Raw genomic sequence first — 57,671 nt, 5'->3', positions numbered from 1 at the left:
CGAGCAGCAGGTCGAGGAGGTCCCCGTCGAGGACGCCAAGCCCGTGGCCGACCTGGAGAAGCAGGACTCGGTGCCGGCGCAGGCGGGTGCCCGGCCGGAGATCCGCGCCAAGGGCCTCGACGTCCCGCAGCGGCGCAACCTCCACTTCTCCGCGCCGACGGTCGACGGCGAGGGCGGCACGATCGAGGGTGACTTCACCGAGGACGGCGAGCCGGTGCGCTCGGAGGCCGACGGCCTCACGCGCGCGGAGCGCCGCAAGCAGGCGCGTGGCCGGGGCCGCCGCAAGAAGTGACGGACGCGGCAGCGCCGTGACGGCCTGAAGGGCCGGACACCTCGGGGTGTCCGGCCTTTCGCCGTGCCCGGGGCGACTCAGGTGGGGCGGGCTCCGTGGACGGGTCAGTCGCTGTCGGCGCGAGGTGGCCGGGGGCCGCCGAGTTCCACCGCCGTGCAGCGCCAGCGCAGGTCCTGGCCGAGTTCGAGGCGGAAGGCCATGGCGCGCAGCCGGTCGCCGGCGCCGATCCGGGCGAAGGCCTCGATGGCGCCCGGGCGGGGTTCGCAGTATCCGATGTCCCGGACGACGGGGCGGGCGCCACGGGTGCGCAGCGGGCCGCGTTCGGCCAGCCAGGCCAGTTCGTCGTAGGCGCGGCCGCGGGTGTGGCGGAGCATCGAGTGGACGGGTCGGTGGCCGCTCAGGACGGCGACGAGGAGGTCCGCGAACAGGTCGGTGGGGAGCGGGCGGGGCAGTGGCCGGCGCGGGGTCCGGGCGGGGACGCGGGGGATGCTCTGCGGGGTCGTCCGAGGGGGTGCCGGATCGGAGGGGACAGCCGGCGGCGGGGTGGTGCCGTTCGGGCTCATGCGGGGGGTCGTGCGAGGGCCTGGGGAGGCCGGCCGGCGGCTCCCCGGGGAGGTGGGCGGGCGGGTGTCGGCGGGGCGGGTGGAGGGCCGCCTGGCGCGGGCGGAGGCCGGGGGACGGCCGCCTGCTCCGGTGGTGCCGGCGGGGCCGCCGCCGGGCGTGCGGGGCGGGCCGGTGGGGGTGAGGGGCGGTGGGGTGGCGCGGTCGCCGGCGAGGAAGGCGGTTCCGTCCCGGGCCCCGGTGGAGTGGGTCCTCTCGTCGGGGGCGTCGAGGGCGTCGAGGGCGGCGGGGGCGTGCTCGGCGCGACCGGTGAAGGGGCGGCGGCCGGTCCTGGTCATGACCTTGTGCATGGGGGTCCCCGTTTCGTGGGCCGGTGGATACCGGTGAGTAACTTCGGGTGGTGATCTTGTACGGGGGTGGAGCGGGCCGGAGCAAGCAGCCGGACTTCGCGTCGGGGACGCGGGGAGGTTCACTTATCCGGGTGATGTGCGGGGCGTGGAGCCCGTGCGCTGGCGGCCGGGACGGGTGAATCTCCGGCCCAGGGTGGACGGGTCCGGCGTCACGGGGCGGGACTCGAAAGGGGACGCGGCGCACGTATTCTGAAGGCCCTCTCCGGACGACCACGAAAGCGGCCAGCCATGCGTGTCTACGTGCCCATGACCCTCCCCGGCCTCGCCGAGGCGTACCGGACGGGTGAGCTGGGAGCCGGGCCGTTCGTCGCCTACGCGGTGACGCCCGCGCTGCGCGAGTGGTACCTCTCCGACGACATCGAGGAACTGGAGTACGCGGCGCTCAGCCGGGCCGCGCTCGCCTCCCTGCGGCTGCTGGCGGCCGCGCCGGACGCCCCCCGGCGCCGGGTCGTGGTCGCCGCGGACGTGCCCGACCGGGCCGCGAGCGCGGACCCCGACCGGGGGCTCGACCCGGCGGCGCTGGGCGAGGTGCGGGTCGCGGGCTCCGTGGCGCTGGCCAAGGCGGCGTCCGTGCACGTCGACGCGCCCGAAGCGGAGCCCGATGTCCGGGCGGCGGCCGACGCGCTGCCGGCGGCGGACGGCGGGGACGACGACGCGCAGTTCGTCGTGGACGGCGCGGAGGACCACGAGCTGCTCTGGTTCGCCACGCAGGAGATCCCCAACCTGGTCGGCCGCGGGGACTGAGCGGCCTGCGGGGCGCCGGAGCCCGGGTGAACCCGGGCCGGGGGGCGCGTTGAGGCGCCGTTCTCTTGATTGTCGGTGGGGGCGGGTACGTTTTGGGGCATGGGGACGAAGACGGGCGCGCACATTGTCTGGGACTGGAACGGGACGCTGTTCCATGACATCGACGCGATCATCGGGGCGACGAACGCGGCCTTCGCCGAGCTGGGGCTGGAGCCGCTGACGCTGGAGAAGTACCGGGAGCTGTACTGCGTGCCGGTGCCGAAGTTCTACGAGCGGCTGATGGGGCGGCTGCCGACCGAGGCCGAGTGGGAGGTGATGGACGACATCTTCCACCGGTACTACGCGGAGCACCGGGTGACGTGCGGGCTGACGGCGGGGGTCGAGGAGCTGCTGGCCGGCTGGCGGTCGACGGGGCGCAGCCAGTCGATCCTGAGCATGTACGTCCACGAGGAGCTCGTGCCGCTGGTGCGCGGGTTCGGGATCGAGCCGCATTTCATACGCGTGGACGGGCGGACCGGGCCGTCGGGCGGCAGCAAGGCGGAGCACATGGTGCGGCACCTGGGAGCGCTCAGCGGTGTGGCGCCCGAGCGCACGGTGGTGATCGGGGACGCGGCGGACGACGCCGTGGCCGCCCTGCACGTCGGGGCCCGGGCCGTGCTCTACACCGGGGGATCGCACAGCCGGGCGAGCCTGGAGGCCGTCGGCGTTCCCGTCGTGGACACGCTGGAGGAAGCGGTCGACGAGGCGCAGCGGCTGGCGGCGTGACCGGCTCGCGCCGCCCTGCTGCCGAAGCCGGGCGCCGCGCGCACTGTGCAGAACGTCAAACTTCCAGGGCTGCTTTTGTACACATACGGCTCATGACGGGGGCCCTGTAAGGAGCGATAGCCTTGGTGGCGTGATCAGCGCGATAGTTCGCGGGGACGCCGACGTCCTCGCCCTGCGCCCGGAGAGCACGGACGACATCCGTGTCCGGGCGGCACTCGCTGGTCCTCGCGGGCGGGACGGGGCATCGAGGGCTCCAGGGACGCCGAGCACCACCAGGAACCAGGCGTCGCGGAGAGCAGCGTCACACCGGTGGAGCAGCTCAAGAATGGCTCAGACACCCCCGCTCATCTCACCTTGCGGCATAGCGTCGGCACAGACCGGATACCCCGTGTCACGACGTGACGTCGTAGGCGCAGAGGCCGTACTTCCTTCTACGTCACGCAACGGCGCGCGACAGGAGCCAGAGGACAATGCAGACCAAGCTGGACGAAGCCAAGGCCGAGTTGCTCGAGAGGGCCGCCCGGGTAGCTGAGAACAGCCCGGTCGGGGGGCACCTACCGACCGGGTCGACGGGCGAGGAGACCCCAGACGCCCAGGGAGCCCCGGACCGCGAGTCCCTGCTCACGTTCCTCCAGCGTTACTACCTGCACACGGCCCCGGAGGACCTCGCCGACCGCGACCCGGTCGACGTCTTCGGAGCCGCCGTGTCGCACTACCGGCTGGCCGAGAACCGCCCGCAGGGCACGGCCAACGTGCGGGTCCACACGCCCACGGTCGAGGAGAACGGCTGGACCTGCAGCCACTCCGTCGTCGAGGTCGTCACCGACGACATGCCCTTCCTCGTCGACTCCGTCACCAACGAGCTGACGCGGCAGGGACGCGGCATCCACGTCGTCATCCACCCGCAGTTCGTCGTGCGGCGCGATGTCACCGGCAAGCTGATCGAGGTGCTGCCCACGCCCCCGACCGGCGCCGGGGGCCTCCCGCACGACGCGCACGTCGAGTCCTGGATCCACGTCGAGATCGACCGCGAGACCGACCGGGCCGACCTCAAGCAGATCACCGCCGACCTGCTGCGCGTGCTCTCCGACGCCCGCGAGGCCGTCGAGGACTGGGGCAAGATGCGGGACGCGGCGATCCGGCTGGCGGAGGGGCTGCCGGACGAGCCCATCCCCGGCGACCTGCCCGGGCCCCAGGTCGAGGAGGCCCGCGAGCTGCTGCGCTGGCTGGCCGACGACCACTTCACCTTCCTCGGCTACCGCGAGTACCAGCTGCGCGACGACGACTCCCTGGCCGCCGTGCCCGGGACCGGTCTCGGCATCCTGCGCGCCGACCCGCACCACTCCGACCAGGAGAGCCACCCGGTCAGCCCGTCCTTCGAGCGGCTGCCCGCCGACGCCCGGGCCAAGGCCCGCGAGCACAAGCTGCTCGTCCTGACCAAGGCGAACAGCCGGGCGACCGTGCACCGGCCGTCGTACCTGGACTACATCGGCGTCAAGAAGTTCGACGCCGACGGCAACGTCATCGGCGAGCGGCGCTTCCTCGGACTGTTCTCCTCCGCCGCCTACACCGAGTCCGTGCGGCGCGTCCCGGTGATCCGGCGCAAGGTCGAGGAGGTCCTGGAGCAGGCCGGGTTCTCGCCCAACAGCCACGACGGGCGGGACCTGCTGCAGATCCTGGAGACCTACCCGCGCGACGAGCTGTTCCAGACCCCGGTCGGTGAACTGCGCGCCATCGTCACCTCCGTCCTCTACTTGCAGGAGCGGCGGCGCCTGCGCCTCTACCTGCGCCAGGACGAGTACGGGCGCTACTACTCGGCCCTCGTCTACCTCCCGCGCGACCGCTACACCACCGCCGTGCGCCTGCGGATCATCGAGATCCTCAAGGAGGAGCTCGGCGGCATCAGCGTCGACTTCACGGCGTGGAACACCGAGTCGATCCTGTCCCGGCTGCACTTCGTGGTCCGGGTCCCGCAGGGCACCGAGCTGGAGCAGCTGTCCGACGCCGACAAGGAGCGCATCGAGGCCCGCCTGGTCGAGGCCGCCCGCTCCTGGGAGGACGCCTTCGCCGAGGCGCTCAACGCCGAGCTGGGCGAGGAGCGCGCGGCCGAGCTGATGCGCCGCTACGCGCACGCCTTCCCCGAGGGCTACAAGGCCGACCACAACCCGCGCGCCGCGGTCGCCGACCTGGTCCACCTGGAGCAGCTGAACGCCGAGGAGGGCAAGGACTTCGCCCTCAGCCTCTACGAGCCGGTGGGCGCCGCCCCCGAGGAGCGCCGCTTCAAGATCTACCGCACGGGTGACGCGATCTCCCTCTCGGCGGTGCTGCCGGTCCTCAACCGGCTCGGCGTCGAGGTCGTCGACGAGCGGCCCTACGAGCTGCGCTGCTCGGACCGCAGCGTCGCCTGGATCTACGACTTCGGCCTGCGCATCCCCCGCCCCCAGGGCGGCGGCGCGGACTACTTCGGCGACGACGCCCGTGAGCGGTTCCAGGACGCCTTCGCGGCCACCTGGACCGGCAAGGCGGAGAACGACGGCTTCAACGCCCTCGTCCTCAGCGCCGGGCTGTCCTGGCGTCAGGCGATGGTGCTGCGGGCGTACGCGAAGTACCTGCGCCAGGCGGCCTCCACGTTCAGCCAGGACTACATGGAGGACACCCTCCGCAACAACGTCCACACCACCCGGCTGCTCGTCTCCCTGTTCGAGGCGCGGATGTCGCCCGAGCGGCAGCGCGCGGGGCACGAGATCGTGGACGCACTGCTGGAGGAGGTCGACGCGGCCCTCGACCAGGTCGCCAGCCTCGACGAGGACCGGATCCTCAGGTCCTTCCTCACGGTCATCAAGGCGACCCTGCGGACCAACTTCTTCCAGGAGGCCGAGGGCGGGAAGCCGCACGAGTACGTCTCCATGAAGTTCGACCCGCAGGCCATCCCCGACCTGCCGGCACCGCGCCCGGCGTTCGAGATCTGGGTGTACTCGCCCCGGGTCGAGGGTGTGCACCTGCGCTTCGGCAAGGTCGCCCGTGGTGGTCTGCGCTGGTCGGACCGGCGGGAGGACTTCCGCACCGAGATCCTCGGCCTGGTCAAGGCGCAGATGGTGAAGAACACCGTCATCGTGCCGGTCGGCGCCAAGGGCGGCTTCGTCGCCAAGCAGCTGCCCGACCCGAGCGTCGACCGCGACGCGTGGATGGCCGAGGGCATCGCCAGCTACAAGACGTTCATCTCGGCGCTGCTCGACATCACCGACAACATGGTCGCCGGCGAGGTCGTGCCCCCGGCCGACGTCGTCCGGCACGACGAGGACGACACCTACCTCGTCGTCGCCGCCGACAAGGGCACGGCGGCCTTCTCCGACATCGCCAACGAGGTCGCGGAGAAGTACAACTTCTGGCTCGGTGACGCCTTCGCCTCCGGCGGCTCCGCCGGCTACGACCACAAGGGCATGGGCATCACCGCCCGCGGCGCCTGGGAGTCCGTCAAGCGGCACTTCCGCGACATGGGCGTGGACACGCAGACCGAGGACTTCACGGTCGTCGGCATCGGCGACATGTCCGGTGACGTGTTCGGCAACGGCATGCTGCTCTCCGAGCACATCCGCCTGGTCGCCGCCTTCGACCACCGGCACATCTTCATCGACCCGAACCCGGACGCCGCGACCTCCTACGCCGAGCGCCGCCGCCTGTTCGAGCTGCCCCGCTCCAGCTGGGAGGAGTACAACACCGAGCTGCTGTCGGCGGGCGGCGGTGTCTTCCCGCGCACGGCCAAGGCGATCCCGGTCAACGCGCACATCCGCGAGGCCCTCGGCATCGAGGCCAAGGTCACCAAGCTGACCCCGGCCGACCTGATGAAGGCCATCCTCCAGGCGCCGGTGGACCTGCTGTGGAACGGCGGCATCGGCACGTACGTGAAGGCCTCGACCGAGTCGAACGCGGACGTCGGCGACAAGGCCAACGACGCCATCCGCGTCGACGGCAAGGACCTGCGCGTCAAGGTCGTCGGCGAGGGCGGCAACCTGGGCCTGACCCAGCTGGGCCGGATCGAGTTCGCGCTGCACGGCGGCCGGATCAACACCGACGCCATCGACAACAGCGCCGGCGTGGACACCTCCGACCACGAGGTGAACATCAAGATCCTGCTCAACGGCCTGGTCGCGGACGGCGACATGACCGTCAAGCAGCGCAACAAGCTGCTCGCGGACATGACCGACGAGGTCGGCCGCCTGGTGCTGCGCAACAACTACGCGCAGAACACGGCGATCGGCAACGCCCTCGCCCAGTCCAAGGACATGCTCCACGCCCAGCAGCGCTTCATGAAGCACCTGGTCCGGGAGGGACACCTGGACCGGGCGCTGGAGTTCCTGCCCACCGACCGGCAGATCCGCGAGCGGCTCGCGCAGGGCCAGGGCCTGACCGGGCCGGAGACGGCCGTCCTGATGGCGTACACCAAGATCACGGTCGCCGAGGAGCTGCTGCACACCTCGCTGCCGGACGACCCCTACCTCAGCACGCTGCTGCACGCCTACTTCCCGACGAAGCTGCGCGAGCAGTTCCCCGAGCACCTGGTCAGCCACCCGCTGCGCCGCGAGATCACCACGACGGTCCTGGTGAACGACACGGTCAACACGGGTGGTACGACCTACCTGCACCGGCTGCGCGAGGAGACCGGGGCGTCGCTGGAGGAGATCGTGCGGGCGCAGACCGCGGCCCGGGCGATCTTCCGCCAGTACCCGGTGTGGGACGCGGTCGAGTCCCTCGACAACAAGGTGGAGGCCGAGGTCCAGACCCGCATCCGGCTGCACTCGCGCCGTCTGGTGGAGCGCGGCACGCGCTGGCTGCTCAACAACCGGCCGCAGCCGCTCCAGCTCGCCGAGACGGTCGACTTCTTCGCCGAGCGGGTGGAGCAGGTCTGGTCGCAGCTGCCGAAGCTGCTGCGCGGCGCCGACCTGGAGTGGTACCAGAAGATCTACGACGAGCTGACGGGCGCCGGCGTCCCGGACGAGCTGGCCACGCGCGTGGCCGGTTTCTCCTCCGTCTTCCCGACGCTCGACATCGTCTCGGTCGCGGACCGCATGGGCCGCGAGCCGCTGGACGTCGCCGAGGTCTACTACGACCTGGCCGACCGGCTGCGCATCACCCAGCTGATGGACCGCATCATCGAGCTGCCCCGCGCGGACCGCTGGCAGTCCATGGCCCGCGCGGCGATCCGCGAGGACCTGTACGCGGCGCACGCGGCGCTGACCGCGGACGTCCTCGCCGTGGGCAACGGCAGCTCGACGCCCGAGCAGCGCTACAAGGCCTGGGAGGAGAAGAACGCGGCGATCCTGGGCCGGGCCCGCACCACGCTGGAGGAGATCCAGGGCTCGGACGCGTTCGACCTGGCGAACCTGTCGGTGGCGATGCGCACGATGAGGACCCTGCTGCGGACGCACTCGTAACGCGTACGACGGCGAGAACGCCCCGGGCCGATCACGGCCCGGGGCGTTTCCCCCGGCAGGGCGCGGCCGCAGGTGACGCTCAGCGCAGGGCGCTCGCCACCAGCCGGGCCGCCCGCCGCACCTTCGGCCTGGCCAGCCGCCGTACCGCCGGGCGGATCACCCGTGCCGTCACTCCCACCGGTTCCCAGCGGACCTGGAGGCGGCCCGGTCCGTGGCCCTCCGGTTCCACCGTGAGCCGGTGGGACGGGATGCGGGTCGTCAGCGTCGGGAAGGTCAGGGGTGCCAGCAGCAGGCCGGTGTGGGACAGCCCCTGGTGCGTCAGCCGGAGCAGCGGGTGGCGGACGCCCGCGAAGCCCTGCAGGGGCAGGGACGCCGCCCCCAGGTCCAGATGGGCGTGGCCCTCGAACAGGCCCGGCCGCACGGGGGAGAGGCGGAAGGGGACGTGCAGGCGGCGGCCGCCGGGGGCGATGAGCAGTGTGGCGCGCTGGGGGCCGACCGGGAGGCGCCGGGCCGGGTCCCAGGTCCGGATCGCGAGGTCGACGGAGGCCCCGGGGCCCCGGGTGATCTCGGTGATCTCGTGGCGGAACTGGGCGCTGGGGAAGGGGCGGGTCTCCAGCTCCAGGTCGGTGATGTCGAGTTCGCGGCGGGCCCACGCGGAGGAGGGGATCCGGTCGCCCCAGTAGACGCGGCCGTCGCCGTCCGTCGTGACCTGACGGGGGGCGACGCCGTGGCCCAGGCCCCTGGACGCCAGGCGGGCGTCCGCCGTCCGCCGGTCGCGGATCAGCTGGACGACCACGCGCTCGGCCCGCGGCAGACGGGCGAACGCGCCCGGGGTGAGGGTGTCGAGGTAGGGGGTGACCAGGTCGGCGAAGGCCGTCAGCCAGGTGTCGTCCCGGTAGGGCAGGTCACCGGCGTACATGCGGAAGTCGTGCTTGAGGAACTTGTGGTCCTTGTCCTCGCGCAGCGACTCGTGGCCGCTCTCGGCGAGGAACGCGTCGATGAGCCGCTGGACGTGGATCCGGTCGCGGACGTTGGCGAGCTTGTGCCGCTGGTTGGATATCGAGGCCGCGTCGGAGGAGGCGTACGGGGCCACGTACCAGCGGTAGACCGGCTCCGGGATGATCGTGAAGGTCTTGGCCAGGCAGTACGCCTGGGCCGAGAACAGCTGGTCCTCGTAGTGGATGCCCTCGGGGAAGCGCAGACCGTGCCGGTCGAGGAAGGCGCGGGAGTACATCTTGCTCGTCGACAGGTGCTCGAAGAGCAGGCGCGGGTCGGACTCGATGCCGTCGAGGGTGCGGCGCTCGGCGACCAGGTGCGGCATCCACGTCGAGCGGCGGCCGTTGTCCACGCGGATGCGCTGCACCGCCCCCATGGCGAAGTCGAGCTCGCGTTCGCGGTGCGCGGCGAGCAGCAGGGCTACGGCGTCCTCGGGGAGTTCGTCGTCGCTGTCGAGGAACATCAGGAAGGGGGCGCGGGCGATCTCCAGGGCGCGGTTGCGCGGGGCGCTGCAGCCGCCGCTGTTGCGCTCCAGGCGCAGGTGGCGGATGCGGGGGTCCTCGGCGGCCAGACGCTGGGCCACCGCGGGGGTGGCGTCCGTGGAGTGGTCGTCGCTGATGATGATCTCGACGTTGCCGTGGGTCTGGCGGCGGACCGACTCGACCGCGCGGGGGAGGCGTCCGGCGTCGTTGTAGACGATGACCGTCACGGTGACATCGGGGGTGCTCATGACACCGGGGGTGCTCATGCGGTCGCCTCCTGCGGGGTGGGGGCCGGGGTGCGCTCCTCGATCGGCAGCACCGGCGGCAGGTCGTCCTCGTCCTGGCCGAGGAAGACCCGGCGTACGACGCGTTCGGCGGCGCGCCCGTCGTCGTACTCGCAGAACCGGCGGCGGAAGGCGGCGCGGGTCTTGGCCGCGCTCTCGTCGCGCCAGGCCTCGGTGGTGAGGATCTCGGTCAGCTCCCGCTGGGTGCGGGCGACCGGGCCGGGCGCCTCGGCCATCAGGTCGAAGTAGACGCCCCGGGTCGTGCGGTAGGTCTCCCAGTCGTCGGCGTAGATCACGATCGGCCGGTCGAGGTTGGCGTAGTCGAACATGATCGAGGAGTAGTCCGTGACCAGGGCGTCCGCCGCCAGGCACAGCTCCTCGACCGGGTCGTAGGAGGAGACGTCGATGATGCGGCCGGTGCGGCGCAGGTTGGTCAGCGGGGAGGCGGCACCGCCGTAGAAGTAGTGGCCGCGCACGAGGAGGACCGTTTCCTCGCCCAGGCGGTCGGCGAGGGCGGCGAGGTCCAGGCGCGGGGTCCAGCCGGCCTCGTAGTCGCGGTGGGTGGGGGCGTACAGGACCGCTCGGTGGCCGCGGGCGATGCCGAGGCGGTCGCGGACCGCGCGGATCTCGGCGGCGCCGGCGCTGTAGTAGACGTCGTTGCGCGGATAGCCGTGGTCCAGGGAGACATAGCGCGAGGGGTAGGCGCGCTCCCACATGCGGGTGGTGTGGCTGTTGGCGGAGACGCTGAAGTCCCACTTGTCGATGCGCTCCAGCAGCGCCCGGAAGTCCAGGCCCTGCGCGGCGGCGGGGTACGCCATCTGGTCCAGGCCCATGCGCTTCAGGGGCGTGCCGTGGTGGGTCTGGACGTGGATCGCGTCGGGCCGCTTGACCACCGCGTTGGGAAAGTTGACGTTGTTGACCAGGTATCTGGCGGTGGCCAGCACCTCCCAGTAGCGGCGGGTGCCGGGCACGACGTGGTCGGTGCCGGGCGGCAGCAGGGCCGCGTTCTCCGCGCTCACCACCCACACCGGGTGGATCTGCGGGGCGAGCGTGGCGAGCTTCGCGGCGATCGCGGCCGGATTGCAGGCGACCCCGCGGTTCCAGTACGCCGAGAACACCGCCAGGTGCGGGTTGACCGGGCGGCCCAGCGCCCTGCGGTACTGGTGGTCGCGGAGCCTGGCACCCACCTGGCGCCTGCGGGTGCGCACGGCCGACCTGGCGGTGCGGCGGGCTCGGTTGGCGGCCTGGAACGCCCGGTACCTGGTGTACGCGCCCTCCAGCAGCAGGGAGTGGCGGACGCCTTCGAGGCCGGCCGGGGACCGATGGCCCTCGGGGCGGCGGCGCAGCGCGGCCACGGAAGCCCGGCGGAAGAACTCCCGCGCGACCTCCTCGGGCATGCCGCCGCGGGCGAAGGTGCGCAGGCAGTCGCGGACCATGACGTCGTAGAGCACGGTGTGGGCGGCCCGGCGGTCGCGGGTGAGGTCCAGGAGGGACTCGTAGCGCGCGACGAGGCCGTAGCGCTGCTCGGGCGTGACCGGGGGGAGGCTCGCGGCGCGCAGCCGGCGGTCCTCGTACGCGGCGTGCGGCAGGCAGGCGATGCGGTCGGCGAGCAGCAGGGCGGCCAGGGCGGCGTACGGCTCGTCGTCGGTGGCGAACCGGTGTTCGTGCGCCCGCCAGAACTCCGCGCGCAGGACCCGGGTGCCGAGCAGCGGGGTCAGCCGCAGCAGCGGCGAGCAGTCGTCCAGGGCGACGTCCGCCCGGCCCGCCCGGGCGAGCAGGGAGCCGTCGGGGGAGGGCATGCCGGTGCTCCGCCAGGTGCTGCGGACGTGGTCCAGCAGCAGCACGTCCACCTCCGGGGGCAGCTCGGCCACCCGCTCGGCGACCAGGCGCGGGGCGCCGGCGGGCAGGCCGTCCTTGGCGTGCACGAAGTGCAGCCAGCGCCCGGAGGCCCGCGCCGCGCCCGCCGCCCGGGCCGCGGCGTCGCCCGTGCCGTCCGGCAGCGGCAGCACCTGCACGTCCGGGGCGTGCCGCTCGGCCGTCTCCCGGGCCCAGTCGCCGACCGCGGCCACGATCAGCTCCGCGTCGGGGAGCGGGTGGGCGGCGAGGGAGTCAAGGAGTTCCGTCAGATGGCCCTGCACGTTCGGCCCGTGGACGATGACGCTCAGCTCGGCCATCACGGGACCCCTTCTCGAGGCTGCACCTACGCGGTCATGCTGCCATCAATGCGACAAAAGGGCCGATCGAGTGGGCCTCACGAGGGAACCGGCCGCGCCTCACGCGGACGCCTTGGCCTTCGGCTTCGGTGCCTTCTCCCCCGTGAACGCCTCGTACTCCTTCAGCACGTCCTCCGTCGGCCCGTCCATGCGCAGTTCCCCGCGCTCCAGCCACAGCACGCGGTCGCAGGTGTCGCGGATGGACTTGTTGTTGTGGCTGACCAGGAACACCGTGCCCGCGTGCTTGCGCAGCTCGCGGATGCGCGCCTCGGAGCGCTTCTGGAAGGACCGGTCGCCGGTGGCCAGGGCCTCGTCGATGAGCAGCACGTCGTGGTCCTTGGCGGCGGCGATGGAGAACCGCAGCCGCGCGGCCATGCCGGAGGAGTACGTCCGCATCGGCAGCGTGATGAAGTCGCCCTTCTCGTTGATGCCCGAGAAGTCGACGATCTCCTGGTAGCGGTCGCGGATCTGCTCGCGGGACATGCCCATGGCCAGGCCGCCGAGGTGGACGTTGCGCTCGCCGGTCAGGTCGTTCATCAGGGCGGCGTTGACGCCGAGCAGGGAGGGCTGGCCGTCGGTGTAGATGTGCCCGTTCTCCACGGGGAGCAGCCCGGCGACGGCCTTGAGCAGCGTGGACTTGCCCGAGCCGTTGGTGCCGATCAGGCCGATCGCCTCGCCCCGGTAGGCCACGAAGGACACGTTCTTCACGGCGTGCACCCGGCGCACGCCCGCCGCCTTCTCCGTCTGCTCGCGGCGCAGGATGCGGTTGAGGGCGGCGGTGGCGGAGCCGCGTCCCGCGCCGGTGCCGTTGACGCGGTAGACGATGTCGACGCCGTCGGCGACGACGGTGGGGATCTTCTCGCTCGGGTGCTCAGCCACGGCCGTAGGTCTCCTCAGCCTTCCAGAAGTAGATGAACCCGCCGATCCCGGCGAGCAGCGCCCAGCCGGTGGCGATCGCCCACACGTGGGCGGGGAGCCGGTCCGCGTGGAAGCTGTCGATCAGGGCGAAGCGCATCAGGTCGATGTAGATGGCGGCCGGGTTCGTCTCCAGCAGGAGGGTCACCACGCGCGGCAGGCTGTCCTTGTCCGCCAGCTGGTCGATGCTCCACATGACGCCCGAGACGTACATCCAGGTGCGCAGGACGAACGGCATCAGCTGGGCGATGTCGGGGGTCCGGGCGCCCATGCGGGCCATGACCATGGAGACGCCCGCGTTGAACGTGAACTGCAGGAACAGCGCCGGCACCGCCAGCAGCCAGGACACCCCGACCGGCACGCCGAAGCAGAGCAGGATGACGGCGAGGGCGGCCATCGAGAACAGCAGCTGCTGCAACTGCTGGAGGCAGAACGACAGCGGCAGCGCGGCGCGCGGGAAGTGCAGGGCCCGCACCAGGCCGAGGTTGCCGGAGATGGCGCGGGTGCCCGCCATGATCGAGCTCTGCGTGAACGTCCAGACGAACACGCCCGTGACCAGGAACGGGACGTAGTCCGGCACACCGTGCTTGGTGCCGAGCAGCACGCCGAAGATGAAGTAGTAGACCGCCGCGTTCAGCAGCGGTGTCATCACCTGCCAGAGCTGGCCGAGCTTCGCCTGGCTGTACTGGGCGGTGAGCTTGGCGGTGGCGAACGCGGTGATGAAGTGCCGGCGGGCCCACAGCTGCCGCACGTACTCGGGCAGGGAGGGGCGGGCGCCGCTGACCGACAGGCCGTGGCGGGCGGCGAGGGCCGCGAGGTCGGCGTCGGCCGGGGCCGGTGTCCGGGGCGGTGTGTGGAGGACCTGACTCACATCCGCTGCTTTCGCTCGGGGGGAGGGGTGGGAGCTGAGGTGGCGCAGGGCCGGAAGAGGTGGGTTTTACCGGGACCTGGGCGACTCTTTACGTCGGGACGGGACCGTATCGTCGCAACGCGAGCGTAATCCGTTCGAGCGTCGCGACGCAACCGTTTCGTCGTGGCGCCCTATGCTGTCCGGCATGACGACGAAGCCGGAGGAGCCCCAGCCGTCCCCGCGCCGCCGGGCCCCCGCGGGCGCTGCCGTCCTGCGGCAGGACGTGACGGAAGCCATCCGGGCGGCCGTGTTCGAGGAGCTCGCGGCCGTCGGCTACGCGCGGATGTCCATCGAGGGGATCGCGCGCCGCGCGGGGGTCGGGAAGACGGCGGTCTACCGCCGCTGGCGCTCCAAGCTGCACCTGGTGCTGGACATCGTCTCGGCGCTCGCCGTGCAGGGCCTGCCCGCGCCGGACACCGGCTCCCTGGAGGGCGACCTGCGGCTGCTGTACGAGGTGACCTCCCGCGCCCTGCGCCACCCCGTCGCCTCGCAGATCATCCCCGACCTCCAGGCGGAGGCCGCCCGCAACGCCGAGATCGCCGAGGCCCTGCGGAAGGCCCTGCGCGAGGGCCAGGACGGGGTCGCCACCGGCATCGTCACGGCGGCGCAGCGGCGCGGGGAGCTGAGCGAGGGCCTCGACCACGACCTGGCGCTCGACCTGATCTCGGGCCCGCTGTACTGGCGCTCGGTGGTGATCCGCAGCCCGAAGCCGCCCAAGGGCTACCTGGGCTCGCTGGCGACGGCGACGGCGGCGGCGCTGCGCGCGTTGTGAACGGCCCGCCCCCCTCCGGGCGGCCTGCCCGGGCGGGGCGGATCAGCGCCGCGCGGCCTCGGGGTGCAGCCGCAGCCACCCCTGCCACGCCGACGCGATCATGTCCTGGACGTCGTGCCGGGCCTTCCAGCCCAGTTCGGCGGCGGCCCGGTCCGCGGAGGCGACGACCCGGGCCGGGTCGCCCGGACGGCGGGGCGTCACCTCCGGCGGCAGGTCGTAGCCGGTGACCGCCTTGATGCGGTCGATCATCTCGCGCACGGAGACGCCCTCGCCCCGGCCGATGTTCACGGTGAGATCGCGGCCGGGGGAGGAGCGCAGCACCCGGGCCGCGGCGACATGGGCCTCGGCCAGGTCGACGACGTGGATGTAGTCCCGTACGCAGGTGCCGTCCGGGGTCGGGTAGTCGTCGCCGAAGACGCGCGGCGGCGCGTTGTCCGTGAGCTTCTCGAAGACCATCGGCACGAGGTTGAAGACGCCCGTGTCCGCCAGCTCCGGGCTCGCCGCGCCCGCCACGTTGAAGTAGCGCAGGCAGGCGGTCGCCAGCCCGGTCGCCCGTCCCGTGGCGCGCACCAGCCACTCACCGGCCAGCTTGGTCTCGCCGTACGGCGACATCGGCGCGCAGGGCGTCTCCTCGGTGACCAGGTCCACGTCCGGCATGCCGTAGACCGCCGCCGAGGAGGAGAACACGAACGACGGCACCCGCGCGGCCGTCACCGCGTCCAGCAGGATCCGCAGGCCCTCGACGTTCTCCCGGTAGTAGCGCAGCGGCTGCTCGACGGACTCGCCCACCTGCTTCTTCGCCGCGAGGTGCACGACGCCGGTGACCTCGTGGTCCGCGAGGGCGCGCGCGAGCCGCTCACCGTCCAGGACCGAGCCCACCACGAGCGGCACGCCGTCGGGCACGCGCTCGGCGATGCCGGTGGACAGGTCGTCGTACACCACCGCCCGCTCTCCCGCCGCGGTCATCGCCCGTACGACATGTGCGCCGATGTAGCCGGCGCCGCCGGTGATCAACCAGGTCATGTGCGGCCGTCCCCTCGTCAGTTGGCCCGTGGTGGTGTGCGTGGCGCTGGTCCGTCGTGGCCGGTGCGTCGTGGTGTTCTCAGTGAAGCAGGCGGCGCAGCCTCCGGCGTACGACGGCGAGCACACCGCGTACGCCCGGTGCCACCCGCAGCGCCAGCGCGCCGGAGTGCGTGGTGTACGGCTGTACGAGTACCACGCCGCGCCGGGCACTCGGGACGGCGCGGCGGCGCAGCAGACCGGCGCCCGTCAGCGCGTGCGCCGTGACCTCGCGGCTCCCGCCGTCACGGAAGCGGAGACGCAGGCGCAGGTCCCAGGTGCCCGCGCCGAGCGCGGCCAGGGCCGGCAGGCCGACGGCGACCTCGGCCGACCAGGTGGCGGAGGTTCCGGCCGGGCGGGCCTCGGCCCCGTCACCCGGCGTGAGCGGCACGGTCCCGCCCGGGACGACCACACCCCCGTCGTCCCGGTGCCACCACTCCACCTCCACCGCCTCCGGTCCGGCCTGCGCCACGCGCCCGTACAGCTCGTGCAGCCGCAGCCGCAGCCGGGTGCCCCGGACGCGGGGCCGCAGCGCGGCGTCGGCCGCGAGGGGAAGCGCCCGCACCGGAGCGCTCAGCAGGCCTTCGAGGGAGACCTGGGGCAGGTCGCCGGACCAGACGGGCGTGCCGTCGGCGGCCCGGGCGTACGGCGGGCAGAGCCGGGCCGGGCGGGCCGCCAGCTCCCGCAGCCGGGGCAGGTCGCGCGGCTCCGGGGCGGCCAGCACGACCCGCCCGGCCAGCCGGCCCGGAGCGACCGGGCCGCGGGCCCAGTCGTCGGCGTCGTACTCCGCGAGATGCGCCCGCGTGAGCTCCCACCACGCGCGCTGGTAGGAGGCGTCCCGCAACCCGAGTTCGCGCAGGTACATCCGCAGGTCGTGATCGAGGAACTTGGCGCGTACCGCCCGCGCGAGGTCCTTCTGCCCGGCGCCCAGCAGGACCTCGTACGCCTGCCGGCAGGCCTCCGTGCGGGCGCGCCAGTTGTCGACGCCGGCCCGGTCCAGTGAGATGGACAGCCGCTCGGCGGACCGCCGCACGTGCCAGACGTACACCCGGTCCGGCACCAGGGCGATCCGCGGGGCGGCGGCCAGGACGCGCGCGGTGAAGACGACGTCCTCGTAGGGGAAGCGGCCCTCGGGGAAGCGGATGCGGTGCGCGCGCAGGAAGCCGGTCCGGTAGAGCTTGTTGACGCAGAGCGTGTCGTGGACCAGGCGGGGCCTGCCCACGGGCCGCGGCACCACGGCGTGGTGGGCGTAGAGGCCCGCCTGCCAGGGGACCTCGCGGCCCGAGGGCAGTTCCCTGCGCACGCACAGGCCGCCCACCACCTCGGCGTGGGTCCCCTCCGCCGCTTCGAGCAGCGCGTCGACGGCGCCGGGCGGCAGGACGTCGTCGCTGTCCAGGAACATCACCCAGGGCGAGGCGACCGCGTCGAGCCCGGTGTTGCGCGGGGTGCCGCAGCCGCCGCTGTTGGCCCGCCGGCGGATCACCCGCAGCCGGGGCTCCGACGCGGCGAGCCGGTCGAGCAGATCCGCGCTGCCGTCCGTCGAGCAGTCGTCGACGGCGACGACCTCCCGCACGGCAGGACCCTGGTCGAGTGCCGAGCGCACGGCGTCCGTCACATGGGCGGCGTCGTCGTAGCCGATGACCACGACGGCGACGCCGTTCCCGTCGTTCCTCAGGGCATCCATCACTGCGGATCGTAAGCCGGGCGAATGACATGAAAGTGATAACACACCACCAAACCCAGCGAAACGGTCCCAAGCGGCACAGAATCGGGCCGTGACGATCGGACAGGCGAGGGGGAGCGGCCGGTTCGGGACACACGCGCTGCCCGTGGCGGTCCCCATGGCGGTCATGCTCGGGATCGGGCTGTGGGGCCTGGACCGCGGCGGCATGTGGGGCGACGAGAGCGTCACCTTCCAGGTCGCGCAGCGCACGGTTCCGCAGATCTGGCGGCTGGTGCACGACGTGGACGCGGTGCACGGCCTGTACTACCTGGTCATGCACGCCGTCCTCGCCGTCCGCCCGGACGAGGTCGTGCTGCGCCTGCCGTCCGTGGCCGCGGCGACGGCCACCGCCGGCCTGGTCGCGGCCCTGGGCGCCCGGCTGGCCGGTCCGCGGGTCGGCCTGTCGGCCGGTCTCCTCTACGCGATCACGCCGATGACCGGTCACTACGCCCAGGAAGGACGGTCGTACGCGCTCGTCGCGGCGGGCGTGACGGCGGCGACGCTGCTGCTGGTGCGGGCCGTGGACGCGGGCGACGCCCGGGTGTGGTGGCCGTACGGCGCGGTCCTCGCCGTGACGTGCCTGCTGCACGAGTTCGCCGTGCTGGTGCTCTGCGCGCACGCCCTGACCCTGGCCCTGGGGCGGGTCCCCCGCGCGGTGTGGTGGGGCTGGAGCCGCGCGGCGGGCGCCGTGGTGGTGCTCCTGCTGCCGCTGGTGTGGGTCTCGCAGGGGCAGTCGGGGCAGGTCGCCTGGCTGGTGACGCCCGGCTGGGACCGGGTGGCGCGGCTGGCCCGGAACGTCCTGCCCGGCCCGGACGGGGCGGTCTTCTGGGGGGCGCTGCTGCTGATGGCCGTCGGGCTTCGGGCGCGGCGCACGGCGGCGGTCGCGCTGCCGCTGCTGGTGGTGCCGCCGGGCCTGCTGCTGACCGCCTCCCAGGTCCGGCCGCTGTACCACGACCGGTACGTGCTGTACGCCCTGGCGGGCGCGTCCCTGCTGGTCGCGGCCGGGGCCGCGCGGGTGGCCGGGGCGCTCGGGCGGCTGCGGTTCGACGGGCGGCGCGTGCGGATCCGCGGCCGGCAGGTGCGCGCCCTGGTGGGATCCGCCGGCGTCCTCGCGCTGATCGCCGCCTTCCTGCACCAGGTGCCGGTGTACCGCCAGGACCGCTCGGCGGCGCACCGCCCGGACAACCTGGCCGTGGTCTCCGCGCTCGCCGTCCGTCAGATGCGCCCCGGCGACCCGGTGCTGTTCGTGCCGTCGGTCGGCAGGCTCGCCGCGCTGGCCTACCCGAGGGGGTTCGCGCGGGTGCGGGACATCGCGCTGCGGGAGTCGGCGCCCCGGTCCGGGACGCTGTGGGGGCGGGAGGCGACGCCCCGCCAACTGCGGCAGCGGCTCGCCTCGGTGGACCGCGTCTGGCTGGTCGCCGAACGGTACGCGCTGGACCCGGGCTGGTCGCCGGCCGACCCCGTGGAGCGCACCAAGCTGGCCGTACTCGCGCGGGAGTTCACCGTCCGGGAGGAGCACGTCCGGGGCGACGTGGTGCTGCGCCTGCACGTGCGGCGGTGGTCCGCCGAGGTGCCGCCCGGCGTCGCTACGACCGCCCGGCTGCCGGTGAGCCGCCCGGCGACTCGGCGAGCGCGGCCCCGTCCAGCGCCGTGGTGAGTTCGTCGAGGCGGGCGCGCAGTTCGCGGATCCCGGCGGCGTCGAAGCCCGTCGAGGCGGCGATCCGGCGTGGCACCTCCAGGGCCCGCCCCCGCAGCGCGGTGCCCTCCTCGGTGAGCCGCACCTGCACCGACCGCTCGTCGAGCGCGCTGCGCTCCCGGCGCACGAGACCGGCCGCCTCCAGCCGCTTGAGCAGCGGCGACAGCGTGCCGGAGTCCAGCCGCAGATGCTCCCCGAGCTTCTTCACGGGCAGCTCGCCGTGCTCCCACAGCACCAGCATCACCAGGTACTGCGGGTAGGTGAGCCCCAGGTCCTTCAGGATCACGCGGTAGACGCCGTTGAAGGCGCGGGAGGCCGCGTGCAGGGAGAAACAGATCTGCTGGTCCAGGCGGAGCCAGTCGTCGTCCTGCGTGTTCATGCCTCCAGGGTAGCTCGCGCCCTCCATTTAATTGTGCACAATTCAATTGTGTGCTCTAATTCTTGGTGTCGGGCGGCCCGGAAGCGGACCGCCGAACCATGACGTGAGAGGGAAGGTCTTCCATGGACGCGCTCTACACCGCTGTCGCCACCGCCACCCACGGCCGTGACGGGCGGGCCGTCAGCTCCGACGGCGTGCTGGACCTCGCCCTGGGCGTGCCCCAGGCGATGGGCGGCAACGGCCAGGGCACCAACCCCGAGCAGCTCTTCGCCGCCGGCTACGCCGCCTGCTTCGGCAGCGCCCTCGGCCTGGTCGGCCGCCAGGCCAAGGTCGACGTCAGCGACGCCGCCGTGACCGCGGAGGTCTCGATAGGCAAGCAGGGCGAGGGCTTCGGGCTCGCCGTCACCCTCCGGGTGGAGCTCCCCGACAGCGTGGACGAGGCGACCGGCCGCAAGCTGGTCGACCAGGCCCACCAGGTCTGCCCCTACTCCAACGCCACCCGCGGCAACATCGACGTCGACCTCGTCATCGAGTAGGACCCGCCGCGCGTCACGGTCCGACCCGCGCCAGGACCTCCCCCGTCCGTCCGCTCCACGCCACCACCACGGCCTCCTCGGGCACCGGGTGCCAGCGCGTCAGCAGCAGCCAGCGCACGTGGTAGCGGCGGACGACGGCGGCCCGCCCGGCGCGGGTCGAGCCGTCCGCGAGGTAGGCGCGCACGTCGGCCGCGCGGCGCTTGCGCTCCGCCTCGTCCAGCGCCGGGTCCGGCCAGATGGGCGCGGCCAGGTTCGGCCCGTGGCCGGCGAGGGCGTGACTCGCGAAGTACCCGTCGGTGATCACCACCTCGCCCCGCCCGATGTGCCGCGCCGCCCACGCGTACGACGGCCAGCGCGTCGGCTGCGCGAAGCCCACCGGATCGACCGAGCGCGGCACGACCGCCCCGGCGTGCACGGTGAGGAACCCGGCGCACACCCCGGCCGCCGCCGCCCCGCCCAGCACCCTGCGGGCCCGCCCCCAGGGCCGGGCCGCGGCCAGCTCCACCGCCAGCGCGAACTGCGGCGGCACCAGCACGGCCCACAGGGCGCGGGCGTACGTGTAGTGCCCGCTCACCCAGCCGTACGCCACCAGCAGGCACTCCAGCGCGAACATCCACACCAGCGGGTCACGCGCCGAGCGCCGCGCCCGCAGCCACAGCGCGGGCAGGCCGAGCAGCGCCAGCCAGGAGTTGGCGAGCATCCGCTCGTACAGCTGCCGGTGCATCGCGTCCATGCCGGTGTCGCCCACCAGATCCAGCACGTCGTAGTACGGCCACGCCAGGGCGAGGGCCGCGCAGACCCCGGCGGTCAGCGCCCAGCGCGCCGCGACCGGCCGGCGCCAGCCGCGCTGCCGGGACGCCACGATCGCCACCGCCCCGGTGAGCGCCGACGCGGCCGTGACCGGGTGCGTCAGCAGGATCAGCGCGTACAGGGCGCCGATCCCGGCGTACCCCCACCAGCCGCCGAGCCCGCTCGGGCCGACGAACCGGACGGCCGGGGCGTCCTCCCGGGCCCGGGTGCCCGTCCAGGCCCACGCCCAGAACGTCAGGCCGATGGCCAGCGCGGACGGATAGCCCAGGTTCGTCGTCATCGACATCAGCCCGAGGTAGCCGCTCCACAGGATCCGCGTGGTGCCCCACAGCAGCGTCATGAACAGCAGCGCCAGCACCGGCGCCCACGGCCGGGCGGTCAGGCTCCGCACGAAACGGCCGAGCCCGGCGAGCAGGACCAGCAGGTGGACCGGCCCGGCGAGCTTCACGACCGCCCAGCCGGACAGCCCCGTCAGCCGCGCCAGCACGCCCTGTGCGACGGCGTACGGGCCGTAGTAGGGGCTGCCCTCGCCGGGCAGGTCCGCCATGGTGTGGGCGGGGTGCAGCAGGTCGTCCCTGAGGCGCTCGATCACCGCCGCGTGCTGCCCGGCGTCGCAGCACAGCGGCACCCGCCAGTACGCCAGCGTCATCACCAGCCAGAACAGGGCGCCGTAGAACTGGTACGGGGTGGGGCGTCCCGCCCGGCCGCCGCGCAGTGCCGTCGCGCCGCGCACGGCCCGCCGGACGAGGACCGGGGCGCTCACAGGAGAGGGGGAAGGGTCTGGGGCATGCGCCGAATGTTCCCGGGCCCACGCCCGCCCTGACCCCGCGTCACTTCATCGGGTGAGGCGGCTACGCCCACCTGCCGTCAGCTCAGTCGCACAGCGTCTTCTCCGCCGTCGCGGGCCAGCGGGCGAACCGGAACCGTGTCCGCTCGAAGGCCCCGGTGAGGTTCTGCCAGAACCGCTCGGCGGTGAGGGGCGCCCGCACCGAGTCCGTCAGTTCGGCGAGCCGCCCGCAGCCCAGCGCGGCCCGGGCCGCCTCGACCGTCTCCCGGGTGGCCCCGGCCCGCAGCAGGTCGCGACGGGGCGGCTCCGGCACCGCCCACTCGGCGAAGACCCAGTGGTTGCGCAGGAACTTCTCGTGCCCCGGCCAGCTCCACCGCTCCAGCGCGAGGTGCGCGCCGATCGGACTGGCCAGCCCCCACGCGTCGTTGACATACGCGTCGAGCGGCGCCGCCGCCCCCGTGACGCCGAGATGACGCCCCACGATCACCACGCGGTACGGGGAGTCCGCGCGCATCGGCGTGGCGTGCAGGCGCCGCCCGCCGTCGAAGTACAGCAGCGTCGGCCGGGGCGCGCGGGCGGCCTCGGCCAGCATGCGGCGGCCCTCCGGCAGCGCGGGCCAGTTCGCCACCCAGGTGGCGGTGCGGACCGGGTTGTGGTCGCCGAGGCCCTCCACGTCGGAGCTGCGCACGTTGAACGAGCCGGGCGTGCTGCGCACGTCGAACGGCGCCCGCAGCGGACTGACCGCCGCGCACAGCCACACCGCCAGCAGGGCGCTCGCCGCGCCCGTGACCCGGTTCGCCGGCACCACCAGAACCGGCAGGAGAAGCAGCAGCAGCGCGGGCAGGATCATGCGGGCGTGCATGTAGTCACCGCCCACGCGGACGACGTACCCGGCCAGCAGCGCACCGGCAGCGAACGGCGCCAGCAGCACCGCGAGCGGGACGCGGCCCGGTGCCCGCTCCGCCCGCTGCCGCCGGGCGCGCCGCACCAGCAGCCCGGCCAGCACGGCCAGCACGGGCACGACCGGCCACAGCCAGTACGGCCCCAGCGTCTCCTGCACGTACCCGGCGCCCCGGCCCCAGTCGCTGGCGCCCGCCTCCTTGGCGATGGCCGGCAGCGGCACCAGGATCCCGTAGTACCCGGCCCGGAACACCTCGTACGCCAGCGGCACCGCGCCCGCCGACGCCAGCAGCGCCGCCACGCCGCGCCGGGACGGCCGCAGCACCCACCACTGCGCCGCCAGGAAGCACGCCGTGACCACCGCCAGATCCGGCCGGACCAGCGGCCCAAGGCCGAACACGAACGCCGCGAGACACGTCTCCCGGGCCTCCTGCCCCCGGCGCACCCGCGTGAGCAGCCACCACGACAGACCGGTCCAGCAGGCGCCGAGCCCGCTCTCCAGCCCGGAGGTCATGTACGACCAGAACGGCGGCACGGCCAGCAGCACGAACACCCCGGCCGGGAGCAGCAGCCCCGCGCCCCGGTGCAGCCGGCAGGTCGCCCACAGGGCCAGCGCGAACCCGGCCGTGCTCAGCAGCAGGCCGAGGCCCACCGCGAGGAACGCCGGGTCCTCGCCGGTGACCCAGGTGGCCAGCGCGAGCAGCCACTGCCACAGGGTGCCGGTCGAGCTCTCGGCCCGCTCCCCGACGTTGAACACGGGCCCGTGGCCCGCCAGGATCTGCCGGACCGGGCGCAGGTAGATCAGCCCGTCGTCGCAGATCCAGCGGCGCCGGTAGCCCAGCACGAACAGGGCCGCGGTGGGCACGGCGACCAGGGCCGCGTGCCACCGGTGCACCCGCCCCAGCCGTACGGCGGCGGCCGGCGGCCGGGACGGGACGGCCCGCTGGCCGGGCAGGGAGGGGACGGCTTCCGGAGTGGTGGGTGTCGTCATCTGTCGATCAGCGCCTCGGGGCGGGCGGGAACGCCCTCGGTCCGGCGGGCCGCGGGCAGCAGCGCGCCGCCCCGCTCGCCCAGCATCAGCAGGCGGACGACCCGCTCGGCGGCCCGCCCGTCCTCGAACTCGCAGTACCGCTCGCGGAAGCCGGCACGCAGCCGCGCCGCCTCCTCGTCCTGCCAGGTGCCGGACGCGAACAGCCAGGCCAGCTCACGGTAGGAGCGCGACACATGGCCCGGCGCGTCCGCCGTGATGTCGAAGTACGCGCCCCGGCTGGCCGCGAACGCGCCCCAGTCGTCCGCGTGCACCACGATCGGCCGGTCCAGCAGGACGTAGTCGAACATCAGGGCGGAGTAGTCGGTGACCAGGGCGTCCGCGGCGAGCAGCAGGTCCTCGACGTGCGGCTCGTCCGTCGCGTCCACCAGCACGCCCCGCCGGTGCAGGTCGGACAGGCCCAGACCGCGCGCCACACCCCCGGCCAGCGACGGGTGCAGCCGCACGACCAGGGTGTGCCCGGGGCCCAGGTCCGCCGCGAACCGCGCGAGGTCGAACCGGTCGACGTGGCCGCCCTTGCGGTAGTCGCGGCGGGTCGGCGCGTACAGCACCACCGTGTGGTCCGCGGGGACGCCGAGCCGCTCGCGCACCGCCCGGCCCCGCTCCGGACCGGCCCCGAGCAGCACGTCGTTGCGCGGGCTGCCGGTGCGCAGCGAGGTGAAGTGACACGGGTACGCCCGCTCCCAGGCCCGTTCCGCGTGCCGCCCGGCGACCAGGCTGTAGTCCCAGCGGTCGGCCCGGCGCAGCATCTGCGGCACGTCGAAACCGTGCCGGGCACCCGGCTTGGTCAGCAGGTCGGCGCCCATGAACTTCAGCGGGGTGCCCTGGTGGGTGTGGATGTGGACGCTGCCGGGCCGCTTGGCGAGGGTGCCGGGCCAGTTGACGTTGTTCACCCAGTACGTGGCCCGCGCCATGACCTCGTGATAGCGCCGCGAGCCCGGCGTCACGTGCTCGATGCCGGGCGGCAGCGTGTCCACCGCGTCCTCCCGCACCACCCACACGCCCCGGATGTGCGGGGCGATCTCGCGGGCCTTGGCGTGGATCGCGGCCGGGTCGCCGGACACCCCGCGGTGGTGGGTCGCCGCGTAGACGGCCAGGTGCGGGTCGAGCGGGCGCTTCGACTGGAGCCCGTACCAGCCGCGCAGGGCGGTCTCCGACGCCTTCCGCGCCACCCGCCGCCGCCCGCCCAGGGCGCTCGCGCGCAGGTCCCGCAGACCGCGCGCCGCCGCGTACGCCGGGTAGGGCGCCGCCGCCAGCAGCCGCGTCTCCACCCCGCGCCAGCCGTCCGGCTCGGGGAAGCCGCCCTCGGGAAGGTGACGGCGGTGGAAGGAGCGGATCTCGCGGTAGAAGTCACCCCGGTCCGCGGGCCGCACCCGGTCCTCGCGGGCCAGCACGAACAGCATGTGGTCCAGGGCCCGCTCCAGCAGCAGCGGCCGTGCCCAGCCGAGGTCGGGGCGCTGCTCCAGGAACGCGAACAGGCCCTCGTACTGCGCGAAGATCTCGAAGTGCCGACGCCCCGGAGTCTTGGTGATGGCGCCCTGCCTGCGCTGCCGGTACTCCACGCCGATCCGGTCCAGGCAGGCGATGCGCTCCGCCAGCACCATCGACCGGTAGGTGACCGGCGCGTCCTCGTACAGGCCCGGCGCGTACTCCAGGCCGTGCCCCTGGAAGAAGGAGCGCCGGTACGCCTTGTTCCAGGCCACCAGGAACAGCTTCAGGTACTGCGGGCTCTCCCGGACGGTGAAGGTGTCCAGGCCCGCGGCGGCCAGCAGGTCCGCCGCCTCGCTGCGCCCGCCCCGGCCCCACCAGTGGGTGCGCACATGGTCGAAGACCAGGATGTCGGGCTCGCCGGTCGCCTCCAGCCGCGCGGCGACGGCCGCCAGCAGGCCCGGCGTGTAGTGGTCGTCGCTGTCCAGGAACAGGACGTAGTCGCCGGCCGCCTCGGCGAGACCGGCGTTGCGGGCCCGGCCCAGACCCACGTTCTCCGGCAGGTGCAGCACCCGCACCCGGTCGTCGCGGGCGGCGTACTCGTCGAGGATCGCGCCGCTGCCGTCCGGCGAGCGGTCGTCCACGGCGATCACCTCGAAGTCGCCGTGGGACTGGCCGAGCACCGAGTCGAGACACTCGCGCAGGAAGCCCTGCACGTTGTAGACGGGGACGATGATGCTGAAGCGGGGCACTTCTTCGGTCAGCTCCTCGAGAGGGTGGCGGCGGGGGCGGGGACGCGCTCGGCGAGCGGCAGCACGGGCGGGACCGACTCGGGCGGCTCGCCCAGCAGCACCCGGCGCACCACCCGCTCGGCGGCCCGCCCGTCGTCGAACTGGCAGAACCGCTCCCGGAACGCGGCCCGCAGCGCCGTGGCCGTCGCGTCGGCCCAGCCGCCGTCGCGGAAGACGGCCGCCAGCTCCTCCGGGGTCCGGGCGACCCGGCCCGGCGGGAACTCCATCAGGTCGAAGTAGACACCCCGGGTCTCCCGGTAGACGTCCCAGTCGTCGGCGTACACGACGATCGGCCGGTCCAGGTTGGCGTAGTCGAACATGATCGACGAGTAGTCGGTGATCAGCGCGTCCGCCGCCAGGCACACGTCCTCCGAGGAGCGGTGCCCGGTGACGTCGATGATCCGGCCGCCGCCCCGGGAGGCGCCCCGGTCGTAGAAGTAGTGGGCGCGCAGCAGCACGACGTACTCGTCGCCGATCGCCTCGCAGAACTCGGCGAGGTCCAGGCCCGTCGCGAAGCCGGTGGCGTAGTCGCGGTGGGTGGGGGCGTACAGCAGGGCCTTCTTGCCGTCCGGGACGCCCAGTTCCTTGCGGACGCGGGCGACGTCCTCGCCGGAGGCCGTGCAGTAGACGTCGTTGCGCGGATAGCCGTACTCCAGCGTCTCGTGCGAGCTGGGGAAGGCCCGCTCCCACATCTCGGTGGAGTGACGGTTGGAGGTGAGGTTGTAGTCCCAGCGGTCCACCCGGGCCAGCAGCTTGGCGAAACTGCCGGTCGCCGCCGCCACCACCGGGTATGCCGACTGGTCCGCGCCCATCGTCTTCAGCGGTGTGCCGTGCTGGGTCTGCAGGTGCACGCTGCCCGGCCGCTTGACCACCGCGTCCGCGAAGTTGGCGTTGTTGACCAGGTACTTCGCGCGGGCCAGCACGTCCCAGTACCTCCGGCTGCCGATCACCGCGTACTCCACGTCCGGCGGCATGCTCCCCACCGCGTCCGGCTCCACCAGGAACACCGCCCGCAGGTGCGGGGCGAGTTCGCGGGCCTTGGCGTGGATCGCCGCCGGGTTGCAGGCGTAGCCGCGGCCCCAGTACGCGCAGTACACGACCAGGTTCTCGTCGAGCGGGAGGCGCAGCCGGGCCGCGTACCGCAGCCGGGTGCGCAGCCCGCGCGGGCGGGGGAGCAGCGCGGCGGCCGCCGCGGCCCTCCGGTTCGCGGCGCGCAGCGCGCGGAACGCCCCGTACGAGCCGGACGCCAGCAGCCGGTGCTGCACGCCGAGGCTGCCGCCGGGCGCCCGGTACCCGGCGGGGCGGTGCTCCCGGTACAGCGCGCCGGCCCGCCGGAAGAACGCGCGCCGCCCGGCCGGCAGCCGCCGCGGGTGCGCGGCCGTCTTCAGCACGGCGGCGAACAGCTGCTCGAACAGCGGTCCCAGCCGCTCCGCGGGCAGCCCCTGCTCCGCCGCCGCGGTCAGCACCAGCTCGGTCTGGTCGAGCAGCTCGGCGTGGTGCCCGCCGGGCAGGTTCAGCCGGTTGCCCTGCCGGCGCACCAGATGCCGGACCACGACCGACCGCAGGACCGCCGCCCGCTCCGCCCGCAGGGCGGCCAGACCGCCGAACCCCACGTCCGTGAAGTGGTCGCCGGGGAAGACCAGGTCCCCTTCGGTCAGGAAGGCCCGGCGGTAGGCCGCGCTCCACGCCGGGAGCGCCACGCCGGTCAGCCGCGGGGCCTCACCGGGGGAGAAGGCCCCCTTCGGCGTCCCGGCCAGCAGGGGCGCGGCCGGGTTGCTCGGCTCGCCCTCCCACCAGGGGGTGCGCTCGTGCTCGAAGTACAGCACGTCCACGTCGCCCGTCTCGCCCAGCCGGGCGTCCAGCGCCGCCAGCGCCCCCGGCGCCAGCACGTCGTCGCCGTCGAGGAACAGCACATGGCCGCCGACCGCCGCCCGCAGCCCGGTGTTGCGCGCCCCGGCCAGACCGGCCGACGGCGGCGAGTGCACCGGCGTCACCCGCGAGTCCCGCTCGGCGTACCCGGCGACGACGTCCGCCGCCGGCGCGTCGGGCGCGTCGCACACCGGGATCAGCTCGAAGTCGCCGAACGACTGGGCGAGGATCGAGTCCAGCGCCAGGGACAGCCGGCCCGTGACGCCATGGGACGGGACGACGATGCTGAAGCGGGGCATTCTGCTCTTTCTGTCGAGACTGCTGCTGTTCGGGACTGCTGTCGGGGACGGTCGCTGCCGCGGGCTGTGCCGCCGCCGGGGACGCAGGGGACCGCGGGCCGCCTCAGGCCACGCGCGGGCGGCCCGGGCGGCCGGACGGGCGCCAGGAGGACGGCCGGCTGGGCGTCGGCCGCGACGGGCTGGAGGGCATGGGACTCCCGGGGTGAGAGGCGTGGTCAGAGGCGGTCGGTGACGGCGGCCGGGTGCGGGCCGGCCGGATGCGGCACCGTGGCGAGCGGCTCACGGGCCAGCGCGGACGCCGCCGACGGCACCGGGCTGCGCTCGCCGAGCGGCACCACCGGCGGCAGCTCCGTCTCCCCGAGGACGACCCTGCGCACCACCCGCTCGGCGGCCCGCCCGTCGTCGTAGGCGCAGAACCGCTCGCGGAACGCCGCGCGCAGCTGCGCCGAGCGGGAGCCGCGCCAGTGGCCGGTGGCGAAGATGTCGATCAGCTCGTCCTCGCCGCGCGCGATCGCGCCGGGCGGGAAGGCACGCAGGTCGAAGTAGGTGCCGCGGGCCGCCTCGTACGCCTCCCAGTCGTCCGTGTGGATCACGATCGGCCGGTCCAGGTTGGCGTAGTCGAACATCAGCGACGAGTAGTCGGTGACCAGGGCGTCGGAGGCCAGGCAGAGCGACTGGACGTTCGGATGGTCGCTGACGTCGACGACCCGGCCGCAGGTCGTGGTCAGCGGGGTGCCGTAGGCGTGGTGGCCGCGGGCCAGGACGACGAAGCGCGGGCCCAGCCGGCGCGCGATCCGCTGCAGGTCCAGGCTGCGGTACGGCGAGCGGCGGTAGTCGCGGTGGGCCGGCGCGTACAGGATCGCCACCGTGCCCTCCGGGATGCCGAGCGAGGCGCGCAGCCGGGTCACGTCCGCCGGGGTGGCGGTCCGGAACACGTCGTTGCGGGGGCAGCCGTACTCCAGCGTGGTGTAGCGGCCGGGGTGGACGCGCTCGTGGGTCAGGGTGGTGTGGCGGTTGGCCGACAGCACGTAGTCCCACTGGTCGACGCCGCGGAGCAGCCGGGCGAAGTCCCGGCCCCGGGCGGCCGCCGGGCGCTCCTGGAGGTCCAGGCCGATGTGGCCCAGCGGGGTGCCCTGCCCGGTCTGGATCAGCACCTGGCCCCGGCGCTTGGCCAGGCCGGGGTCGAAGTCGGTGTTGCTGACCAGGTACCGGGAGCGGGCCAGCGCCGTCCAGTAGGCGGCCGTGCCGGGGACGAGGCGGCGCGGGCCCGGCGGGATCGTGTGGTGGTGCTCGGGGCGGGCGACCCACGCCGTGCGCACGTGCGGCGCGAGGTCGCGGAACGCCGCCTCCAGCGCGCCCGGGCTGCAGCTGTGGCCGCGGCCGTCGTAGGCGGCGAAGACGGCCCGGTCGGCGCGCAGCGGCAGGCAGCGCTGCATCCGGTAGTGGGAGCGCAGGGCGGCCGCGCGCAGGCCCCGCAGCACCTTCCCGGTGCTCCTGGACAGGCCGCGGTGCAGGGCCGACGCCAGCTGCAGGGTCCGGTAGGTGCGGTGCAGTCCGAAGCGGATCAGGGTGTGGTGCACCCGGGCGCGCAGCGGGACGGGGGCGCCGGGGGTGCGGTAGCGGCGGTAGTGGGCGCGGGCCCGGCGCAGGAAGGCGGCGCGCGAGCCCTTGGGCAGCCGGTCCCGCCGGGAGTACACGATCGCCAGGTGGTGGACCATGCGGCGGAACAACACCGCCCGCCACTGCGCCAGTTCCGGCCGCTCGTCCAGGAAGGCGAACACCCGGTCGTACTGCTCGAAGACGTCGAAGTGCCGTTCGCTGGTGGTGCGCAGGATGCTGCCGAGGCGCCGCTGCCGGTAGTGCACGCAGACCCGGTCCAACGTCGCGATCGACTCCGCGGTCATCAGCACCGGGTACGTCCACGGCGTGTCCTCGTACAGGCCGGGCGGGAAGGCGAAGCCCTCCTTCTCGACGAACTCCCGCCGGTAGGCCTTGTTCCAGGCGACCATCAGCAGCCGCAGCAGGCCCGGCCGGTCCTCCAGGCGGAACGGAGCCGGGCCCTGCTCGGTCAGCTGCAGGGCCGCCTGGTTGCGGACCGCCTCGCCCGTCCAGTAGGTGCGCGCGTAGTCGAAGACCAGGACGTCCGGATCGCCCGTCTCCTTCAGCCGGTCGGCGACGGCGCGCAGCGCGTCGGGCGTCAGGGTGTCGTCGCTGTCGAGGAACAGCAGGTAGTCACCGCTCGCGCGGGCCACGCCCGCGTTTCTCGCACGGCCCAGGCCGACGTTCTCCGGCAGGTGGACGGGGAGCACACGCGCGTCGCGGGCGGCGAACTCGTCGATGATCGCGCCGCACGCGTCCGGCGAGCAGTCGTCGACGACGATGAGTTCCAGATCGGGACAGGACTGGGAGAGCACCGATTCGAGGCACTCGTGCAGGTACGCCTGAACCTGGTACGCGGGGACAATGACACTGAACCTGGGCAAGAGGCCATCCATCGGTCGGCGCGGGCGTTCGGCCCGGGAACGGCCGGTGGGGCCTGTTGGTTACGGTGGCTACGGCATCCGGGGGAACGCCGGAGGGGCGGACCGCGCCCGGCCCGCCCCTCCAACGACCTGATCAGGCGCCCTATTTGACCGCCCCGGCCATCACGCCGGACACGAACTGCCGCTGGAACGCGAAGAAGACGGCCAGCGGGACCACCATCGAGATGAACGCGCCGGGCGCCAGCACGTCGATGTTGTTGCCGAACTGCCGTACCTGCGTCTGGAGTGCGACCGTGATCGGCTGACTCCCGGAGTCCGAGAAGATCAGCGCGACCAGCATGTCGTTCCACACCCACAGGAACTGGAAGATGCCCAGCGAGGCGATGGCAGGACCGCCCAGCGGCATCACGACGCGGAAGAACAGCCGCAGTTCGCCCGCACCGTCCAGGCGCGCCGCCTCCAGCAGCTCCCGGGGGATCTCCGCGAAGAAGTTCCGCAGCAGGAACACCGCGAACGGCAGTCCGAAGCCGACGTGGAAGAGCACCACGCCGAGCACCGAGCCGAAGATGCCGATGGTGCCGAACAGTTCGGCGATCGGGATCAGCGCCACCTGCACGGGCACCACCAACAGCCCGACCACGCCCAGGAACCACCAGTCCCGGCCCGGGAACTCCATCCAGGCGAAGGCGTACCCGGCCAGCGAGCCGATGATCACCACCAGCAGGGTCGCCGGGACGGTGATCCACACCGTGTTCAGCAGGCTGCTGGTGATGTCGTCGTTCTCCAGCAGCTTGGAGTAACTGTCGAAGGTGATCTGCGACGGCTCGGTGAACACCTTCCACCAGCCGCTCGCCGCGATGTTCTCCGGCGAGCGGAGGCTGGCCAGCAGCAGACCGATCGTCGGCACCAGCCAGAACAGGCCGACCAGGATGAGGAACACCCGCACCAGTCCGCCGCTGACCCCCTCGACCAGCCGGGACGCCAGCGAGTGCTTGGCCCGCACCGAGCCGGTGGGCCGTGCCGGCTTGCCGGGCCGTACGCCCGCGTCCGCGGTCATCGCCGCACCTCCCGCCTCAGCCGCCGTACGTTGAACCACATCACCGGGATGACCAGCAGCAGCAGGAACACCGAGATGGCGCTGGCGATGCCCGGCTGGTCCTCGGAGAAGCCCTTGCGGTACAGCTCCAGGGCGAGCACGTTCGCGTCGTCCTGGGCGGAGCCGGGGGCGATGATGAAGACCAGGTCGAAGATCTTCAGCACGTTGATCATCAGCGTGACGGTGACGACCGCGAGGACCGGCGCCAGCAGCGGCACCGTGACCCGTCTGAACACCTGCCACTCCGTCGCGCCGTCGACCCGGGCGGCCTCCAGCAGTTCCCGGGGCACGCCCGCGAGCCCGGCCGCGATCAGCACCATCGCGAAGCCCGCCCACATCCAGATGTAGGCGCCGATGATGGCCGGGGTGACCAGGGACGGGCCGAGCCAGTCCAGGCCGTTGTACGGCTCTTTGAAGTTGCTGTCGGGCAGCCGCAGTTGCGCCCCGTCGGCGGAGGCGGGCAGCGTGAAGGCGCCGTCGTCGCCGGCCGTGGTGGAGGCCACCACCCTGCCGTCCTTCACGGCCTCGACGCGCATCCCGGCATAGCCCAGCTCGGACGCGTCCACGCTGTTCAGCGTGCCGACGCCCTTGCCGCGCGTGAAGTCCTGCCAGGCGGTGCCGGTCACCTTGCCCGGCTCGGGCTTCGGCGCCGCCGCCGGTTTCGCGTCGTCCGGCATCAGGTCAGGGGCCACGCCCACCAGCGGCAGCGAGACCGGCTCGCCCGCGCGCACGGGCGACTTGGTGATGAACGCGCCCCCGCCGGCCGGCTCCAGCGGCGACTCCCGGCCCGGGTGGGCCTTCGGGAACGCCGACGACTGGGCGAACGTGTCGTGCACGCCCACCCACACCGCGTTCGCCACGCCCTTGTCCGGGTCCTGGTCGTACACCAGGCGGAAGATGATGCCCGCGGCCAGCATCGAGATCGCCATCGGCATGAAGACGACCAGCTTGAACGCCGTGCCCCAGCGCACCCGTTCCGTCAGTACCGCGAAGATCAGGCCGAGGGCCGTCGCGACCGTCGGCGCGAACACCACCCAGAAGACGTTGTTCTTCAGGGCGGTGCGGATGCCCTCGTCGGTGAAGAGGGCCTTGTAGTTGTCGACGCCGGCGAAGCCGTCGCCGGACTGGTCGTAGAAGCTGCGGACCACCGAGTACCCGATCGGGTACACCACGAGCGCGCCGAGCAGGACGATCGCGGGCAGCAGGAACAGCGCCGCGACGATCCTGCGCGTGCCGGTCACACTCTTGCGCGACTTGGGAGCGGCAGGGGGCGTGACGCCCCCTGCCGCCGTGGCCGACGTCATGACGTCAGTTCCCGTACGCCGCGGCCGCTTCGGCCTCCAGCTTCGCCTGCGTGCCCGCCACGTCCTTCGGGTTCTTCAGGAAGTCCTGGAGGATCTTCCACTCACCCTTGCCGGGCGTGCCGCCGAAGGCCTGCGGGGCCTGGTCGGACATGTCGAAGCGGAAGTCGTCACCGGCGTCGATGAGCGCCTTGGCGATCTTCTGCTGCACCGAGTTCGGATACGCGGAGTTCTCCACGTTCTTGTTCGGCGAGAGGTAGCCGCCCAGCTTGGCCTGGATCGTCGCCGCGTCCGGCGAGGCGAGCCAGGTGGCCAGGGCCTGCGCCCCCTTCGAGTCCTCCAGGATCACGGCCGCGTCGCCCGCCGAGACCACCGGCCCGTTGTCCCCGACCGCCGGGAACGGGAACACCTTCGCGTCCGTGCCGACCTTCATGGAGGACGGGATGTTGACCTGCGCGAAGTCACCCGCCGCGACCATGGCCGCCTTGGGCTGGTCCCCGCCGGTGAACACCTGCGTGACGGAGGCCGGGAAGTCGGTCTGCAACGCCCCGTTCGCCCCGCCCGCGATGTAGTCCGGCTTGCCCCAGACCTGCGCGAGGGTGGTCAGCGCGTCCTTCACGGACGGGTCCGTCCACTTGATCTCGTGCTTGGCCAGCTGGTCGTACTTCTCCGGGCCGGCCTGGGAGAGGTAGACGTTCTCGAACCAGTCGGTCAGCGTCCAGCCCTCGGCGCCGCCGACGGAGAACGGGGTGACGCCGGAGTCGTAGACCGTCTGGGCCGTGTTCAGCAGGTCCGGCCAGGTCTCGGGCTCGCTCGCCCCGGCGTTCTCGAAGACCTGGTTGTTGTACCAGATCAGGGACTTGTTGGCGGCCTTGTAGTAGACGCCGTACTGCTTGCCGCCGACCTTGCCGATGTCCTGCCAGCCCTGCGAGTAGTTCTCGCCGAGTTCCTTCTGGGCGTCGGCGCCGAGCGGCTTGGCCCAGCCGCGGTCCACGGCCTGCTTGATGGCGCCCGGCTGCGGCAGCATCGCGATGTCCGGCGGCTGCCCGCCGGCCACCTTCGAGCCGATGAAGTTGATGATCGGGTCCTGCGCGGGCACGAACGTGACCTTGGCGCCCGTGCGCTTCTCGAACTCCGCGAGGACCTTCTTGAAGTTGGCCTGTTCGGTTCCGGTCCAGACGGCGGCGATCTCCAGGCTCGTCCCGTCGAGCTTCGGAAGGGTGACGTCGCCGGCGGTCTGCCCGGAGGTGCCCGTGTCTCCGCCGCTGTCGTTGCCGTCGTCGCCTCCGCAGGCGGCGAGCGAGAGCGCGAGCGCTCCCGCCGCGACGGCCGCCGCGGCCCTGGTGGCTCTGCGGCTGTGGGGGGTCGCCTTGTCCCGTTCGGGCGACCAGCGTTTCCGGATGGTGCTGCTCGTCATGCGCATGACTGCCCCGTTCTTCGTTCCTCGTCGAACGTCGAGCGCGCTCCCGTGCGATCTGGTCTACGCCCGGGTGTGCGGGGGCGGCAAGATGGCGTCGCGTGTCAAGCGGGGGATCGTGACTCCCTCGTGACCAGGGGCGCGGCCCCGCGACGCCGGGCGGGGCCGACGGCCGTCCCCGTCACGGAGACGGCCGTCCCCGTCACAGAAGGGACGGCACCCGCGCCGCCGCGACCTCCCGCGCCGCCCTTTCCAGCGCGCTGGCCAACAGTGCCAGGTCGGTCGGGCCGTTTCCGAGCTCCCGCACCGGACGCCGGGCCGGAGGGTCACCCATGCGGTGCCATTCCAGCGGCACCACCGTGGGGCGCAGCGTCGCCGTCCGGGGGATCCGGCCGGTGACCCGCCCGCCCTGGAACGGCGTGACCCGCCCGTCGGCGCAGGCCAGGCTCCCCCGGCCGGGAGCGGGCTCGTCGGGACCCTGCGCCGGGGCGTCGAGCGTGACGCGCAGGGTGGCCCGGCGGGCCGGCTCCGTCTCCGCCGTACGGGGGCACGGGCCGGTGGCCGCCACCAGGTGCACGCCGAGCCGCTCGCCCTCCCGGGCCACGGCCTCCAGGGCGCGCATCACCGACCCGGCGGCGGGCCGGCCCGTCGAGCCGAGGGCCGGGGAGACCAGGGCGTCCAGGTCGTCGACGACCACGACGAGCCGGGGCAGCGGGGGCGCCGCCGCCTCCGCCTGCCGCCGCGCCCCGCCGGGCCGCAGCCGCAGGGTGGAGCTGGACGGGCTGTCGAGGTCCCCGGCGCCCGCGGGGCTCTCACCCGGCTGGGAACCCCGGGCCGCCGCCGTGCGCTGGGCGACCATACGGCCGGACAGCTCGCGACCCGTGTGCCACTCGGCGAAGTCGCTCCGCCCCAGCAGCTCGGCCCGGCGCTTCAGCTCGGCGCTCAGCGACTGCGCGAACTCCCGCATCCGCACCGGGTCGTGCGCGGTGAGATACGTGGACACGTGCGGGACGTCCGTGCACACCCGCAGGCCCTCGCCCGGCCCGCCGCCCGCGCCCGGGCCGCCCCGGCCGTCGACCAGCACGATGCCGAGCCGGTCCGGCCGCTCGGCGGCGGCCAGGGACGCCACGACCGCCCGCAGCAGCTCCGTACGGCCGCTGCCCGGCGGGCCCTCGACCAGCAGGTGCGGTCCCTGCGCGGCGAGGTCCGCGCAGACCGGGCCGCGCGGACCGGCGCCGAGCACCGCGCGCGCCCTGCCGCCCAGCGCGTCGGTGTCGTCGGCCGCGTCCGCCCAGCGCGCCATCAGCGAGGCCGGGGTGGCCCGGGCCAGGCCCAGCTCGTCCAGCAGCCGGGCCGCCTGCGGCAGCGGCGCCGAGACGCGCGGCTGCCGGCCGCCGGCCGGGCCGTCCGTCCGCAGCGGCGCCAGGGCCCGTGCGAACCGCTCGGCCCACGCGGGGGAGACGGCGTCGACGGTGGCGACGGTGCCGTGCCCGACGGGACCCGGCGCGGCACCGTCCCCCCGGGCCACGCGCATCAGCCGCAGCGCGGTCGCCACGTCGCCGCTGAGCAGCGCGACCGCACCGCACTCGCGGAAGGTCGGGGCGGCGGAACAGGCCGCCTCGTAGGTCTCGGTCACGGGGGAGGCGGGCGAGGCGGCGGCGGTCTCGGCCAGGCAGATCACGTGGATCCCGGCCCGCGGCCCCTCCACGGCCAGCCGCGCCACGGCGTCCCGCAGATCGGCCCCGCCGGGGTCGCCGTCCACGACGAGCACGGTGTACGGCCCCGCGAAGCCGCCCGCTGCGGCGGGGGCGGTGGTGTCCTCCCGGGCCCAGGAGGGCCGCCGGGTGACGGGCCGGGCGTGCGCCTGGGGGTGTTCCCCCCGGAGGGCCGCAGGGCCGGTGGCCGCGGAACCGGTGACCGCAGGGCCCGCCGCCGCAGCCGGGCGGGCGCCGGGGACGTGGGGAGCCGGAGAGCCGGAGCCGTCGGGGCGAGGGCCGGGGACTCCGTTCCCGGGCTGTGGGGCCCTCGGGTCCGAGGGGCGGCCCCCGGAGCCGGCGCTTCCGTGGGCGGGAGCGAGGGGGGCGCCGGGAACCCGTGCGCCGGACTGCGGGCCGTCCGCACCCGAGGCCCGGTCACCAGGGCCGCCACTCCCGTGCGGGCGGGAGGCCGGGACGCCGGGGCCGTCGACGGTCCGCGCGTCGTCCGCGGCGCCTACGCCGGGCAGCGGCGCGCCCGCGCCCGGGGCGCGGTTCCCCGGGCCGTCACCCACGCGGGCGTGGGAGGCGGGGGCACCCGGGCGGTCGCCGGACCGGACGGCACGGGGACCGGAACTCCGGGCGCCGGGGATGTGGGCCGTGGTGCCCGCGGTGCCGAAGGTGCCGATGCCCGCAGCGTCCGTGGTGCCAGGGACGCCAGGCGTGCCAGGAGTGCCAGGGGTGCCGGCAGTGCCACTGGGGCGTGCGCCCGCGGGAACCGTGCCCGTGACGCGTGTGCCCGCGCCCTCCTCGGTCAGCTGGTCCTCCAGGCGGCGCAGCAACTCCTCCGTGCGGGCCGCGGCCTGTTCGCGGTCGTGGGCCAGGAGGAGCCGGCAGTCCTGCCCGTGCCCCGGGCGGACGTGCGGCAGCCAGCCCAGCCAGGACCACTCGGCGGTGCGCTCCTCCAAGGGGCGGGAGCGGTCCGCCGTGATCAGGACGATCTCCAGCGTGTCGGGGGAGTGCAGCGCGGCGAGCTGGGCCAGTACGGCACGGGCCAGTCCGGACAGCCGCGTGCGTGGCCCGGCCAGCCCCAGCGCGCCGACCTCGCGCAGACCGGCCGTCACCGGTACGGCGGGCAGCAGGCCCGAGCCGTCCGGGGCCGCCCGGTCCGCCGTGCCGAGCCGCACGGCGAGCGCCTCGGGGTGGCCCGGCCCGCGTTCCCACAGGCGGGGCCCGGGCCCCAGGGCCGTCAGCAGCAGTGTGGCCGGATCCGGCCAGGTGTCGGGCACGGCCGGGCCCGACACCGGGTGCTCCGCCGCCACCGTCACGGCCGGCTCGTCCTCGTCGTACGTCCCGCGCGGCTGCGCGGGCTGCTCCGCACGCCCTCCGGCCAGGCGCCGGGCCCACGCCCCCAGCCCACCCCGCCGCCGCGTGCCGGGCGGTACGTCGGTGCCGCGCAGGGGAGTGCCCTTGCGTCCGCGGCCGAGGCGCTCGTCACCGGGGAGCGGGGCGTCGGCGGCGGGCCCGTGAGGGCTCCGCCGGGCATCGGTCTCACCCGCGTGGGCCGGGATTCCGGTCCCCGTCGCGGAGGGGGTGGCCGGTCCGCCGGGGCCCGTGCGGGCCACGCCGTGACCGGAACCGTCCGGGGCTCCGGCACGCGGCCGCCCGGTGTCGTCGTGGGCTCCGGCACGCGGCCGCCCGGTGTCGTCGTGGGCTCCGGCACGCGGCCGCCCGGTGTCGTCGTGGGCTCCGGCACGCGGCCGCCCCGTGCCGTCCGCGGCTCCAGCGCCGGGCTGCCCGGTCCCGGTCGCGTAGGCCTCCCGGGGGCCGGAATACTCGGTTCCGTGGATGGGCGCGGCGCCCGGGTGCCCGGCCTCGAACGCCGATCCGGCCCTCCCGTGCCCGGCACCGTCCGCGGCCCCGGGACGAGGGCCCAAGGCCCCGGAACGCCCCGCGTGCGTGTCCATGTCGCCGCTCGCCGACGGTGCCCCGCCCCGCTGCCGGGGAGCACGGAGACTGCCCTCCGGCGGGAGAAGCGCGGGTGAGGCGTGAACGCTCCCGGCGCTCCCCGGCCGTGGTCCCTCCGCGGCCGTCCGGCCCTCACCCTCGATCCGCGGCGCCCCGCCCTGCCCGGGCACCACGGCGTCACCGGGACCCTGCCCCGGCCGTACGCCGTCACCCGGGCCTTGTCCCGCCCGCGCAGATCCACCCGGACCCTGTCCAGGCCGCGCGGAGTCATCCGGACCCTGCCCCGACGTGCCCGGCACGCCCCAGGCCGCCGTGCCGTAGGTGTGCCACGTGGGACCGGACGGCCCGGCCGGATCCGGGCTCGCCGCGCGCGCGGGGGAGGTCGCCCCGTGCCCGGCGGGCCCGTCCGCGGAAGGAGCCGCGTCATCCTCGGCGGGCCCGGGGACCCGCACGTGCCCCTCCCCGTCCGGCGTCGTCTCGACCCGGCCCCCCGGCCCCCCGGCGGGAGCCAGCCGCAGGGCCGACTCGCCGATCCGCAGCAGCGCCCCGGGTGCGAAACGGACCGCCCGGCCGCCCACCCGGGCCCGGTCGAGCGTCGTGCCGTTCGTGGAGTCCAGGTCGGCGACCGAGACGCGGCCGTCCGCCCCGACCGTCACCGCGCAGTGCAGCCGGGAGACGTCGGGGTCGTCGAGGGGCACGTCGGCGTCGGCGGAGCGGCCGATGCGGATCTCCCCGCCGTGCAGCAGATGGACACCGCCGGCGTCGGGGCCCGCGACCACCTGCAGCTGGGCCGGGGCGTCGTCCCACTCCGGATGCGGCTCCGGCTCCCCGGGCGCGCCCACGGACAGCACGGCACCGTCGGTCAGCGGCGGCTCGCCGAGCGTGCACCGCTGGGCGTCCAGCCGCTGCTCCCCGGCGTACAGCACCGGCGTGCCCGAACCGTCCCCGCCGGAGACCACCTGGGCGAGCGCCGAGGCCACCGCCGCGAGCGCCGTGCCGGCCGGTGCCGTGACCAGGACGTCGCTGCGTGGGGCGCGGTCCCGCCCCGGAGCCGATGCGCCCAGCGGATCTACGACGGTCAGCCGGATCTGCATCGCCGTCAGCGGTCCCTTCTGCCCGGGCGCGGAGTCCCCCGCCCCGCCCCTGCACGTCGGCCAGTACTGCAGGCATCCTCGCACCTGCCACTGACACCGCGCCCCTCGCTCCGGAAAAGGTGATCTTGATTGGTCGGCTCTGCCCGCAAAAGTGCCTGAGAGATGACCCACAGGCGTCGTCTTGAGATCGGTCACGTCCGTTCCCGGCAACCACGAGACCGAGGTGAGCGTCTTTCCTTCGAACGGGTGTGGGAGCGGATACGTAAGACGCACAGAAAGACGACACTCCGGTCCTCGGTGACCCGGCACTAGAGTGGGTCGGACAGGCCAGCAGGCAAGGCAAGCACCAGGGAGCGCATGACGTGCGGCCGGTAGGCAGCAAGTACCTGCTCGAGGAGCCGCTCGGACGCGGCGCCACGGGCACCGTCTGGCGAGCCCGCCAGCGCGAGACCGCGGGCGCCGAGGCGGCCGTGCCGGGGCAGCCCGGCGAGACCGTCGCCATCAAGGTCCTCAAGGAGGAGCTGGCCGGCGACCCGGACATCGTCATGCGGTTCCTGCGCGAGCGGTCCGTCCTGCTCCGGCTCACCCACCCCAACATCGTCCGGGTCCGCGACCTGGTCGTCGAGGGTGAGTTGCTGGCGCTGGTCATGGACCTCGTCGAGGGCCCCGACCTGCACCGCTACCTGCGCGAGAACGGCCCCTTCACACCCGTCGCGGCGGCGCTGCTCACCGCCCAGATCGCGGACGCGCTCGCCGCCAGCCACGCCGACGGCGTCGTCCACCGCGACCTGAAGCCGGCCAACGTGCTGCTGAAGCAGTACGACGGGCAGATGCACCCGCTGCTGACCGACTTCGGCATCGCGCGCCTCGCCGACTCCCCGGGTCTGACCCGTACCCAGGAGTTCGTCGGCACGCCCGCGTACGTGGCGCCCGAGTCCGCCGAGGGCCGCCCGCAGACCTCCGCCGTGGACATCTACGGCGCCGGCATTCTGCTGTACGAGCTGGTCACCGGCCGTCCGCCGTTCGCCGGCAGCTCCGCCCTGGAGGTGCTGCACCAGCACCTGAGCGCCGAGCCGCGCCGTCCCTCCACGGTCCCCGACCCGCTGTGGACGGTCATCGAGCGCTGCCTGCGCAAGAACCCCGACGAGCGGCCCAGCGCCGTGAACCTCGCCCGCGGCCTGCGCGTCGTCGCCGAGGGCATCGGCGTCCACGCGAACTCGGCGCAGATCGCCGCGGCCGAGGGCGTCGGCGCGCTCCTGGCACCCGACCCGGCTCCCGCGCCGGTGCCCGACACGCCCGGCGCGGCCGACCCGACCCAGGTCCTGCCGCACGGCGCGGGCGCCTACGACCCGAACGCCGCGACCAGCGTCCTGCCCCACACCGGCGGCCCGGCCGGCGCCGCCGACCCCACCGCCGTCCTGCCCCACCGGGGCGCGGCCGACCCGACCGCCGTCATGCCGCCGGTCCCGCCGGGCGCGCCCGGCCACCCCGGGCAGCAGAACCAGCAGGGCGGCCCCGAGGACCCGCACCCCTGGCAGAACCAGCTGCGCGCGGCCCGCGACCGCAACGAGCAGACGCAGGTCCAGTACCTCGACCCGAACGAGGACCCGCTGCGCCGCCGCCCCCAGCGGCAGGTCGCCCGGCCGCAGCAGCAGCCCCCGCGCCGCCAGGCGCCCCCGCCGGGCCCCGGCTACGGCTACCCGCAGCAACAGCAACAGCAACAGCAGCAACCGCAGCAGTACGCCCCGCAGCCCCAGCGGCCCCAGCCGCCGCAGCGCTACAGCCCGCCGCCGCCCCCGGCCCAGCCCCAGCAGCCGCAGCAGCGGCCCCAGCGTGAGCCCCGGCCGCCGCGGCAGCGCAGTGCCAACCCGATGCGCATCCCCGGCCTGGGCTGCCTGAAGGGCTGCCTGTTCTCGATCGTCATCCTGTTCGTCGCGGGCTGGCTGATCTGGGAGCTGAGCCCGCTCCAGGACTGGATCGGCACCACCAAGGGCTACTGGGACCAGCTCACCGACTGGTTCTCCACGGTGACCGGCTGGATCGAGAAGCTCGGCGGAAGCAGCGGTTCGGGCACGAACTGACCCGAACCGCCCCGCGAGTGCGGTGATTTGTCGACACCCGGCGGGTGATTTCCGCCCTCGCGGTGAAGGTTGGCTCCTCGGACGCGTAGTTTTGGCGACAACACGCGTCGGTAGGAGCAGCCTTGGCACGGAAGATCGGCAGCCGGTACACCGCCCACCAGATCCTGGGGCGGGGCAGCGCCGGCACGGTGTGGCTGGGGGAGGGCCCCGAGGGCCCCGTCGCCATCAAGCTGCTGCGCGAGGACCTCGCGTCCGACCAGGAACTCGTCGGGCGCTTCGTCCAGGAGCGCACGGCCCTGCTCGGTCTCGAGCACCCGCACGTGGTGTCGGTGCGCGACCTGGTCGTCGACGGCAACGACCTGGCCCTCGTCATGGACCTGGTCCGCGGCACGGACCTGCGCACCCGCCTGGACCGGGACCGGCGCCTGGCGCCCGAGGCGGCCGTCGCGATCGCGGCCGACATCGCCGACGGCCTCGCGGCCGCCCACGCCGCCGGGGTCGTGCACCGGGACGTCAAGCCGGAGAACGTCCTGCTGGACATGCAGGGCCCGCTCGGGCCCGGCGGCTCCCACCGGGCGCTGCTGACCGACTTCGGCGTCGCCAAGCTGATCGACACCCCGCGCCGCACCAAGGCCACGAAGATCATCGGCACGCCTGACTACCTCGCCCCGGAGATCGTCGAGGGCCTGCCCCCGCGCGCGTCGGTCGACATCTACGCCCTCGCCACCGTCCTCTACGAGCTGCTCGCGGGCTTCACCCCGTTCGGCGGCGGCCACCCGGGCGCCGTCCTGCGCCGGCACGTCACCGAGACGGTCGTCCCGCTGCCCGGCATCCCCGACGAGCTGTGGCAGCTGCTCGTGCAGTGCCTGGCCAAGGCCCCGGCCTCCCGGCTGCGCGCCTCCGAGCTGGGGGCGCGCCTGCGCGAGCTGCTGCCGATGCTGGCGGGCATGCCGCCGCTGGAGGTGGACGAGCCGGACACCGAGCAGGGCGAGGAGGCCGGCCGCGAGGAGCAGCCCGCCGGTCCGGCGCCGGCCGGGGAGCGGGTCCGCCGCCGGGGCGCGGTCCCCCTGGTGCCGGGCGCGAAACCGGCCGACTCCAATCGCGACACCCACACCTCGATGCGCGTCCCGGCCCCCGACGAGCTGGCCGGCGGCGCCCACGGCACGGCCCGGGCCCCCCGCGCCCCCGGCGCCCCGCGCCCCGGCTCGGCCCGCAACCGCGCGGTCGCCCGCCGCCGCAGGGTGGCCCTGGGCGCGGGCGCGGTGGCCCTGGTGGCGGCGGTCGGCGTCGGGGCCTGGCTGACCTCCTCGGGCGACGACACGGACACCCCTCCCCAGGACACGAGGAACTCGGCACCGCAGTCCCCCTGAGCCCCGGGCGGCACCTGCCCGCCGCGGCCGCCCGGACATGGTCGCCGGGCGGAGCCGTTACGCTGGAGGGCGTGGCAGTCGTCGACGTATCCGAAGAGCTCAAGTCCCTCTCCTCGACCATGGAGTCGATCGAGGCCGTTCTGGACCTCGAGAAGATGAGGGCAGACATCGCCGTGCTCGAGGAGCAGGCGGCCGCGCCGTCCCTGTGGGACAACCCCGATGAGGCGCAGAAGATCACCAGCAAGCTGTCCCACCTCCAGGCGGAGGTGCGCAAGGCCGAGGCCCTGCGCGGTCGCATCGACGACCTGAGCGTCCTCTTCGAGATGGCCGAGGAGGAGGACGACCCGGACACCCGCGCCGAGGCCGAGTCCGAGCTCGCCGCGGTGAAGAAGGCGCTGGACGAGATGGAGGTCCGCACCCTCCTGTCCGGCGAGTACGACTCCCGCGAGGCCCTGGTCAACATCCGCGCCGAGGCCGGTGGCGTGGACGCCGCCGACTTCGCGGAGAAGCTCCAGCGCATGTACCTGCGCTGGGCCGAGCAGCGCGGCTACAAGACGGAGCTGATCGAGACCTCGTACGCGGAGGAGGCCGGCATCAAGTCGACCACCTTCGCCGTGCAGGCGCCCTACGCGTACGGCACGCTCTCCGTCGAGCAGGGCACGCACCGGCTGGTGCGCATCTCGCCCTTCGACAACCAGGGCCGCCGGCAGACGTCCTTCGCGGGCGTCGAGGTCCTGCCCGTGGTCGAGCAGTCCGATCACGTCGACATCGACGAGAGCGAGCTGCGGATCGACGTCTACCGCTCCTCGGGCCCCGGCGGCCAGGGCGTGAACACCACGGACTCCGCGGTGCGCATCACCCACCTGCCCACCGGCATCGTCGTCTCCTGCCAGAACGAGCGCTCGCAGATCCAGAACAAGGCCACGGCGATGAACGTCCTCCAGGCCAAGCTGCTGGAGCGGCGCCGCCAGGAGGAACAGGCCAAGATGGACGCCCTCAAGGGCGACGGCGGCAACTCCTGGGGCAACCAGATGCGTTCGTACGTCCTGCACCCGTACCAGATGGTGAAGGACCTGCGCACCGACTTCGAGGTCGGCAACCCCGAGGCCGTGTTCAACGGCGAGATCGACGGCTTCCTGGAGGCCGGAATTCGCTGGCGCAAGCAGCAGGAGAAGTAAGTTTGTCGACAAGGCAACTGCCGTCCTCGGGGCGGCAGTTGCCTTTTCTGCACCCGGATGTCTGGGTTCTACATCACACTCACAGCCTCAGACTCCCGGCATAGCCCCCGTAGTTGGACATGGCACCCGCAAACGGCCTTGACGTGCTCTTGAAAAGTGGGAAGGGTTAAGCGCGGCATGCGTGTCTCTGGGGCGCATGTGAACCGGGGGGCCTTTCACCGCGGCCGTCCCCGTCGAGCACAGCCCCGACGCTGCCTAATGACGATGAGCTACTGGGGGTAGCAACCACATGACGAAGAAGACGCGGATCCGTGTCGCGCGGATAGCGGCCGGTGCCGTGATCGCCGCCGGTGCCTCGCTGACCGCCGCTGGTGCCGCATCCGCCGCGGAGAGCGAGGAGTGCCTGCTCGGCATCCTGTGCGCCGAGGAGTCGCCGGTCCCGACGCCGACGCCGACCCCGACGGAGGAGCCGACCGGCATTCCGACCAACCTCCCGACGGACCCGCCGTCGACCGAGGAGCCCCCGGCCGAGCCCACGGACGAGCCCACCGAGCCGACCGAGGACCCGACGGACGAGCCGAGCAACCCGGGCAACGGGAACGGCAACGGCGGCGGCAACGGCAACGGTGGCGGGAACGGCAACGGCGGCGGCAACGGCGGTGGCGGCAACAACGCCGACCCCGCCGGTGGTGCCTCCACCCAGGAGCAGGGCTCCTCGGCCCTCACCGACACGGGCTCGGACAACACCCCGGCCCCGCAGGCCCAGGCCGGCGGCCCGGAGCTCGCCGAGACGGGTGCCGCGCAGACCACCTTCCTGGTGCTCGGCGCCGCAACGATGATCGCCGGCGGTGTCGGCTTCCGCGTCCTGCCGCGCCTGATGGGCGGCCGGGGCGGCGCTGCCGCCTGACGGCAGCCGCGCCGGCACCGACCGTGTGCGCAGCGCGAAGGGCCCGGAGCAGCACGCTCCGGGCCCTTCGTCGTGCGGTACGGACAGGCGGCCGCGGAAAGCCGCCTCAGGGGGCTACGCCGTCACGCGGTCTGGTGTGCCAGCAGGGCCACGGCGGCGATCAGCACCGTCAGCAGGGCGATCAGCGCCATCGGGCTCAGGCCCGCGAGAAAGTTCTCCTGCTGCAGACGCTCGCGGTTCGCGCGGCACACGGGGCAGCGGCCCTCGCTCACGGGGGCCGCGCAGTTCGCGCACACCAGCCGGTCGTACGTCATGCGCGTGCCCTCCTTGCGACGGTTCCACGTGTCCAACGTTCGTGGGGGTGGGAATGTTCCCCCTCCACTGTGCCAGGTTCCTCCGGAGGGTGCGCGCCGCTCGCCTCGTTCCCCGGCTCCGCGGGGGACGTACAAAACGGCACATCCGATGCGCAACCGCGACCGGTGACTGCGGTGCCGTGCCCGGGTCGCGTAAGGTCACGCTCATCTACCCCCGGCGACCCGTGGTGCATCCGTGATCCGATTCGACAATGTCTCCAAGGTCTACCCCAAGCAGACCCGCCCCGCCCTCAGGGATGTCTCCCTGGAGGTCGAGAAGGGCGAGTTCGTCTTCCTCGTGGGGTCCTCCGGCTCCGGAAAGTCCACCTTCCTGCGGCTGATCCTCCGCGAGGAGCGGTGCAGCCACGGCCAGGTGCACGTCCTGGGCAAGGACCTCGCCCGCCTCTCCAACTGGAAGGTGCCGCAGATGCGGCGCCAGCTGGGGACGGTCTTCCAGGACTTCCGGCTGCTGCCCAACAAGACGGTCGGCGAGAACGTCGCCTTCGCGCAGGAGGTCATCGGCAAGTCGCGCGGTGAGATCCGCAAGTCCGTGCCGCAGGTGCTCGACCTCGTCGGGCTCGGCGGCAAGGAGGACCGGATGCCCGGCGAGCTGTCCGGTGGTGAGCAGCAGCGCGTCGCCATCGCGCGGGCGTTCGTCAACCGGCCGAAGCTGCTCATCGCCGACGAGCCCACCGGCAACCTCGACCCGCAGACCTCCGTCGGCATCATGAAGCTGCTCGACCGCATCAACCGGACGGGCACGACCGTGGTGATGGCCACGCACGACCAGAACATCGTGGACCAGATGCGCAAGCGCGTCATCGAGCTGGAGAAGGGCCGCCTCGTCCGCGACCAGGCCCGCGGCGTCTACGGCTACCAGCACTGAGACCGCTTCCCGAGATCCACGGAAAGGCATAACCAGCCGCCATGCGCGCCCAGTTCGTCCTGTCGGAGATCGGCGTCGGTCTCCGCCGCAACCTGACGATGACCTTCGCGGTCATCGTCTCCGTCGCCCTGTCGCTGGCCCTGTTCGGCGGGTCGCTCCTGATGAGCGACCAGGTCAACACCATGAAGGGTTACTGGTACGACAAGGTCAACGTCTCGATCTTCCTCTGCAACAAGAGCGACGCCGAGTCCGACCCCAACTGCGCCAAGGGCGCGGTGACCGAGGACCAGAAGAAGCAGATCAAGGCCGACCTGGACAAGATGGACGTCGTCCAGACGGTCACGTACGAGTCGCAGGACCAGGCGTACAAGCACTACAAGGAGCAGTTCGGCGACTCCCCGCTGGCCGCCTCGCTCACGCCGGACCAGATGCAGGAGTCGTACCGCATCAAGCTGAAGGACCCGGAGAAGTACCAGGTGGTCGCCACCGCCTTCAACGGGCGGGACGGCGTGCAGTCCGTGCAGGACCAGAAGGAGACCCTGGACAACCTGTTCAAGCTCCTGGAGGGCATGAACTGGGCCGCGCGCGCGGTGATGGCGCTGATGCTGGTCGTCGCGCTGATGCTGATCGTCAACACCGTGCGCGTCTCGGCGTTCAGCCGGCGGCGCGAGACCGGCATCATGCGCCTGGTCGGCGCCTCGGGCTTCTACATCCAGGCGCCGTTCATCATGGAGGCCGCGGTCGCCGGACTCATCGGCGGCACCCTCGCGTGCGCGTTCCTGCTCGTGGCGCGGTACTTCATCATCGACCACGGACTGGCCCTGGCCGACCAGCTCACACTGATCAACTTCATCGGCTGGGACGCCGTCCTGACCAAGCTGCCGCTCATCCTCGCGACAAGCCTGCTGATGCCCGCGCTGGCCGCGTTCTTCGCGCTGCGCAAGTACTTGAAGGTGTGACGCATGCCAAGAGGGGCCGTACGGTCAACGGACCGTACGGCCCTTCCCCTTGTCCTAGACTCACCGGCATGTCAGGTCGTGACCCGTTCTGTCAGCCCCGCCGCGTCCGCCGCGGGGCCGCCCTGACATTGGTCTTCGCGAGCGTGCTCGCCGCCGGCGCGGCCACCGGCGCGCTGCCCCAGGGCGACCGGAAGCCCGCGCCGGACGAGGCCCGTTCGGTGAGTCAGGCCGCGCGCCACGCGGAGATCAGCAGGGCGGCCGAGGAAGCCATGGCCGACGGCAAGTCCCCCGTGGAGGCCGCGCAACGCGCCGTCAGCCGCAGCGGCGACCGCTGGGGCGCCGTCTACTCCGAAGGCGAGTACGAGGAGTTCGAGGAAGCCCTCGACGGCCAGTACACCGGTGTCGGCCTGTGGGCGCGCAGTGAGCGCGACGGCCGTATCGAGGTGACGAAGGTGCGCGCCGGCTCGCCCGCGGCCGCCGCCGGGATCCGCCCCGGCGACCTGCTGCGCAGCGTCGACGGCCGGAAGACCGACGGCCGCCCGGTCACCGAGGTGGTTTCCTTACTGCGCGGTGACGCCACCGACGCCCCCGCCGGCACGACCGTCCGGCTCGGCCTGGAGCGCGGCACGCGCGCGTGGACCCGGATCCTGCGCCGGGCCCAGCTCTCCACCGACTCGGTCACCGTCCGGGAGGCCGCGGGTTCCCTCACCGTCATCCAGGTCGCCACCTTCACCAAGGGCTCCGGCGAGCAGGTCCGCTCGGCCGTCCGGCAGGCCCCGCCCGGCGGCGTCGTCCTCGACCTGCGCGGCAACTCCGGCGGCCTGGTCACCGAGGCCGTCACCGCCGCCTCCGCCTTCCTCGACGGCGGCCTGGTCGCCACCTACGACGTCGACGGCGCCCAGCGCGCCCTGCACGCCCGGCCCGGCGGCGACACCACGAGACCCCTGGTCGTGCTCGTCGACGGCGGCACGATGAGCGCGGCCGAACTCCTCACCGGCGCCCTGCAGGACCGCGGCCGCGCGCTGGTCGTGGGCTCGCGCACCTTCGGCAAGGGCTCGGTCCAGATGCCGAGCCGGCTGCCCGACGGCTCCGTCGCGGAGCTGACCGTCGGCCACTACCGCACCCCCTCGGGCCGCGGAGTGGACGGCCGGGGCATCACGCCCGACCTGGACGCCGCCGAAGGGGCCCTGCAGCGGGCGGAGAGCGTCCTGCGCGGCCTCGCGACCTCCTCGTAATCCGCTTCCCGCCGACCCCCTCCATGGTGCGAAAATGGGCGGCACTATGGCTAAGGAAAAAGGGCGCAAGCTGATCGCGCAGAACAAGAAGGCGCGGCACGACTACCTCGTCATCGACACCTACGAGGCCGGCCTGGTCCTCACCGGGACCGAGGTGAAGTCCCTGCGCCAAGGACGGGCGTCGCTGGTCGACGGCTTCGTGCAGCTCGACGGGAACGAGGCGTGGCTGTACAACGTGCACGTGCCGGAGTACACCCAGGGCACCTGGACCAACCACAGCGCCCGCCGCAAGCGGAAGCTGCTGCTGCACCGTGCCGAGATCGACAAGCTGGAGTCGAAGTCGGGCGAGACGGGCCACACCATCGTGCCGCTCTCGCTGTACTTCAAGGACGGCCGGGCCAAGGTCGAGATCGCGCTGGCGAAGGGCAAGAAGGAGTACGACAAGCGGCAGGCGCTGCGGGAGAAGCAGGACCGCCGGGAGACCGACCGCGCGATCGCGGCGGTGAAGCGCAGGCAGCGCGGGGCGTAGGGAATACGCTGGCACCGACCTGCGTTGGTCACGTACGATGGTGCTCGCACCCCGCAGTGGGTACGCACCCCTCTCCGGAGGGGATTGTCAACACAACATGGGGATGATCGGTTTCGACAGCGGCTGTCGAAGCAGGGGAAGCGTGTCGAGGAAGCGGCAATGATCTCGTAAACCATATGTCGCAAAAAATAATCGCCAACACCAAGCGCGATTCCCAGTCCTTCGCCCTCGCTGCCTGATAAGCAGTGACTGAAGGACCCTAATGGGTGTCAGCCCGGGAGCGTTCCCGGCCCGGATCCTGGCATAAGCTAGGGAACTAAACCATCGAGCCCGGTCACGGGGCTCGATGGGAAATCAAACAGTGACTGGGCCCGTCGGCGACTTGTTCGCGTGATCGCCGGGGCCGAGAAAATCGCAGCGAACTGCACACGGAGAAGCCCTGGTTCTGCACCGTTGGACGCGGGTTCGATTCCCGCCATCTCCACTCATCCCATGTGGGCGAAGGCCCCGTCGCTTCCGAGCGGCGGGGCCTTCGTCATGCCCGGCCCGTGCTGCCGGGGGCGGTGCTGCCCCGCTCCGTCAGCCGGGGCGGCAGCAGGGTCGTCTCCGGTCCGCCCGTGCCGGTCCGCGCGCGCATCAGCAACTCCACCCCGAGGCCGCCCAGTCGCGCCGTCGGCACGACGACGGCCGAGACCGTGCCGGGCACGTCGGCGCCGACGGCCAGCACCGACAGGTCCTCCGGGACGCGTACGCCGCGCTGCCGGAAGGCCGTGAGCAGCGGGACCAGGAGGGCGTCGTTCTGGACGACCACGGCCGTCGGGGCGGGGCGGGCGCGCAGCAACCGGTCCGCGAGGGTGGGGGCCTCGGACCGCTCGGCCGGGTGCACCGACGACGCCAGCCGGTGCCGGTCGGCCGCTGCCGTGAAGCCCTCGACCAGGCGGCGGGCCGAGGCGGTCCCGCGCGGACAGGCCTCCGGCGGCGGACCGGCCAGGGCCACGGCGCGGTGGCCGAGGCGGGCCAGATGCTCCACGCAGACCTCGCCCGCCGCGCGGTAGTCCAGATCCACACAGGTCAGACCGTGCGCGTCGGCGGGCAGGCCGATCAGCACGACAGGGCGGCGCAGGGAGCGCAGCAGCGGCAGACGCGGGTCGTGGAGGCCGACGTCCGTGACCAGCACCGCGTCCGCCGGAGCCGTCGTCCCGCACCGGGCCAGGCCCTCCTCGTGGGTGAGGAGCAGCACGTCGTGGCCGTGGGCACGGGCGGCCGTCACCACCGACTGCGTCAGCCGCATCAACGCCGGAAGGTGCACGCCCCCGCGCAACGGAGCCGCCACGGCCAGCACCTTCGACGTGCCGTACCCCGGCGGGCCCTGCTGCGGACGGTAGCCCAGCTCCCGGGCGGCCTCCTCCACGCGCCGCCGGGTCGCCGCCGAGATCGGGCGCTTGCCGCTCAGCGCGTACGACACGGTGCTGGGGGAGACCCCGGCCCGGCGCGCCACGTCCGTGATCCTGGCCATCAGGCCGGCTCCGGCACCCGGTAGCCGCCGGTGAACGTCATGGGAGTCCCTCACTGTCCCGGTAACCGTGGTTGAAGCGCTTCGACGGTCGAACGTAGGCGCGGGGCGGGTGAGCGTCAATGGGGCGTGCGCTGAAGGGCGAAGCGGTTCGACACGCCTGTCAGGGTGAGCGCGAGAGCCACGGCGGCCGCCACCGGCGGGACCGCGTAGCCCACCGTCGCCGAGGCGTGGTCCACTGCCCAGCCGCCGAGCGCGCTGCCGAGGGCGATGCCGCCCAGCAGGCCGGTCACCGCGAGGGTCATGCCCTCGTTGAGCCGGCCCTCCGGGGTGCGCTGCTGGACCAGCGTCATGGTCGTGATCATCGTCGGGGCCGTCGCCATCCCGGCCACCAGCAGGGCCGCCGCAAGAATCGGGAGCGACCCGGTGAGGGCGGCCGCGAGCAGCGGCAGGGTCAGCAGGGCGGCCATCGCGGCCACGCACAGGGCGAGCCGTCGCGCGGCCGGCCCGTCCGGTCGCGACGCCCCGTAGAGCAGGCCCGCCGCGCACGATCCCGCCGCCTGCAGCGCCAGCACGGCACCGGCCGCGGTCCGGTGCCCCGCGGCGTCCGCGAAGGCGAGCGTCACGACCTCCGTCGCGCCGAAGATCCCGCCCATCGCCAGGCAGACCGCGAGCAGCGGCGCCATGCCGGGGGCCCGCCACGGGGACTTCCCGGGTATGTGCCCCCGCACCGGCGGCTCCGTCGCGCGCCGGCTCGTGAACAGCACCGTGCCGGTCAGCAGCAGCACCGCACCGACGAGCGTGCCCGCCTCCGGGAACAGCGTCCCGCACAGGAAGGCCGCGAGCACGGGGCCCAGCATGAAGCAGAGTTCGTCCGCGGCCTGTTCGAAGGAGTTGGCGGTGTGCAGGGCCTTCGCGTCACCGGCCAGCAGATGCGCCCAGCGGGCCCGGGCCATGCCGCCGGTGTTCGGGGTGGTGGCGGTCGCGGCGTAGGAGGCGAACAGGGTCCAGTCGGGGGCGTCGTGACGGACGCACAGCAGCAGGGCGAGCGACCCCAGGACGGCGATCGCCGTGGCGGGCAGCGCGACCCGGGCCTGGCCGTGGCGGTCCACCAGCCGCGCCGTCCACGGCGCGACCACCGCGGTCGCCGCGAGCCCCGTCGCCGTGACGGCCCCGGCCAGGGCGTACGAGCCCCGGGTACCGGCGATCATGACGACCGCGCTGACGCTGAACATGCCCATCGGCAGCCGGGCGATCAGGTTCCCGGCGGTGAAGGCGCGGGTGCCCGGCAGGCGGAACAGGCGGCGGTACGGAGCGAGGGGCGGCATGCGCCCACCGTCACCCCGGGGTGATCGAACCGTCCAACACCTGTTCCGCCCGCACTCACGCACCTGCGTTGTGAGTCCCGTACCCGGCGCGCGGAGCCCGCGGGCCAGGCCGAAAAGGACGTGGCGAGAAACATTCGCTCTCTGTTCTTCATACAGCGATATGGAGATTCCTAATGGTCCTCATCGCGCATGGAAAAGATGTTCATTCGGGAAAATCCTTCACTCGTTTGCCGCGCATCCGCTGAAGTGGGCCGACGGTTAGTCGGTACATGACCGAGGCGACCAGGAAAGACGGCTGGGCGGTAACGCTCGGCCCGTACACCTACATTCCGGCACCGGCGCACTCGTCCGCCACCGTCAACGGCACGCTCACCAGAGGGGGTTGCCCGGTCACACTGCAGGTGACCGAACCGGTGCTGCGCGATTTCATCGACGCCATGAGCGACCTGGAAAAGGATCTCGCCCGACGGTGGATCAGTGCGACGGAATGGCCCGCTTTCGCGTTCGCGGAATAGCGGGCCACGTCATGTACGACAACGGAATCGAAGGCACCGGACGGCACCGGGCCCCGGCCCGGGACTTCGCCACCCCGCTGACGCCCCCGGACCCCACCTGGGACCCGGCCGAGGAACTGGCCTTCATCCTCGAGGAGGCTCTCCAGCAGGAGGCGACGCGGATCCCCGCCCCCCGCGACGAGCCACCGGCCGCGACCGCCGAAGCGGTCCCCGCACCCGGCGGCGAGCGGATGAGACGGCTCCAGGACATCACCGAGGAGCTCCCGCCCGTCCGGGACGTCCCCCGGCGCCACCGCAAGGTCCGGACCCGCAAGGCACCCCGCCTGCTGCGCACCACCAGCTTCCTGGTCGCCGCCCTGGCGGCCGTGATCGCCACCGCCGTGAGCCTCCTGAGCGGCATCGTCGCCTACGACCCGCTGCGCCTGGTCGCCGCGTCCCCGGCGGAACGGGGCCTGCGCACCTGGTGGCCCCTGCTGGTGTACGGGCCCTGGCTGGTGGCCTCGCTCTCCGTGCTGCGGGCCGCGCTGCACCAGCGCCGGGCCGCGCACTCCTGGTGCGTCGTGCTGGTCTTCTCCTGCGTCGCCGTCCTGCTCTGCGTCGCCCAGGCGCCGCGGACCGTCCTCGGCACCGCCGCGGCGGCCCTGCCCGGCATCGCGGCGCTGGCCTGCTTCCAGCAGGTCGTCCGGCAGATCACCCTGACGCGGCCGCCCGTACGGTCGGCGCCCCGCCACCGGGTGGGCCAGAACCCGCCGTCCGCCGGCGCGGAGGCACCGAAGGGCGAGACCGGGACCCGGGGGCAGTCCACCGCCCCCTGACCTGCCGCGGCGCCGCCCGTTGTAGGTTCACGGCATGCCCGCCCACCTCGACCCGCGCCTCCTGCGCGCCTTCGTCACCGTCGCGGAGGAGCTGCACTTCACCCGGGCCGCGCTCCGCCTCCACCTGGCGCAGCAGGCGCTCAGCCGGGACGTGCGGCGGCTGGAGCGGGAACTGGGCGCCGAACTGTTCGTACGGACCACCCGGCAGGTGACGCTCACGCCCGACGGCGAGCGGCTCCTGCCGTACGCCCGGCGGGTGCTGCGGGCCCAGGACGACCTGCTCGCCGCCTTCGGCCAGGCCCGGCCCCTGCTCGTCGACCTCAACTCCCCGGGCCTGGTCACACCGCGCCGCGTGCTGCACCTGGCCCGCGAACTCGCCCCCGGGCACGAGCTGATGGCCCGCTACGAGAGCGGCCTGACGTGGGCGGCCGGGGAGCTGCTCGCGGGGCGGCTGGACGCGTCGTTCGGGCGGTTCGCCGGGCTGGACCCGGCGCTGCGGACCGGGCTCGACCACCAGCCCGTGCGGTACGAGCCGATGGCCGTCGTGCTGCCCGAGGACCACCGGCTCGCCGGGGCGGCCGAGGTGCCCCTCGCCGAGCTGGCGGGCGAGACCGTCTACGCGGGGGCCGGGAATCCGCGTACCTCGGAGTGGACGGCGCTCGCACGGCTGCTGTTCGAGGGACGGGGGATCGAACTCGCGCCGCCCGCACCGCTGGCCGTCGGCGAGGAGGAGTTCCAGCGGATCATGGCCAGGACGCGTCATCCGATCCTGGCCGTGGTGGGGTTCCCGGCGCTGCCGTCCACCGTGCTGCGGCCCCTGGTCGACCCCGTGCCGCTGTCGCCGGTGTCCCTGGTGTGGCGCAGGGGCCTGACCCACCCCGCGTTCGACGCGCTGCGCGCGGCGGCGGCCCGGCTCGCGGCGGCGGAGGGGTGGCTGCGGCGGCCTCCGGGGGGATGGATTCCGGCCGCCGATCATGTCCTCATGGCGTCTCACGATTGACACGATTCGACACGGCGCCCACACGAAACCCGCGCGTGCGCTACATTCGACGCCTGAGCACGGTGTGGTAATAGGGGGCGCTCGGACGGGTGGGGGCCCGGTCCGACGGCGGGTGCTCAGGTCGTCAGCGCACCTGAACCATCCCGTGGGGGGAAGTGCGTGCGCGTGACAAAGTGGCGAGAAGACGCCCAACCCGAATGGCCCGAGGCCGCTACGGCGACCGGTGAACTCACCGCGGACGGCAGAAGCGGCGGGGGCAGAGCCACGCAGGTCTTCCCCGAGGGCGACGTCCGGCTCACCGCCGCGCGGCTGTCCGCCGGGACCGAGATACTGCGCGGCATCCCCCGGCAGAGCGAGGGCGAGGCCGACTCGCTCGCCGCGTCCACCGGGTCCGCGGAGTCGGTGGCATCCGCGGAGTCCGTGGCGTCCGCGGTGTCCCGGTCGTCCCGGCCGGCCGTGCGCGACCCGTGGCAGGAGCCGGAGGAAGCCGGCCCCGGCAGGTCCGGCGCCGATACCGCGGCGAATCCCGGGGCGGGTCCCGGGGGCGGCCCGGCCGAGCACACCCACGACCCGCACGAGGTCACGGTCCAGCTCGACGCCGTACAGCTCGGGGACGGATTCGTCCGGCCCGTGAAGGAAGGCCCGGGCACCGCACCCGCCGCCGACCGGCCCGTCTTCGTCGACGAGTCCGGCCGCCGCAGCCGCCGCTTCCGCAGGATCGGCCTGGCCGTCGCGCTGGCCTGCGGCGTCTACGCCGTCGTGATCGTCGCCACGCTGATGTCGGGCAACGCCAACGCCCCCTGGCTGCCCGTGCCGGGCCAGAAGGAGGCGCCGCCGGCCGGGCAGGTCGACAGCCCGCCGCTGCCGGCGGAGTCGGCCCCGGCGTCGGACACCGGCGTCACCGCCCCGAGCGGCACGCCGGCCGCCGGGGAGTCCGCGGTGCCCTCGTCCGGCCCCAGCGCCCTGCCGCCGGAGGCCACCGCCGGCTCCGGCCGTCCCGACCCGTCGGCCGAGCCCACGCCGAAGGCGACCCGGACGGCACCGGCCCCGGGCACCGGCGCGAGCGAGCCGGCCCCGAGCAAACCGGCGGACCCGCCGACCACCCCGGCCGCCGACCCGACACCCACGGGCGGCACCACCCCGACCCCGACCCCGACCACGGGCACCGGCGACGGCGGCGACACCGGAACGGTGGCCGACGGCCCGGCGGAGCCCGAGCCGGTCGCCGGGACACCGGCGGTCTAGCCCGGCTGCCGCCCACGGCGGCGTCGGCCCCGGGCGGAGTCCGGCACACCGGGCGACGACCCGGCCGGGCCGTCTCCCGGGGAGGGCCGCGTGGCCCGACCGGCCGGACGTCCCGGGGCGGTGGCCGGCCGTACGGCACGGGACCCGTGCCGCCGGCGCGGTCCAGCGCAGCGGGCGGCGGCAGCACGGCGGTACGACCCCAGCGCCGCGCGTGGCCGTCCCCCTCCTCGCCCCCGTGGCCCTCGGGCGTCGGCGTCAGGGGTTCCCGGCCCTCGACCGCCTCCGCCCCGATCCCGGGACCTGTCCCGGGCCGAGACCCGGTTCGGGCCGACGGCCGGTTCGGACCCGAGACCCACCCCGGGCCGAGAGCCGGTTCGGGTTCGAGACCCGCCCGAGCCCTGGATCCCGGTTCCAGCCCGATTCCCGCCCGAGCCCGGAGCGGGCTTCAGCCCTCAGACCGCCGCTTCAGTCCCGATTCCCGCCCGAGCCCTCAGACCGCCTCAGTCCCGAGACCCCGCCGCACCACCCGTCCCCGCAGCACCCCGTTCCGCACCATCCCGAGGTACCACCACCCATGGCATCCCCGCTCCGCCGTTCCGGGCCCGCGTCACGAGCCCGTGGGGGTTTCCGGCGCCGTCGCCTGCCCCTGCGCCTGCTGTTGCCCCTGCTCGTGCTCGTCGCGCTGATGGCGATGCTCATGCTGCGCGGCTACGTCCACAGCGAGATCCTCGCCGACCACCGCGTCGGCCCGCCCGCCGCCAACGACCGCGTCCCGAAGGACGTCCTCAAGGGCGGTCCCGTCATCGACACCCGGGACGGTGACCCCACCAGCCTGCGCCTCCCGGACCACGAGCTGGTCCTGACCTTCGACGACGGCCCCGACCCCGAGTGGACGCCCAAGGTGCTCGACGTGCTGAAGAGGCACGAAGCCCGGGCCGTCTTCTTCATCACCGGCACGATGGCCTCGCGCTACCCGGACCTCGTCCAGCGCATGGTCGACGAGGGCCACGAGATCGGGTTGCACACCTTCAACCACCCGGACCTGTCGCTGCAGAGCAAGAGCCGCGTCGACTGGGAACTGTCCCAGAACCAGCTCGCCCTGGCCGGCGCCGCCGGCATCCGCACCTCGCTGTTCCGCCCGCCCTACTCCTCGTACGCCCGGAACATGGACAACAACTCCTGGCCGGTCACCGAGTACATCGGCAGCAAGGGCTACATCACCATCGTCAACGACACCGACAGCGAGGACTGGCGCCGGCCCGGGGTCGAGAAGATCATCAGCAACGCCATGCCGAAGGGCGGCAAGGGCGCCATCGTGCTGATGCACGACTCCGGCGGCGACCGGTCCCAGACCGTGGCCGCGCTCGACCGGTACATCAGAGGGCTGCAGGACCAGGGCTACCGCTTCCACACCCTCACCGGGGCCCTCGACGCCCCGAGCGCGCACACCCCCGTCGCCGGGCTGGAGGCGCTGAAGGGCGACGCCTGGGTCTTCCTGGTGCAGGCCTCCGAGAAGACGACCGACGTCCTCGTCGCCGGTCTCGCGGTCGTCGGCGTCCTGGTCTTCGCCCGCCTCGGGCTCATGCTGGTCCTCTCCGTCGCGCACGCCCGCCGCGTCCGGCGCAAGGGCTTCCGCTGGGGGGAGCCGGTCACCGAACCGGTGTCGGTGCTCGTGCCCGCCTACAACGAGGCCAAGTGCATCGAGCAGACGGTCCGTTCCCTGGTGGCCAGCGACCATCCCATCGAGGTGCTGGTCATCGACGACGGCTCCAGCGACGGCACCGCGCGCATCGTCGAGAACCTGGGCCTGCCCGGCGTGCGCGTCGTCCGCCAGCTCAACGCGGGCAAGCCGGCCGCCCTCAACCGGGGCATCGCCAACGCCCGCCACGACATCATCGTGATGATGGACGGCGACACCGTCTTCGAGCCGACCACCGTCCGCGAACTCGTGCAGCCCTTCGGCGACCCGCGCGTGGGCGCTGTCGCCGGCAACGCCAAGGTCGGCAACCGCGACTCGCTCATCGGCGCCTGGCAGCACATCGAGTACGTGATGGGCTTCAACCTCGACCGGCGCATGTACGACGTGCTGCGCTGCATGCCCACCATCCCCGGCGCGGTCGGGGCGTTCCGGCGCAGCGCCCTGGAACGGGTCGGCGGCATGAGCGACGACACGCTCGCCGAGGACACCGACATCACCATGGCCCTGCACCGCGACGGCTGGCACGTCGTCTACGCGGAGAAGGCCATCGCCTGGACCGAGGCCCCCGAGTCCGTCCAGCAACTGTGGTCCCAGCGCTACCGCTGGTCGTACGGCACGATGCAGGCGATCTGGAAGCACCGCCGGGCCCTCGTCGACCGCGGGCCCTCGGGCCGCTTCGGCCGGGTCGGCCTGCCGCTGGTGTCGATGTTCATGGTCGTGGCGCCGCTGCTCGCCCCGCTGATCGACGTGTTCCTGCTGTACGGGCTGGTGTTCGGCCCGACCGAGAAGACCATCGGCGCCTGGCTGGGCGTCCTCGCCGTGCAAGGGGTGTGCGCGGCCTACGCGTTCCACCTGGACAAGGAACGCATGACCCACCTGATCTCCCTGCCGCTCCAGCAACTCC

At 73.6% G+C, this 57,671-nt stretch carries 40 protein-coding genes and 1 other RNA gene (2 of these 41 cut by a window edge); 21 read left to right on the top strand and 20 right to left on the bottom strand.

Annotated features, from left to right (window positions below; genetic code table 11):
• Positions 1 to 292: the end of a preprotein translocase subunit SecA gene (gene secA, locus ACF07N_RS14545; RefSeq protein WP_383335813.1), read on the top strand. 2,555 nt of this gene lie to the left of the window's left edge; only the last 292 of its 2,847 coding nucleotides appear in the window; its start codon lies beyond the left edge, outside the window; its stop codon occupies positions 290 to 292.
• A 104-nt stretch (positions 293 to 396) separates the two neighbouring features.
• Here secA and ACF07N_RS14540 read toward each other — a convergent pair whose 3' ends face one another.
• A complete protein-coding gene (locus ACF07N_RS14540; RefSeq protein WP_392112340.1) occupies positions 397 to 1,191 on the bottom strand; it encodes an Rv3235 family protein in 795 nt (264 codons plus the stop codon).
• Positions 1,192 to 1,491: 300 nt separating this feature from the next.
• Between ACF07N_RS14540 and ACF07N_RS14535 the strand changes: the two genes are divergently transcribed.
• The 3 genes from ACF07N_RS14535 to ACF07N_RS14525 all read left to right on the top strand — a co-directional run bounded on the left by ACF07N_RS14535 (position 1,492) and on the right by ACF07N_RS14525 (position 8,204).
• Positions 1,492 to 2,007, top strand: coding sequence for a DUF6912 family protein (locus ACF07N_RS14535; RefSeq protein WP_392112337.1), 516 nt, complete (start codon positions 1,492 to 1,494; stop codon positions 2,005 to 2,007).
• 99 nt (positions 2,008 to 2,106) lie between these two features.
• Positions 2,107 to 2,772, top strand: a complete 666-nt coding sequence (locus ACF07N_RS14530; protein WP_383339346.1) for an HAD family hydrolase — start codon at positions 2,107 to 2,109, stop codon at positions 2,770 to 2,772.
• Positions 2,773 to 3,242: 470 nt separating this feature from the next.
• Positions 3,243 to 8,204: an NAD-glutamate dehydrogenase gene (locus ACF07N_RS14525; protein WP_392112333.1), complete on the top strand. Its 4,962-nt coding sequence runs from the start codon at positions 3,243 to 3,245 to the stop codon at positions 8,202 to 8,204.
• A gap of 79 nt (positions 8,205 to 8,283) precedes the next feature.
• On the opposite strand, the gene ACF07N_RS14520 is transcribed toward ACF07N_RS14525, so the two are convergent.
• The 4 genes from ACF07N_RS14520 to ACF07N_RS14505 form a co-directional block, all read right to left on the bottom strand.
• The gene (locus ACF07N_RS14520; RefSeq protein ID WP_392112428.1) at positions 8,284 to 9,930 is read right to left on the bottom strand and encodes a glycosyltransferase family 2 protein; all 1,647 of its coding nucleotides are present in this window, start codon (positions 9,928 to 9,930) and stop codon (positions 8,284 to 8,286) included.
• Positions 9,931 to 9,944: 14 nt separating this feature from the next.
• Positions 9,945 to 12,140, bottom strand: coding sequence for a CDP-glycerol glycerophosphotransferase family protein (locus ACF07N_RS14515; protein ID WP_392112330.1), 2,196 nt, complete (start codon positions 12,138 to 12,140; stop codon positions 9,945 to 9,947).
• Between the two features lie 99 nt (positions 12,141 to 12,239).
• Positions 12,240 to 13,058 (bottom strand): ABC transporter ATP-binding protein, encoded by an 819-nt coding sequence (locus tag ACF07N_RS14510; RefSeq protein WP_392112328.1) that lies wholly within the window; start codon positions 13,056 to 13,058, stop codon positions 12,240 to 12,242.
• Positions 13,051 to 13,965, bottom strand: a complete 915-nt coding sequence (locus ACF07N_RS14505; RefSeq protein WP_383335820.1) for an ABC transporter permease — start codon at positions 13,963 to 13,965, stop codon at positions 13,051 to 13,053. The genes ACF07N_RS14510 and ACF07N_RS14505 overlap by 8 nt, the downstream gene beginning before the upstream one ends.
• A 184-nt stretch (positions 13,966 to 14,149) precedes the next feature.
• On the opposite strand from ACF07N_RS14505, the gene ACF07N_RS14500 reads away from it, so the two are divergent.
• Positions 14,150 to 14,776, top strand: coding sequence for a TetR/AcrR family transcriptional regulator (locus tag ACF07N_RS14500; protein ID WP_383585316.1), 627 nt, complete (start codon positions 14,150 to 14,152; stop codon positions 14,774 to 14,776).
• A 42-nt stretch (positions 14,777 to 14,818) separates the two neighbouring features.
• On the opposite strand, the gene galE is transcribed toward ACF07N_RS14500, so the two are convergent.
• Together galE and ACF07N_RS14490 are read right to left on the bottom strand one after the other, a co-directional pair.
• Complete coding sequence (gene galE / locus ACF07N_RS14495; protein ID WP_392112324.1) at positions 14,819 to 15,799, bottom strand: UDP-glucose 4-epimerase GalE; 981 nt, start codon at positions 15,797 to 15,799, stop codon at positions 14,819 to 14,821.
• Positions 15,800 to 15,878: 79 nt separating this feature from the next.
• Positions 15,879 to 17,519, bottom strand: coding sequence for a glycosyltransferase family 2 protein (locus tag ACF07N_RS14490; protein WP_392112321.1), 1,641 nt, complete (start codon positions 17,517 to 17,519; stop codon positions 15,879 to 15,881).
• Positions 17,520 to 17,676: 157 nt separating this feature from the next.
• On the opposite strand from ACF07N_RS14490, the gene ACF07N_RS14485 reads away from it, so the two are divergent.
• Entirely contained in the window at positions 17,677 to 19,215 is a 1,539-nt protein-coding gene (locus tag ACF07N_RS14485; protein ID WP_392112425.1) for a glycosyltransferase family 39 protein, read from the top strand.
• On the opposite strand, the gene ACF07N_RS14480 is transcribed toward ACF07N_RS14485, so the two are convergent.
• Positions 19,145 to 19,633, bottom strand: coding sequence for a MarR family winged helix-turn-helix transcriptional regulator (locus ACF07N_RS14480; protein ID WP_383585322.1), 489 nt, complete (start codon positions 19,631 to 19,633; stop codon positions 19,145 to 19,147). The two genes, ACF07N_RS14485 and ACF07N_RS14480, sit on opposite strands and share 71 nt — an antisense overlap.
• Positions 19,634 to 19,755: 122 nt before the next feature.
• Between ACF07N_RS14480 and ACF07N_RS14475 the strand changes: the two genes are divergently transcribed.
• Positions 19,756 to 20,169, top strand: a complete 414-nt coding sequence (locus tag ACF07N_RS14475; protein WP_383335826.1) for an organic hydroperoxide resistance protein — start codon at positions 19,756 to 19,758, stop codon at positions 20,167 to 20,169.
• Between the two features lie 13 nt (positions 20,170 to 20,182).
• Here the strand turns inward: ACF07N_RS14475 and ACF07N_RS14470 are convergent, their stop codons facing one another.
• The 9 genes from ACF07N_RS14470 to ACF07N_RS14430 all read right to left on the bottom strand — a co-directional run bounded on the left by ACF07N_RS14470 (position 20,183) and on the right by ACF07N_RS14430 (position 39,154).
• Positions 20,183 to 21,742, bottom strand: coding sequence for a hypothetical protein (locus ACF07N_RS14470; protein ID WP_392112317.1), 1,560 nt, complete (start codon positions 21,740 to 21,742; stop codon positions 20,183 to 20,185).
• 109 nt (positions 21,743 to 21,851) lie between these two features.
• Complete coding sequence (locus ACF07N_RS14465; protein WP_392112314.1) at positions 21,852 to 23,657, bottom strand: hypothetical protein; 1,806 nt, start codon at positions 23,655 to 23,657, stop codon at positions 21,852 to 21,854.
• On the bottom strand, positions 23,654 to 25,894 hold the full coding sequence (locus ACF07N_RS14460) for a CDP-glycerol glycerophosphotransferase family protein (protein WP_392112311.1): 2,241 nt from the start codon (positions 25,892 to 25,894) through the stop codon (positions 23,654 to 23,656). The genes ACF07N_RS14465 and ACF07N_RS14460 overlap by 4 nt, the downstream gene beginning before the upstream one ends.
• An 8-nt stretch (positions 25,895 to 25,902) precedes the next feature.
• Positions 25,903 to 28,101: a CDP-glycerol glycerophosphotransferase family protein gene (locus ACF07N_RS14455; RefSeq protein WP_392112308.1), complete on the bottom strand. Its 2,199-nt coding sequence runs from the start codon at positions 28,099 to 28,101 to the stop codon at positions 25,903 to 25,905.
• A 215-nt stretch (positions 28,102 to 28,316) separates the two neighbouring features.
• Positions 28,317 to 30,584 (bottom strand): CDP-glycerol glycerophosphotransferase family protein, encoded by a 2,268-nt coding sequence (locus tag ACF07N_RS14450; RefSeq protein ID WP_392112305.1) that lies wholly within the window; start codon positions 30,582 to 30,584, stop codon positions 28,317 to 28,319.
• Positions 30,585 to 30,726: 142 nt separating this feature from the next.
• Positions 30,727 to 31,641, bottom strand: coding sequence for a carbohydrate ABC transporter permease (locus tag ACF07N_RS14445; RefSeq protein ID WP_392112302.1), 915 nt, complete (start codon positions 31,639 to 31,641; stop codon positions 30,727 to 30,729).
• Entirely contained in the window at positions 31,638 to 32,984 is a 1,347-nt protein-coding gene (locus ACF07N_RS14440) for a carbohydrate ABC transporter permease (RefSeq protein ID WP_392112299.1), read from the bottom strand. The genes ACF07N_RS14445 and ACF07N_RS14440 overlap by 4 nt, the downstream gene beginning before the upstream one ends.
• Before the next feature lie 4 nt (positions 32,985 to 32,988).
• The gene (locus tag ACF07N_RS14435) at positions 32,989 to 34,404 is read right to left on the bottom strand and encodes an ABC transporter substrate-binding protein (protein WP_383339380.1); all 1,416 of its coding nucleotides are present in this window, start codon (positions 34,402 to 34,404) and stop codon (positions 32,989 to 32,991) included.
• A 196-nt stretch (positions 34,405 to 34,600) separates the two neighbouring features.
• On the bottom strand, positions 34,601 to 39,154 hold the full coding sequence (locus tag ACF07N_RS14430; protein WP_392112296.1) for an FtsK/SpoIIIE domain-containing protein: 4,554 nt from the start codon (positions 39,152 to 39,154) through the stop codon (positions 34,601 to 34,603).
• A 362-nt stretch (positions 39,155 to 39,516) separates the two neighbouring features.
• Here ACF07N_RS14430 and ACF07N_RS14425 point away from each other — a divergent pair, with 362 nt between their 5' ends.
• The 4 genes from ACF07N_RS14425 to ACF07N_RS14410 all read left to right on the top strand — a co-directional run bounded on the left by ACF07N_RS14425 (position 39,517) and on the right by ACF07N_RS14410 (position 44,690).
• A complete protein-coding gene (locus tag ACF07N_RS14425; protein ID WP_392112293.1) occupies positions 39,517 to 41,235 on the top strand; it encodes a serine/threonine-protein kinase in 1,719 nt (572 codons plus the stop codon).
• Between the two features lie 122 nt (positions 41,236 to 41,357).
• On the top strand, positions 41,358 to 42,605 hold the full coding sequence (locus ACF07N_RS14420; RefSeq protein WP_383335837.1) for a serine/threonine-protein kinase: 1,248 nt from the start codon (positions 41,358 to 41,360) through the stop codon (positions 42,603 to 42,605).
• Between the two features lie 71 nt (positions 42,606 to 42,676).
• Entirely contained in the window at positions 42,677 to 43,783 is a 1,107-nt protein-coding gene (gene prfB, locus ACF07N_RS14415; protein WP_383335838.1) for a peptide chain release factor 2, read from the top strand.
• 289 nt (positions 43,784 to 44,072) lie between these two features.
• Positions 44,073 to 44,690: a hypothetical protein gene (locus tag ACF07N_RS14410; protein WP_383335839.1), complete on the top strand. Its 618-nt coding sequence runs from the start codon at positions 44,073 to 44,075 to the stop codon at positions 44,688 to 44,690.
• A 122-nt stretch (positions 44,691 to 44,812) separates the two neighbouring features.
• Here the strand turns inward: ACF07N_RS14410 and ACF07N_RS14405 are convergent, their stop codons facing one another.
• The gene (locus ACF07N_RS14405) at positions 44,813 to 45,004 is read right to left on the bottom strand and encodes a hypothetical protein (protein WP_094052195.1); all 192 of its coding nucleotides are present in this window, start codon (positions 45,002 to 45,004) and stop codon (positions 44,813 to 44,815) included.
• Between the two features lie 235 nt (positions 45,005 to 45,239).
• Here ACF07N_RS14405 and ftsE point away from each other — a divergent pair, with 235 nt between their 5' ends.
• The 5 genes from ftsE (at position 45,240) to ssrA (ending at position 49,139) form a co-directional block, all read left to right on the top strand.
• Complete coding sequence (gene ftsE / locus ACF07N_RS14400) at positions 45,240 to 45,929, top strand: cell division ATP-binding protein FtsE (protein WP_003990615.1); 690 nt, start codon at positions 45,240 to 45,242, stop codon at positions 45,927 to 45,929.
• Positions 45,930 to 45,970: 41 nt separating this feature from the next.
• The gene (gene ftsX / locus ACF07N_RS14395; protein ID WP_383335840.1) at positions 45,971 to 46,888 is read left to right on the top strand and encodes a permease-like cell division protein FtsX; all 918 of its coding nucleotides are present in this window, start codon (positions 45,971 to 45,973) and stop codon (positions 46,886 to 46,888) included.
• 68 nt (positions 46,889 to 46,956) lie between these two features.
• The gene (locus tag ACF07N_RS14390; protein ID WP_392112287.1) at positions 46,957 to 48,123 is read left to right on the top strand and encodes a S41 family peptidase; all 1,167 of its coding nucleotides are present in this window, start codon (positions 46,957 to 46,959) and stop codon (positions 48,121 to 48,123) included.
• Positions 48,124 to 48,169: 46 nt separating this feature from the next.
• Positions 48,170 to 48,652: an SsrA-binding protein SmpB gene (gene smpB / locus ACF07N_RS14385; RefSeq protein ID WP_392112284.1), complete on the top strand. Its 483-nt coding sequence runs from the start codon at positions 48,170 to 48,172 to the stop codon at positions 48,650 to 48,652.
• Positions 48,653 to 48,751: 99 nt separating this feature from the next.
• Positions 48,752 to 49,139, top strand: a transfer-messenger RNA (tmRNA) gene (gene ssrA / locus ACF07N_RS14380).
• A gap of 48 nt (positions 49,140 to 49,187) precedes the next feature.
• On the opposite strand, the gene ACF07N_RS14375 is transcribed toward ssrA, so the two are convergent.
• Positions 49,188 to 50,168, bottom strand: coding sequence for a LacI family DNA-binding transcriptional regulator (locus ACF07N_RS14375; protein ID WP_392112281.1), 981 nt, complete (start codon positions 50,166 to 50,168; stop codon positions 49,188 to 49,190).
• A gap of 116 nt (positions 50,169 to 50,284) precedes the next feature.
• Complete coding sequence (locus tag ACF07N_RS14370) at positions 50,285 to 51,556, bottom strand: MFS transporter (protein WP_392112278.1); 1,272 nt, start codon at positions 51,554 to 51,556, stop codon at positions 50,285 to 50,287.
• 206 nt (positions 51,557 to 51,762) lie between these two features.
• Between ACF07N_RS14370 and ACF07N_RS14365 the strand changes: the two genes are divergently transcribed.
• From ACF07N_RS14365 to ACF07N_RS14345, 5 genes are all read left to right on the top strand, one after another.
• Positions 51,763 to 52,008 (top strand): hypothetical protein, encoded by a 246-nt coding sequence (locus ACF07N_RS14365; RefSeq protein WP_383335845.1) that lies wholly within the window; start codon positions 51,763 to 51,765, stop codon positions 52,006 to 52,008.
• An 11-nt stretch (positions 52,009 to 52,019) separates the two neighbouring features.
• Complete coding sequence (locus tag ACF07N_RS14360) at positions 52,020 to 52,823, top strand: hypothetical protein (protein ID WP_392112275.1); 804 nt, start codon at positions 52,020 to 52,022, stop codon at positions 52,821 to 52,823.
• A gap of 34 nt (positions 52,824 to 52,857) precedes the next feature.
• Positions 52,858 to 53,823 (top strand): LysR family transcriptional regulator, encoded by a 966-nt coding sequence (locus ACF07N_RS14355; protein ID WP_392112272.1) that lies wholly within the window; start codon positions 52,858 to 52,860, stop codon positions 53,821 to 53,823.
• Between the two features lie 165 nt (positions 53,824 to 53,988).
• Complete coding sequence (locus ACF07N_RS14350; RefSeq protein WP_392112269.1) at positions 53,989 to 55,068, top strand: hypothetical protein; 1,080 nt, start codon at positions 53,989 to 53,991, stop codon at positions 55,066 to 55,068.
• Between the two features lie 574 nt (positions 55,069 to 55,642).
• Positions 55,643 to 57,671 carry the 5' portion of a bifunctional polysaccharide deacetylase/glycosyltransferase family 2 protein gene (locus ACF07N_RS14345; RefSeq protein WP_392112266.1) on the top strand. It continues 164 nt past the right edge of the window, so only the first 2,029 of its 2,193 coding nucleotides appear in the window; its start codon is at positions 55,643 to 55,645; its stop codon lies beyond the right edge, outside the window.

The organism is Streptomyces sp. NPDC015242, assembly GCF_043079125.1.
In the GTDB taxonomy this organism is placed as follows: Bacteria; Actinomycetota; Actinomycetes; order Streptomycetales; family Streptomycetaceae; genus Streptomyces.
Note: the sequence above shows the minus strand (reverse complement) of the source record. Positions and strands in the feature narration are given on the sequence as shown.

Bases quoted from the DNA above. Each gene is read 5' to 3' on its own strand.
- ACF07N_RS14540 (WP_392112340.1), bottom strand. From the start codon at position 1,191: ATGACCAGGACCGGCCGCCGCCCCTTCACCGGTCGCGCCGAGCACGCC.
- ACF07N_RS14535 (WP_392112337.1), top strand. From the start codon at position 1,492: ATGCGTGTCTACGTGCCCATGACCCTCCCCGGCCTCGCCGAGGCGTAC.
- ACF07N_RS14530 (WP_383339346.1), top strand. From the start codon at position 2,107: ATGGGGACGAAGACGGGCGCGCACATTGTCTGGGACTGGAACGGGACG.
- ACF07N_RS14525 (WP_392112333.1), top strand. From the start codon at position 3,243: ATGCAGACCAAGCTGGACGAAGCCAAGGCCGAGTTGCTCGAGAGGGCC.
- ACF07N_RS14520 (WP_392112428.1), bottom strand. From the start codon at position 9,930: ATGAGCACCCCCGATGTCACCGTGACGGTCATCGTCTACAACGACGCC.
- ACF07N_RS14515 (WP_392112330.1), bottom strand. From the start codon at position 12,140: ATGGCCGAGCTGAGCGTCATCGTCCACGGGCCGAACGTGCAGGGCCAT.
- ACF07N_RS14500 (WP_383585316.1), top strand. From the start codon at position 14,150: ATGACGACGAAGCCGGAGGAGCCCCAGCCGTCCCCGCGCCGCCGGGCC.
- galE (WP_392112324.1), bottom strand. From the start codon at position 15,799: ATGACCTGGTTGATCACCGGCGGCGCCGGCTACATCGGCGCACATGTC.
- ACF07N_RS14490 (WP_392112321.1), bottom strand. From the start codon at position 17,519: ATGGATGCCCTGAGGAACGACGGGAACGGCGTCGCCGTCGTGGTCATC.
- ACF07N_RS14485 (WP_392112425.1), top strand. From the start codon at position 17,677: ATGGCGGTCATGCTCGGGATCGGGCTGTGGGGCCTGGACCGCGGCGGC.
- ACF07N_RS14480 (WP_383585322.1), bottom strand. From the start codon at position 19,633: ATGAACACGCAGGACGACGACTGGCTCCGCCTGGACCAGCAGATCTGT.
- ACF07N_RS14475 (WP_383335826.1), top strand. From the start codon at position 19,756: ATGGACGCGCTCTACACCGCTGTCGCCACCGCCACCCACGGCCGTGAC.
- ACF07N_RS14465 (WP_392112314.1), bottom strand. From the start codon at position 23,657: ATGACGACACCCACCACTCCGGAAGCCGTCCCCTCCCTGCCCGGCCAG.
- ACF07N_RS14455 (WP_392112308.1), bottom strand. From the start codon at position 28,101: ATGCCCCGCTTCAGCATCGTCGTCCCGTCCCATGGCGTCACGGGCCGG.
- ACF07N_RS14445 (WP_392112302.1), bottom strand. From the start codon at position 31,641: ATGACCGCGGACGCGGGCGTACGGCCCGGCAAGCCGGCACGGCCCACC.
- ACF07N_RS14440 (WP_392112299.1), bottom strand. From the start codon at position 32,984: ATGACGTCGGCCACGGCGGCAGGGGGCGTCACGCCCCCTGCCGCTCCC.
- ACF07N_RS14435 (WP_383339380.1), bottom strand. From the start codon at position 34,404: ATGCGCATGACGAGCAGCACCATCCGGAAACGCTGGTCGCCCGAACGG.
- ACF07N_RS14430 (WP_392112296.1), bottom strand. From the start codon at position 39,154: ATGCAGATCCGGCTGACCGTCGTAGATCCGCTGGGCGCATCGGCTCCG.
- ACF07N_RS14410 (WP_383335839.1), top strand. From the start codon at position 44,073: ATGACGAAGAAGACGCGGATCCGTGTCGCGCGGATAGCGGCCGGTGCC.
- ACF07N_RS14405 (WP_094052195.1), bottom strand. From the start codon at position 45,004: ATGACGTACGACCGGCTGGTGTGCGCGAACTGCGCGGCCCCCGTGAGC.
- ftsX (WP_383335840.1), top strand. From the start codon at position 45,971: ATGCGCGCCCAGTTCGTCCTGTCGGAGATCGGCGTCGGTCTCCGCCGC.
- ACF07N_RS14390 (WP_392112287.1), top strand. From the start codon at position 46,957: ATGTCAGGTCGTGACCCGTTCTGTCAGCCCCGCCGCGTCCGCCGCGGG.
- smpB (WP_392112284.1), top strand. From the start codon at position 48,170: ATGGCTAAGGAAAAAGGGCGCAAGCTGATCGCGCAGAACAAGAAGGCG.
- ACF07N_RS14375 (WP_392112281.1), bottom strand. From the start codon at position 50,168: ATGGCCAGGATCACGGACGTGGCGCGCCGGGCCGGGGTCTCCCCCAGC.
- ACF07N_RS14365 (WP_383335845.1), top strand. From the start codon at position 51,763: ATGACCGAGGCGACCAGGAAAGACGGCTGGGCGGTAACGCTCGGCCCG.
- ACF07N_RS14360 (WP_392112275.1), top strand. From the start codon at position 52,020: ATGTACGACAACGGAATCGAAGGCACCGGACGGCACCGGGCCCCGGCC.
- ACF07N_RS14355 (WP_392112272.1), top strand. From the start codon at position 52,858: ATGCCCGCCCACCTCGACCCGCGCCTCCTGCGCGCCTTCGTCACCGTC.